This is a genomic window from Mycoplana sp. MJR14 (assembly GCF_029210525.1).
Classification (GTDB): Bacteria; Pseudomonadota; Alphaproteobacteria; order Rhizobiales; family Rhizobiaceae; genus Mycoplana.
Map to the genome: position 1 here is coordinate 1 of NZ_JARGEO010000012.1, position 55,963 is coordinate 55,963.

Below are 55,963 nucleotides of genomic sequence, written 5' to 3' on the forward strand. Positions count from 1 at the left end.
GGGAGTAGGTCGTTCTCCGCCAGGCATACCCAGTGCGACTTTCCAAAGGGGACCGATATCGGACATGAGAGACCATCTACGCCTCATCGCCGTCCTTCTTCCCTTGATGCTCATCGCTAGATACGCACTGTTCGAAGACGCAGACGAGTTCAGCAGATTCTACGGCGCCCTGCGGAAATACCTTCTGCCGGTCCTGTTTGCCAACATTGCGCTGATCGCCGTCATTCTTTTTGTGGCGGCACGAAAGCGCGTGGATCGGAAGCGTCACAGTCAGATCGCAAACTTCTGCTTTTGGGGTAGTTCGGCAATTCTGGCGGCAACCCTTGCATACGCGTTTGCAGCTGTGAAACTATCTGCCGCACCATAAATACCTGCTGCAACGGCCCGCAACTATAAAGGGTGGACCATCAATGCCCCAGCGCCGCCTTCGCAAGGATGCCGCCTCCCTCTGGTTCGAAGCCCCCTTCGTCATGGCGATGCGGATCCACGAGATGCAGATGGCGGCGTTGACGGGGCGCTCGCAGGATGCGGCGGAAATGAACCGCATGGTGACGGAGAAGGTGATGGCGACGGCGGAAAGTGCCGTCGCCGTCAACATGGCGATCTCGCGCGCCGCCTTCGGTGCGGCGATGCAGATGATGACCGGCGGGCGCCCGTCCGCCCGGAAAGCCGGCGAGGCGATCGCCGCAGCCGCCGTCAAGCCCTACGGAAAGCGCGTGCGCAGCAACGCCCGGCGACTGTCGCGCAAGAGTTAAATCCCGGCGGTGTTTGATGCGAGTACAGAGTCCTAAAGAAAATTTTCCTGAGGTGGGAACAGTCGCCAATCCTGCGGCACTCTATGACGGAGACGACGCCTTTGTGTGTTACGAAGCCTCCGGCCGAATGGGAGGCGGGAATGTGGTCCTCAAGTTCAATGGCGACATCGATTTCAGAATAACACCAATGACCGTCGAAGGATTGGGGAAGTGCAGATACCCAGTCAAGCCGTGGGCGTTCAACGAGGTGATCGATGTTGAGGAGACTGACCAATGGAAGGCCCTGAATCCTCGACTTTGGCTGATGTCCTTCAACGACGTGATGATTGAAATCTTGTTCGAAACGGTTTCCCTGATCACACACGGGCCACACGGCGATCCGCAGCACAAGACGCTAGTGAGCGTTCTAAGGTAATTTAGGCGATCAATCAGCATTTGCCGCCATTTTGGGATCATAGCAATGTCCCGCAATAATGCTGCTGGCAGGTCTTCCCATGTCGGGATCTGACAACTATCACGCGCCTTTAGGGTGCAGTCTGGCACCAAGACGGCATGCGCCGGCCATCTGAGCGGCCGCGCATGGGAGAAAGCGAGACCGATGCGCATCGACGGCAGTTCCGACAGCGAGAGCAACATGAGCGAAGCCGCCCAGAGAGACCCGGCACAGACCGATCCCCGGCAGACCGATCCCCTGGTGCTGTTCATGCCGTCGGGCAAGCGCGGCCGCTTCCCGGTCGGAACGCCGGTGCTCGATGCCGCCCGCAAGCTCGGCGTCTATGTCGAGAGCGTCTGCGGCGGCCGCGCCACCTGCGGGCGCTGTCAGATCGAGGTGCAGGAAGGCAACTTCGCCAAGCACAAGATCGTCTCATCGCTGGAGCATATCTCGGAGAAGGGCCCCAAGGAGGAGCGCTACGAGAAGGTCCGCGGCCTGCCCGATGGTCGCCGCCTCTCCTGTTCCGCCCTCATCCTCGGCGATCTCGTCGTCGACGTGCCGCAGGATACGGTCGTCAACGCCCAGGTCGTGCGCAAGGCCGCGACCGACCGCGTCATCGAGCGCAACGCCGCCGTCCAGCTCTGCTATGTCGAGGTCGACGAGCCCGACATGCATAAGCCGCTCGGCGACCTCGACCGGCTGAAGGTGGTGCTGGAGAAGGATTGGGGTTGGAAGGACCTGCTGATCGCCCCGCACCTGATCCCGCAGGTGCAGCAGATCCTGCGCAAGGGCAACTGGGGCGTCACCGCCGCCATCCACCGCGACATGGACAGTTCCCGCCCCTTCATCATCGGGCTGTGGCCGGGGCTGAAGAACGAGGCCTACGGCATTGCCTGCGACATCGGCTCGACGACGATCGCCATGCACCTCGTCTCGCTGCTGTCCGGCCGCATCGTCGCCTCGTCCGGCACCTCCAACCCGCAGATCCGCTTCGGCGAAGACCTGATGAGCCGGGTCTCCTACGTCATGATGAACCCGGACGGCCGGGAAGCGATGACGAAGGCGGTGCGCGAGGCGGTCAACGGCCTGATCGGCAAGGTCTGCGACGAGGGCGGCGTCGACCGCCACGACGTCCTCGACATGGTCTTCGTCGCCAATCCGATCATGCACCACCTGTTCCTCGGCATCGATCCGACCGAGCTCGGCCAGGCGCCGTTCGCGCTGGCCGTCTCCGGCGCGCTGCAGTACTGGGCGAACGACCTCGACATCGACGTCAACCGCGGCGCCCGCGTCTATCTGCTCCCCTGCATCGCCGGCCATGTCGGCGCCGATGCGGCCGGCGCGACGCTGTCCGAGGGCCCCTACCGGCAGGACCGGATGATGCTGCTCGTCGATGTCGGCACCAATGCCGAGATCGTGCTCGGCAACAGGGCGCGCGTCGTCGCCGCCTCCTCGCCGACCGGCCCCGCTTTCGAGGGCGCAGAGATTTCCTCCGGCCAGCGCGCCGCCCCCGGCGCGATCGAGCGCGTGCGCATCGACCCCGAAACGCTCGAGCCGCGCTTCCGCGTCATCGGCGTAGAGAAATGGTCGGACGAGCCGGGCTTTGCCGAAGAGGCTTCGAAGGTCGGCGTCACCGGCATCTGCGGCTCGGCGATCATCGAGGTCGTGGCCGAGATGTACCTCTCCGGCATCATCTCCGAGGACGGCGTCGTCGACGGCGCGATGACGGCGAAGAGCCCGCGCATCATCCAAAACGGCCGCACCTTCTCCTACCTGCTGCACGACGGCGAGCCGCGCATCACGGTGACGCAGAACGACATCCGCGCCATCCAGCTCGCCAAGGCCGCCCTCTATGCCGGCATCAAGCTCCTGATGGAAAAGCAGGGCGTCGACCATGTCGACACCATCCGCTTCGCCGGCGCCTTCGGCTCCTTCATCGACCCGAAATACGCGATGGTGCTCGGCCTGATCCCCGACTGCGACCTTGCCGAGGTCAAGGCGGTCGGCAACGCCGCCGGCACCGGTGCGCTGATGGCGCTCCTGAACCGCGGCCATCGCCGCGAGATCGAACAGGTCGTCGGCCGGATCGAGAAGATCGAGACGGCGCTGGAGGGCAACTTCCAGCAACTCTTCGTCAACGCCATGGCGATGCCGAACAAGGTCGACGCCTTCCCGAACCTCGCGACCGTAGTCACCCTGCCCGAGCGCAAGGCGCCCTCCGACGACGGCGGCGAAGGCGGCGGCCGCCGCCGGCGCCGCAGCCGGGAATAGAACCGGCCAGGGCGCAGACCTTCCCGACGCTCGATGCGGCCCCTCGCCCGGTCGGCCGCATCGGTATTTGCCGCGCGTCCTTGACGTGCATCATGCCGATCCCGCTATTCTCCTGATACGCGCCTGATGTCGCGCCCCGGTTCCGGCCGGGACGCGGCTGCACGATGCTTGCTGCACGGAGGACGGGAATGGATGTTCGCACGGCCGCCCCGGACGCGCCCCAGGCCGAAGGGGACCTTCGATCGATCGCCTGGCACGCCCTGCCGGTCGAGGCGGTGACCGAGAAGCTCGGCACGACCGGCGACGGCCTTGCGCCCGACGAGGCCGGGCGGCGCCTCGAACGCCACGGGCCGAACCAGCTTCCGGCTCCGCCGCCGCGCCATCCGCTGCTGCGGTTTTTCGCCCAGTTCAACAATACCCTGATCTACTTCCTGCTGGCGGCGGCCGTCGTCGCCGCGGCCATCGGCCACGCCGTCGATGCGGGCGTGATCGTCGGCGTCGTCCTCGTCAACGCGATCGTCGGCTTCATCCAGGAAGGCCGCGCCGAGGCGGCGCTGAACGCCATTCGCGACATGATCGCCCCGCGGGCGCGGGTGCTGCGCGGCGGGCGTCAGCATGACGCCGACGCCCGCAGCATCGTTCCCGGCGACGTCGTCCTGCTGGAGGCGGGCGACATGGTTCCGGCCGACATCCGCCTGCTGCGCGCCCGCACCTTGAAGGTGAACGAGGCGATCCTGACCGGCGAATCCGTGCCCGCCGAAAAGGATGAGCGGCCGGCGGCAACCGACGCCGCCCTCGGCGACCGCCATTCCATGGTCTTTTCCGGCACCCTGCTCGCCACCGGCCAGGCCACCGGGATCGTCGTGGCGACGGGCGGAAAGACCGAGATCGGCCGCATCTCCGCGATGATCGGCGAGATCCGGACGCTGGAGACGCCGCTCCTGGCGCAGATCAACCGCTTCGGCCGGATCTTCACCGGTCTTGCGATGGCGGCGTCCGTGCTGCTGATGGCGTTTGCGATTGTGGTCCGCGCCTATCCCTGGTCGGACGCGCTGATGATCGTCGTGGCGCTCGCCGTCGGTGCCGTGCCCGAAGGACTGCCGGCCGTGATCACGATCACGCTCGCAATCGGCGTCCGGCGGATGGCAAGACGGAATGCCGTGGTGAGAAGGCTGCCGGCCGTCGAGACGCTCGGCGCCGTCTCCGTGATCTGCTCCGACAAGACGGGCACCCTGACCAAGAACGAGATGACCGCCCGGCGGATCGCAACCGCCGGGCGCGAAAGCCTCGTTGCCGGCTCCGGCTACGCCCCGGACGGCACGATCGGCGAAGCCGGCGCAGGGATGAGCCCATCGGAGACGGAACTGGTGCGCTCCGCCCTCCTCTGCAACGACGCGCAGCTGGTCGAGGCCGGCGATCGCTGGACCGCACTCGGCGACCCGATGGAAGGCGCGCTGGTAACGCTTGCGATGAAGGCCGGCCTCCATCCGGAGACGGAGCGGTCGAGCTGGACCAGGATCGACGAGATCCCCTTCGACGCCCAGCACCGGTTCATGGCGACCCTCAACCGAAACCCCGCCGGCGGCAGCCGCATCTTCGTCAAGGGCGCGCCGGAGCGCGTCCTTGCCATGTGCGCCCGCCAGGCCCAGGCTAATGCCGATGCCGAGCTCGACGCCGGTTACTGGCGCGAGCGCATCGCCACGGCGGCGGCCGGCGGCGAGCGCGTCCTCGGCTTTGCCGCGGCAAGCGCGCCGGCGGCCCTGGAACGGGTGGCCTTCGAGGACGTGGAGACGGGTCTCGTCTTTCTCGGCATCGTCGGCTTCATCGACCCGCCGCGCGACGAGGCCGTGGCAGCCGTGGCGGACTGCCGCTCCGCCGGCATCGCGGTCAGGATGATCACCGGCGACCATGTCGACACCGCCACGGCGATCGCCCGCCAGCTCGCCATCGCCGATGATCCGAAGGCGATGACGGGTGCTGAGATCGACGCTATCCCGGACGAGGACCTGGGCGCAGTCGTCGAGACCGTCAGCGTCTTTGCCCGCACCAGCCCGGAACACAAGCTCCGCATCGTCCGCGCCCTTCAGGGAAACGGCCATGTCGTCGCCATGACCGGCGACGGCGTCAACGACGCCCCCTCGCTGAAACAGGCCGACGTCGGCATCGCCATGGGCCGCAAGGGCACGGAAGCGGCCAAGGAGGCGGCCGAGATGGTGCTCGTCGACGACAATTTCGCCACCATCGTCGCGGCCGTCCACGAGGGCCGGACGGTGTTCGACAACATCCGCAAGGTCATTTCCTGGACGATGCCGACCAATGGCGGCGAAACCATCTGCGTGGTGCTGGCGATCCTCTTCGGCCTCGCCCTGCCCATGTCGCCGGTCCAGATCCTCTGGATCAACATGATCCTGACGGTCACGCTCGGCCTCGTGCTGGCCTTCGAGCCGGCCGAGCCGAACGTCATGCGCCGCCCGCCCCGCCCTCGCGATGCGCCGCTGGTGACCGGCTTCCTCGCCTGGCGGATCCTGTTCGTCTCGATCCTCTTCACCATCGGCGTGTTCGGTATCTATGAATATGCCGTCCGCACGGGCGAAAGCACGCAAGCGGCGCGCACGATGGTCGTCAACACGATCGTGGTGATGGAGATCTTCTATCTCTTCAACGTCCGCTATCTGCACATGACGTCGTTCAACCTGAAGGGCGTGCTCGGAACGCCCGCCGTATTGGTCGCGATCGGGGTGGTCGTCATGGCACAGCTCGCCTTCACCTATGCGCCGTTCATGCACGCCCTGTTCGACAGCGCGCCGGTAGGGCTCGCCGACGGCGCCCTGATCGTCGCCATCGGCGTCATCACCATGCTGATCCTGGAGGCGGAGAAGGCGCTGATGCGGCGCATGGGCGCCCTTCGGCCGGTCGAAACCTGACCGGCCGCCGGAGCGCCACGGCTCAGCAGGCCACCGGCAGCGTCAGCTCCTTCGGGCCGCGCTCGAAGCGGGCGAACGCCGCGCGGATATAGTCGGCGACCGCCCTGACCGGCGCATCCGCATCCTCGGCTATGACGAGCCCGATCGTGTAGTGGCCGAGGTCCGGCAGGCCGTCCTTCTCGCCCAGTGCCACCATATCCTCCTGCACCAGGAAGCGGGCGAGCGGGGCGACTGCGAGGTCGGCGCGGATCGCCGCGCGCTGGCCCATGTGATGGGCGCAGAAATAGGCGACGCGGAACTCGCGGCCGGACTTCGCCAGTTCCTCCAGCGCCCGGGCGCGCCAGATGCACCCCTCCTCCCAGACCGACACCGGCAGCGGATGCTTCAAATGCGCGCTGCCGCAGTTCTTGCCGGCCCAGACCAGTTGCTCCTTCATCAGCACCTCGCCGGGCATCTGCGTGGTCATGTCGGGCGAGTTGAAGATGGCGAGGTCCAGCCGCCGCTCGGCGACGGCGCGCCGCAGGCTCGCGCTCGATTCGATCGAGACGTTGACGGCGATCGAGGGATAGGTCTCGGCAAACCGGCGCAGCACCTCCGGCAGGATCAATTCGCCGACATCGTCCGGCGCGCCGAGCCGCACGACGCCGTTCATGTCCGGCATCATGAAGCGCGAGACGGCCTCGTTGCTGAGCGCCAGGAGCCGGCGGGCGTAGGAGAGAAGCACCTCGCCGTGATGGGTGAGCGTCACCGAGCGGGCATCGCGGCGGAACAGCGTGCAGCCCAGCATCTCCTCCAGCTTCTTGATCTGCATCGAGACGGCGGACGGCGTGCGGTGCACGGTGTCGGCCGCCGTGGTGAAGTTGCCGGTCTCCGCGATGGCCACGAATGTCCTGAGAATATCGAGCTCCAGCAAGGGGAGCGGCTGCCGCAGCATCAGGTTCATGGCATCCTCCTCATTCAGAAATACTGATCGATAGCATCATTTCATTTCGTTTGATTGAACACCTCTTCGGCGCGATAGTCAATGCAACGGAACCTGATCTGGAAAGGATAGGTGTCATGGCCAACCCAAAATCACATGGATACGCCGCCCCCTTTGCAATCCGCGCCGTCGGTCGGGGCTTTGCGCTCTCCATCCGTCAATTCTTCGGCGCCCGGGCGGCTCGCCGCCTCCACCGTCGGGCCGAGCGCGAACTGAACGCGCTTCCGCCGGAACTGCAGCGCGACGTCGGCTGGACCGGCAGACGATCATATGACGGAAACTGATGCATTGCATCAAATATATTCGATTGATTGATGAATGAGGCCGCGACATGATGACCATCAAGGTCGCGACCTTTCGAAGCTCCCAAGATCGAAAGGAACCTGAACATGCAAGTGTCCATCTCACATCATCACGGCGGATTGCACGCAGGACGCGTGCCCGGCGCTGAAACCCTGTCATCCTTCCGGCGCTTTGCCGGTCGCCTGGCCGACGCCTGGCGTCACCACCGCGACGAACTCGAACTGGAGAACCTTCCGTTCGACGTCCGCAAGGACATCGGCTTTCCGGCCACCGATGTAGCCGACATCGCCTCGGTCACCAGGAAGACGCGATGAGAAAATGCCATTCGGCGATGAACCGGTCGCCGCTATCTCCCAGGACGACGACGCGCTGTCGCCGGACATGAAATCGCCGAGGCGGTTTTGGTCCGGCGACTTTTTTGTTGCTGCGCAGGACCTGGTCTCAACAGCAGCGGCCTACGCTCGCAGGATCGGCACCTGCGGCGCGGCATCGACCGGCAGGATGCCGGTCAGACGCGGATCGTCGAACACTTCCACCATCCGTTCATAGGGCACGAAACCGGAGCGCACGTAGAAGTCGAGCGCCTGCGGGCTGTCGAGGCTGCAGGTATGGACCCAGAACCGCGAAATCGGCCTCGACCACGCGCGTTCGATGGCATGGTTCATCAGCCAGCGCCCTGCCCCGCGCCCGATCATCGCCCTTGTCAGTCCGAAGAAGGCGAGTTCGCACTGCCCGTCGGCGCGAAAATCGAGTTCCAGCAACCCCTCCGCCTGGCCGCCGGCGTTCACCGCCCAAACCTCGACCGCCGGATCATGCAGGATCTCCGCCAGTTCCGCATCGGAAAGCGACAGGCGGGAACTCCAGAGCCAGTCCGCGCCGATCCGCCGGTAGAGGTCGCGATACCAGCTCAGTTCCGGCTCTCGGACCAGCGCCAGCGACAGCCCTTCCGGTTCGATTGCGCGCCCCGTCGGTGCAGGTGCGAGCATCTCCAGGCAGGTGACCGCCGCCACCAGCTTTCCGGGCGCCACTTTCGAGTATCCGTCGGCGAGCATCAGTTTCTCCTTTGCATATCGTCTTTCTTAAGCCCTGTTGCCGGGCGTTCAAGCCGTATTCAGCGCAATCAGCCCCGGTGATCCTCCCCGTCGCCGCGCTCCCGCCGGTGTCGGACAAGCGGGGGCTGTGTCGCAAATGCTGCACAGCCGACCCGCGGTGGCACTCTTTCCTGCAGACCCGTAAACGCCTGTGACTCAAAAGGTTGCCCAGGGCTTCCCAGTCGCACCAAACCATGCAAATGTCGCAAACAGGAAAGCCAGACGATCGCCTTCAAGCGACGTTTGTCAAAAACCAGAGCGGAACTCCCCATGACCAAGACAGCAGCCAAGAAGCGTTCGCTTGTATTCTTCCTTGTGCCGAATTTCTCGATGCTGCCGTTCTCGGCGGCGATCGAGACGTTAAGGATCGCCAACCGGATGCTGGGCTACGAGGCCTACAGCTGGCGCCTGGCCTCCACCGACGGCCAGCAGGTGCTGTCCTCGAGCGGGATCGGCCTGGAAGTCAACTCGTCGCTCGCCGACGAGCGCAAGTTTCTCGGCGGGGAGAACCGCCCCTCGATGGTGCTCGTCTGTTCGGGCATCTATGTCGAGGACTTCAACAACAAGTCGGTGAACGCCTGGCTGCGCGAAGCCTATAATCGCGGCGTCGCCGTCGGCTCGCTCTGTACCGGCGCGCATGTCCTGGCCCAGGCCGGGCTGCTCACCGGCAAGCGCTGCGCCATCCACTGGGAGAACCTGCCGGGCTTTGCCGAGGCGTTCCCCCAGGCGGAGGTCTATGCCGACCTCTACGAGATCGACAGCAATATCTACACCTGCGCCGGCGGCACCGCCTCGCTGGACATGATGCTCAACCTGATCGACCAGGACTTTGGCGAGAACCTCGTCAACAGCGTCTGCGAGCAGGCCCTGACCGACCGCGTCCGCGGTCCGCACGACCGCCAGCGCCTGCCGTTGCGCGCCCGTCTCGGCGTCCAGAACGCCAAGGTGCTCTCGATCATCGAACTGATGGAGAACAATCTCTCCGAGCCGCTGTCGCTGCTGGAGATCGCCGAGAGCGCCGACCTGTCCCGCCGCCAGATCGAACGGCTGTTCCGCCAGGAGATGGGGCGCTCGCCGGCGCGCTACTATCTGGAGATCCGCCTCGACCGTGCCCGCCATCTGCTGGTGCAGTCGTCGATGCCGGTCGTCGAGGTCGCCGTCGCCTGCGGCTTCGTCTCCGCCTCGCACTTCTCCAAGTGCTACCGCGAACTCTACAACCGCTCGCCCCAGCAGGAACGCGCCGACCGCAAGCTGATGGTCCCGGCCGCAGCCGCGGCGCGCTGATCTGTCCGGGCGACGCGATAGGCGCGTCGCCATGCGGACGTCCGGCTGGCATTGACCGTGCTGTCAGGCTGTCGGGATGGGAGGCAGGCGCCCCGGGCGCGGTGCCTTCGCTAGCCGGCGAGCGCGGGCTGCATCGAGAACTCGGAGAACACGCAGTTCCGCCCGGCATGCTTGGCCATGTAGAGGAACTGGTCGGCCGCGTTCAGATAGTTGTCGAACACTTCGTCGCCTTCGATCGCGGCAACCCCGATCGACACGGTGATCGTCAGCGGCTCCCCGTCGGCTTCGATCGGGGTGGCCGCCAGTTCCCCGCGCAGGATCTCGCACCGCGCCACCGCATCCGCAACGCCGAGCCCGTCGAAGATCATGCCGAACTCCTCGCCGCCGAGCCTGGCGAGCAGGCAGTTTCCGGCCAGTCTCTTCTTGAGGCGGCTGGAGACGGCCTTCAGCACGGCATCGCCGACCTCGTGGCCGTAGGTATCGTTCAGGCGCTTGAAGTGGTCGATGTCGACGATCGCGATCGAGGCCTGTGCGCCGCGCCGCATCGCCTGGCTGACGATCCGCTGGCCCGCCTCGAAGAAATAGCGGCGATTGTAGACGTCGGTGAGATAGTCGCGCGAGGCCAGCAGGTTGAGCGCCAGGAACTGCTTGTGCAAGGCGGCCAGATGCAACATCCGGGCGGTGAAGTCGTCGTGGCAATACGGCCTCAGGATGAACTCGTCGCCGCCGGCCTTCAGAAAGCGGGCCCCGGTCGTATCCTGGCCCCGGCTCGAGATGCCGACGACGCGCACGCTCATCGGCGTAGAATGGCGGCGGATCTCGCCGAGCAGCAGCACGCCGTCCCATCCCGGGTGGTCGAGATCCAGAAGAATGATGTCGATGTCGCGGGTCTCGTCGAGCAGGTCCAACGCCCGCTCCGCGCCGTCCGCCATCTGCACCTGGAAACGCTGCCTTGAAAGCAGCGCCTCCTCCAGCGCCATGCTGCCCGGCTCCGGTGAGACGAGCAGGACCTTGGTCCGCTCGCTCGCAAGGATGCGGTCGACGCCCACGATCACCTGCTGCAACGCCGAGGGGCTGTCCTTCATGACATAGTCGAGGGCGCCCTTCGCAAGCGCGCTGTCGCGCATCGGCTGGCCGAACGCCGTGAAGACGAACGGCCGGATGCTGCGCGAGACCAGGAAATCGAGCGCTTCGCAGTCGGGCGAGCCCGGCAGGTTCAGGTCGACGATCGCCAGCGCGAACCGCTCCCCGCTGGCCTCGACCACGGCCTTGAGGCTGTCCATGTCTCCGCAATGGGTGACGCTGACGCCCAGTTCCGTCTCCAGACGGAACCGCAGGGCCGTGGAGAACATCCGCGAATCTTCGACGATCAGGACGGAACGGCCGAAATGGCGCAGAAACGCAGCCTGTCGTTGCGAATTCCGATCCACTTCACGCCCTTTCTCGTTGCACCCCACCGGGTGCATTACAACGATCCGGGTTTACCAAGCGGTTAATCCCCGAGAACTATCTCACCTTACGTAAGCACAATGCCCGCGCCGTCCCGCGAGGACGCCGGAAGCCTTGCCTCAGGCGGCCTTGCGCTCGTTCGCCATCCTGATCTGGGTCAGCGTGTCGAGGTTCTGGTTGACCCGGCAATAGAACTCCTCGTCGATGAACGGCCGCAGGATGAAGTCGTTGCCGCCGGCCTTGAGGAACCGGGCCGAGAGCATCCGGTCGGTCGAGGAGGAAACGCCGATGATGCGAAGCTGGTGCGAGCCCATGAACGACCGGATGCGCCGGGTGAGCTCGAAGCCGTCGATGTCCGGCATGTTGTAGTCGGTGACCATCAGGCCGATGTCCGGATTGGCCTGCAGGATGGCGAGCGCCGCAGCCCCGCTTTCGGCGGTGCTGACACGGAAGTTGTAGCGCTTCAGCCGGGTGGACAGCAGCGCCCGCGCCGTCGGGCTGTCGTCGACGATCAGCACATGGTGATTGTGGTTCGTCAGGAAGCGGCAGACCGATTCGGCCAGCATGTCGACGGCGAACACGTTGTCCTTGATGATGTAGTCGACGATCTCCTTCGACATCAGATGGTCGCGGGTCTGCTGGTGGAACATGCCGGTGAAGACGATGGTCGGCACGCTGAGATCGATAAGATAGTTGAGCGCCTCGCCGTTCTCGGCCCCCGGCAGGTTGATGTTGGAGATCGCGAGCGTGATCGGATCCGAAGAGCGCTCGTAGGTTTCCTCCAGTTGCAGGAAGTCGCGGCAGAGTTCGACCTGGATGCCGAAGAGCTCCTTCAGCCGTGCGCTGATCATGGAGGTGAAGACGTTGGAGTCCTCGACGAGCAGGATTCGGTGATGGGAGAGCGACGCGCCGGCGTACTGCATACCGGAGATACCGATGAATGACATCTTATGCCTTCTGACAAGGGGGTTTCGCGTGCCGCTGCGACAGCCGTTTCGGCGGGGCGGCACCGGACCTGCGCATGGTCCCTTCCGAAGGGTTCATCCACTCTCCGGTCAACGCCAAAAACGATAGGTGGCGCCCTTTGAAAAAGCGTTAAAGGCGCACAGCGGCAATCGGAAGATGATTTAAAAAGGATGAACGGCGCGGGCGAAGTTTTACCCCATCTGCGGCCCGTGGCGGACCAGCCTCCGCAGCCGTCATCGACGGCGGCGGTCAGCGCGCAAAGCTGCAGCGCGCCCCATGCCGGGGCGCCGCTGCCAAACCCGCCCGAAAGCTATTTGACGCTGGCCGATCCGCCGCTGATCTCGACCGTCTCGTCGCCGTTCAGCGCGACGCGGTCGCCGTTCGGCAACGTCACGAAGCATCCCGACGGGCAGACCGATTCGGTCTCTCCGGCGCCGAGCGGCAATTCCGTCCGGTTGCCGTTCTCGACGATCGTCACGACCACCGAGTCACCGTCCTTGTTGGTGATCGATGCTGCGAAGGCCGGTGCGGCGACCGTCGTCGACAAAAGCAGCATCGTTGCAAGCACTCGCATCATCCATGCCCGGCGCCGCGCGCCGCCCCTGTTACAACCCCGTGAGGACCCTAGCCTCACTTCCGGGTCTTTGCATGTGTTTTATGACGCGAACACTGAATATGGCGTGAATGGGGCATTCATCGCTCAGCCGGTCTCGTCGGCGCCCTCCTCGACCGCCCGGGGCACAGGCTTGCGCGCCGGCTCCGGCCGGCTCCCCACCTCTGCCTTGGCGCTCTCGATCATGGCGCCGAGAAGGCGGGCGCTCTCCGGATCCATGGTGACGGGCACCGTCGGTGCCGCCGGCCCGGCGAGCGCGATCTCCTCCTGGCGCAGGCGCTCCAGGATGGCCGTGCGCAGTTCCGTCTTGATGACGCCCGCATCGAGGACGTCGGCCACGAAGGCCCGCAGTTCGAAGTCCAATGTCGCGGCCGAGAACCCGAGGAACGCGACGGTCGGCTCCGGGTTGCGCAGAACCGGCTGCGTGGCCGCCACCTCCAGCAGGACCTGCGTCAGCCGGCGCGGATCGTTGCCGGAAAATACGCTGACCGGGATTTCGATCCGGCCGAGCTTGTTGCGGTGGGTCCAGTTGCCGACCTGCCCGTTGATCAGCACGGAGTTCGGCACGATGATCGTCTGCCGCTGGAACGTCTCGATTTCGGTCGCGCGCACGGAAATCCGCTTCACGAAGCCCTCCGTGGTGCCCGCCACCACCCAGTCGCCGACCTTGAACGGGCGCTCGGCCAGAAGGATCAGGCCGGACACGAAGTTCGACACGATGTTCTGCAGACCGAAACCGATACCGAGCGAGAGAGCACCGGCAACGAGCGCCAGGCTTGAAAGATTGATGCCCGCCGCCGAGATGCCGATCAGGCCGGCAAGCCCGACGCCGGCATAGCCGACCGCCGTCCTGACCGAGTTGCGGACGCCCGGATCCACATGGCTGCGCACCATGACGGTGCCGTCGAGCCAGCGCTGGAACCAGCGCGTGACCATCAGCCCGAGCACGAACAGCATCAGCCCGGCGAGAATGCCGACGATCGAGATGGAGATGCTTCCGACCCGGATCTCGGTGAAGATCTGGTAGGCCCAGCTCTCGATGTCACCGATCTGGAACCCCCACTGCAGCAGGATTCCCGGCATGCCGAGCAGAACGACGATCAGGTAGATGCCGAGGCTCGCCGCCAGCCCTGCCTGGTCGAGCGTCACCTCGTTGAGCTGGTAGCGTTCCGCCAGCCGCTGGCCGAGATAGGTGCGGGCGAACGCCCCTTGCGTGCCGATCGCCCGCCCGGAGAGGATACCGATATACATCGTGACGAGGATCGCGCCGGTGACGACGATCTGGGCGGCCACGAATCGCGCCAGGCCGACATAGCCGATCACCGTCATGGCGATCAGGCCGAAGCCGGTCAGCATCAACAGCATGGAGAGCGCCCGCGGCCACGGGCGTCCGCGGGTGGCCGGATCCTCCCCCTCGCGGAGCATCGGCCGGATGAAGGAGATCCAGATCAGGATCAGGCCGATGACGATCGTGGCGATCATGCTCTTGGCCACCGTCAGCACCACCGCGGAGCCGAGCGCGACGCTGACGGTGCCGAGGAAATAGTCGAGCGAATTGGCGAGCGCCATCGCGAAGATCGACCGCTCCAGCCGCCGCGCGCCGTCGTTGGATACGCTGACGAGCCGCCACTGCGGCCGGTTGGGTGCCAGCACGGCGCGGGTCAGCGCCGAGACGAAATAGAGGCCGACGCACACCCCGAACAGCGTCGACACCATCGGCGCGATGTCCGGCCGGAGGACGTTGAAGCTGTAGAGCAGCGAGTAGCAGGCAAACGCGAACGCGCCGACGGCCAGCGTCGGGACCATGATCGACCAGTAGGCCACCATCAGCCGCGTGATGTAGTGCGGCTTCTCGATCGCCTTGTTGCGCTGGATGATTGGACCCGCGAGCCGGTAGCCCACGGAATAGAGGACGAGCCCGACGACGAGCGAAAGCGAAATCGCAGCCAGCAGGGATTCCCGCTTGAAATTCCAGACGAAACGGGCCCAACCGCCGACCGTGCGCTTCAGGTCCGCCCCCTCCTGGGCCCCGGCGCCGACGGCCTCCTCCAGCACCTCGGGCGTGATCTTGGTGCGCTCCAGCAGCGTCTCGGTGAACAGCGTGCGGCGCATCTCGGTGATCTGGTTCGACAACTGGGTCGTATCGATCGTGAGCGCCTCGGCGCTGCCGGTGACGGCATTGATGGCCGCCCGCTCGTCGGAGAGCCGCGCGCGCTCCTCCTTGATCATCTCGGATTCGGCCGGCTGTCCCTCGGCCGGCGGCGGCCCGAGTTCGTCGAGCCTGCCCTTGATCTGGTTGAAGCGTTCCCGGGTCGAGACCGAGGCCTCGAGCGCGGAGCGTCCGAGCTGCTCGACCTCCAGCTTGAGCTCGCCGAGCTTGACCTCGTTGTCGCGCGCCGCCTCGACCCTGCCCCGCAGGTCCACCAGTTGCTGGCGCGCCCGCTCGAGCTTCTGGTTCGCGTCCGCGATCGGGTTGGAGACCACCGGTGCCTCGGCCGCCGGTGCCGGATCCTGGGCAACGGCCATGGCCGGCAGGAAGAGCGGCGCGATCGCAACAAGGGCGAAAAGGGCGCGTTTGAGTGTCGTCACGGAAGGTCCTTGCTATATCTGTCGCACGCGATAGTCGGCACTACCGCGTGCAAAATCAACGTCTGGCTGATGCACCTGAGCCCTGGCCCTCGGGGTGCGGGAGATTCGGCGCGCAAACTATTGCGCGACCCGGGCGAAGTGAAGGCAGGAAATTTGTCAGAAACCGGACCCGGGGATGGCCAGGTAGTCCAGCTCCTCCGGCGACGATTCCCGCCCGAGACAGGCGTTGCGGTGGGGAAAACGGCCGAAATCGCGGATGACGGCGTGATGCCGCAGCGCATAGTCGAGATAGTCCCTCTCGCCGAGCGCCTTGAAGAGGGCCACCGACCTGTCCTGGTCGGCGAGGTTCTCCGAATGCTCGAAGGGCAGGTAGAAGAAGTGCCGGCGGCCGAAGGCGACCTTGGTATCCGCCCCGGCCTCCAGCGCCAGCCGGGCCTCGCGCAGGGCGATCCAGTCGGTCGCAAAGGCGAGCGGCGAGCCCCGATACATGTTGCGCGGAAACTGGTCGAGCACGATGACGGCGGCGAGCCGCGCCTCGGGCGTCTCCCGCCAGGACTCCGGAACGTTCCGGGCAAGCGAAAGGTGCGTGGCGGCATAGCGCAGGCGGATATGGGCGTCGAGCTGCGGCGGCGGCGAAAACCAGTGCTCCGGGCTCAGGAGCTCGCACCAGAACTCGACGACTTCCGCCGGCTGCGCCACCTCGCTGTCAGACCGCATTCCACCCTCCCTCCATCCGCTGGCGGCCGGCTCTTCTCTCTTCGGGCATGTCAGCCTCGCGGCGCCTTCGCCACAGCCGCTGCCCGCCACAAGACAATAGCGCATAACCCCGCATCGGGCGAAATTTACAAACGTCAGGGAACAACGTCTAATGCATGCGCCACGACGGCTGCAACTGGGGACATCAAGATGATACTCGGCATGGCACCTTTCACGCTCTTCCACGTCATTCTCAGCCTGATCGGAATCGCAACGGGCCTCGTCGCGCTGCGCGGCTGGCTCGCCTCGGAACTCCGTCCGCGCTGGACGGCGGCGTTTCTCGCCTCGACGCTGGCCACGACCGTCACCGGCTTTCTCTTTCCGATCACCGCGTTCACCCCGGCAATCGGCGTCGGCATCATCACCACGGCCTTCCTCCTCGGCGCGATCGTCGCCCTTTATGTCTGTCGGCTGGCGGGCCGGTGGCGCCCGACCTTCCTGATCTGTTCCACCATAGCGCTCTACTTCAACGTCTTCGTGCTGGTGGTGCAGGCCTTCCTCAAGGTCGAGGCCCTGAACGCGCTGGCGCCGAATGGCAACGAGCCGCCCTTCGCGATCGCCCAGGGCATCGTCCTGCTGGCCTTCCTGACCGCCGGCTATCTCTGCGTCCGCCGCTTCCGCGCCGTCTCGCCCTAGAAAGAGCCGAGGTGCGCCGGCGTTCGCGGCATGGCCGAACCAGATGTCCGGATCGCGGCCGGGTTCCTCGGCCCTCTCGCGGAACTTCCGCAGGTTGCCGGTGCCGGCATGGTACTTGCCCCGGCCGACCGGCTTGCCTATTTCCTGTCAGCAACGAACGAGGGCGAAGGCCTTGAAGGAGGGGTCCATGCCGGAACCGCGCATCAAGACCAGACCCACGGGCGCCACGGCCAGCCTTGGCCGCACCGGCTTTCCGCATGTCGTCTCCGTGACCGGCGGCACGATCGACATCGTCACCGGCCCCTCGCAGCCCGGCTTCAACCCGATCGACCTGCTCTATGCCTCGCTGTCGGCCTGTCTCGCCATGAGCGCGCGGGTCGCCGCCAGCCAGATCGGCGTAATCGACCGCGTCACCCGGATCACCGTCTCCGTCAAAGGAGAAAAGGCGACGGACGGCCCCGGTCGCGTCAGGGCGTTCGCGATCGCCTTCACCATCGCGGGCGACATCGACCAGCAGACGCGCGAGACGATCGCCCGCGTGGCCGAGGAGATCTGCACGGTCAGCAACACCCTGCGCGGTGATCCCGAGATCACCACCACGGTCGCCGCGGACTGACGATGCGGATGCGCGCCGGCAGGCGGCAGCGCCTCAGTCGTGCAGTTGGCGCGGGATCGGCGGTCCGATCGCGATGTCCGAGAAGGTCGCCTCGAAGCCCTCGCGCTCCGGCGAACAGGCCATGACGCCGACCTCGGCATCCTCGGCCGAAAACGGGCAGAGCCGCGCCATCTGCCACGGGTCGGCGCCGAAGCGGAACTGTATCCGCACCGCATCGTCATGCCGCGTCAGGCGGACCGAGAGGGGAGCGTCGGGTGAGGTGCCATGCAGCGGAACGACGGACCAGTCCGACACCCCGCGCGTGACGACAACGCTGAAATGCATCAGCCCGTCGGTGAACTCGATGCCGCATTTGATCCAGTTCGCCGCGTCGAGGCGCAGCATCAGACCGGCCTGGTCGTAGAGCGCCTCGTAGCGGCCGAGGACCGTGGCCGCGGCGGTGAAGTCGCCCCGCACCGGCTTCAGGAAGGCGTGCCCGCTGTCGCGCTCGAAACCGTAGAACGTTTTCCGCCAGAAATCGGTCCGCGCGTCCGTTCGCAGGAAGAGGCGCCCCGCGTCGCCGCTCCATTCCTTCGGCTCGTTCAACCATTGAAATCCCGGCTCCATCTCCTGCCCCCTTCCGTGCCCCATCTTCCGTCCGCTGTCCTGCGCCATATCCTGCCCTTTATCCTTCCAGCAAGCCGCGTCCCCCAACTGGCGGCAATGACCGGCACCGGACACAATCTGCGGTTTATCAAAGCGCAAATCCGATTGCCGCACGACGATAAACGTGCAACCATCAATACGTTAGCCCGGCCGTTCGGGACAATGGCCGCTGACGCTCTGCAGACGTTCGACTTGACAGCATCGCATCAGCATACGGTCCATGCGGCGATCCGGCACCGGCGGGTCGCCCTGTTCGGGGGTGTCGGGCATGGTTGCACAGCTGACCGCCTTGGAGCGCACATATGCGGCGATCATTCTGGTCGTCGTCATCTGCGTGGGGGTGGCCATGGCGGTCGTCGGGCGCGGCGACCTCCTTGCCGTACACGGCTGGATCGTGGCGGCCTGCGGCATGGCGGTCATGGTCGTGCTGCTGCGCGGCATCGACGCCTCCGAGCCCTGGGAGGAGCGCTTCCGCGAGTATTACGACGACCCGACCAGGGTCGGCATCATCCTTTCGCTGATCTGGGGCGTCATCGCCATGGCGGTCGGCGTCTGGGTGGCCGCCCTGCTCGCCTGGCCGGACCTCACGTTCGATGCCGCCTGGGCGAGCTTCGGCCGGCTGCGTCCGGTGCATACCAGCGGCGTCATCTTCGGCTTCGGCGGCAACGCCCTGATCGCCACCTCCTTCCACGTGCTGCAGCGGACGACGCGCGCCCGCCTGCCCGACCAGCTGAGCCCCTGGTTCGTACTGCTCGGCTACAATCTGTTCTGCGTGATGGCCGCGACCGGCTACTTCATGGGCATGACCCAGTCGAAGGAATATGCCGAGCCGGAATGGTATGCCGACCTGTGGCTCGTCGTCGTCTGGGTCGTCTACTTCCTGATCTACATCCGGACGCTCGCCCGCCGACGCGAGCCGCACATCTACGTCGCCAACTGGTACTACATGGCCTTCATCCTGGTCGTCGCCATCCTGCACATCGTCAACAATCTCGCCGTCCCCGTCTCGATCGGCCACGCCAAGAGCTACGCGCTGTTCTCCGGTGTCCAGGATGCGATGACGCAGTGGTGGTACGGCCACAACGCGGTCGCCTTCTTCCTGACCGCCGGCTTCCTCGGCATGATGTACTACTATCTGCCCAAGCGCGCCGGCCGGCCGATCTATTCCTACCGCATGTCGATCATCAGCTTCTGGGGCATCACCTTCATGTACATGTGGGCGGGCTCGCACCACCTGCACTACACCGCCCTGCCCCACTGGGTGCAGACGCTCGGCATGGTCTTCTCGCTGGTGCTTCTGGTGCCGTCCTGGGCGTCGGCCGGCAATGCGCTCCTGACGCTGAACGGTGCCTGGCACAAGGTGCGCGACGATGCGGTGCTGCGCTTCATGATGCTGGCCGCGATCTTCTACGGCATCGCCACCTTCGAGGGCTCGTTCATGGCGATCCGCGCCGTCAACTCGCTCTCGCACTACACCGACTGGACGGTGGGACACGTCCACGCCGGCGCGCTCGGCTGGGTCGCCATGATCACCTTCGGCTCGCTCTATGCTCTGGTGCCGTGGATGTGGAAGCGTCCGGCGCTCTATTCGGCGAAGCTCGTCGAGGTCCACTTCTGGCTGGCGCTGTCGGGAACGGTCGTCTACGTCTTCTCGATGTGGAACTCCGGCATCATCCAGGGGCTGATGTGGCGGACCTACGACCAGAACGGCACGCTCGCCTATTCCTTCCTCGACACGCTGGTCGCCATGCATCCCTACTACATCGCCCGCACGTTCGGTGGCCTGCTGTTCCTCGCAGGCGCGGTCGTCGCCTTCTACAACGTCTGGATGACGATCAGCCGCCCGGCCCCGATCGACGAGGGCGCGGCGGCGGATCTGCCGGTCGAGCCACCCGCGCCGCGGGCCTGGGCGCAGGCGGGGGAATAGGCGATGTTCAATTTCCACTACCGGCTCGAACGCAATGCCATGGGCCTCGTGCTTGCGATCATCGTCGTCGCCTCGATCGGCGGCCTCATCGAGATCGCGCCGCTGTTCACCATCGACGAGACGGTGGAGGACGCGCCCGACATGCGCGTCTACACGCCCCTCGAACTCGCCGGCCGCAACATCTACATCCGCGAGGGCTGTTACGCCTGCCATTCGCAGATGATCCGCACGCTACGCGACGAAGTGGAGCGCTACGGCCCCTACTCGCTGGCCGTCGAATCCAAGTACGACCACCCCATGCTCTGGGGCTCCAAGCGCACCGGGCCTGACATCGCCCGCCTCGGCGGCAAATACTCCAACGAATGGCACGTCGCCCATCTCTACAATCCCCGCGATCTCGTGCCGGAATCGAAGATGCCCGCCTATCGCTGGCTGCTGCGCAATTCGCTCGAGATCGACGACCTCGGCGAGCACCTGGCGGCGATGCGCGCGGTCGGCGTCCCCTATACCGACGAAATGATCGAGAACGCCACCGCCGATGCCTACGGCCAGGCCAATCCCGACAGCGGCCAGGCCGCCGGCGTGGCCGAGCGGTATGGCGATGCGACCAATGTCAGCCTGTTCGACGGCAAGCCCGAGACGCTGACCGAAATGGACGCCGTCGTCGCCTACCTGCAGATTCTCGGACGGCTGACGGATGCGGCCAAGCAGGCCGAGCAGGCGAAGGTGGAGTAGCGCCATGAGCTTCGATCATGACACCGTGACCGCCTTCGCCAAGTCCTTCGGCCTCTTCTATCTCGTCGCCATGTCGATCGGCGTGGTGATCTATGCTTTCTGGCCGGCCAACAGGAAGCAGTTCGACCGGGCGGCGAAATCGATCGTATCGGACGACGAGGACCGGCCATGGCTGTAGGAGAACGCGATCCCGTCACCGGCCACATGACGACCGGCCACGAGTGGAACGGCATCAAGGAACTGCACACGCCGGTGCCGAAGCCGGTCTGGTTCTTCCTCATCGCGTTCACGCTGTTCGGCGTGGTCTGGTCGCTGCTGATGCCGAGCTTCCCCTATGGAACCGGCTATTTCCGCGGCTGGCTGGGGGTCGACCAGAAGCAGACGGTGGCCAAGCGCCTGGACGAAGGCGCCGCCGAGCGCGCCGCCTGGGCCGCCCGCATCGAGAGCGAGGACCTGGCCGCCATCCTTACCGACGCCGAACTGATGCCGATCATTCGCGAGACCGGCCACACGCTGTTCGGCGACAACTGCGCCGCCTGCCACGGCGTCGGCGGCGGCGGCAACGGCGGCTATCCGAACATCGCCGCCGCCCCCATGCTGTGGGGCGACGACCCGGCCACCATCGCCGAGACCATCCGCGTCGGCATCAACGGCAGCGACCCGGAGACTCGGGTCTCGCAGATGATGGCCTTCGGCCGCGACCAGGTGCTGGAACGGCCGGCGGTCCTGCAGCTCGTCACCTATGTCCGCTCCCTCTCCGGGCTGGAGGAACAGACGGAAGAAAACGCAGCTGCGATCGCGGCCGGCCGCGAACTGTTCGCGCAGAACTGCGTCGCCTGCCACGGCCAGGATGCGAAGGGCCTGAAGGAAGTGGGAGCGCCGGATCTCACCGACCATTTCTGGATCTATGGCGGCGGCCGGGAAGCCGTCTATCAGTCGATCTACGGCGGCCGGCAGGGCCATATGCCGAGCTGGGGCCTGCGCCTGTCGCCGCTCGATATCAAGATCCTGGCGCTCTATGTCGCCGATCTGAGGGAGCAGCAGCATGCCGCTGGTGGCGACGGGACATGAATATGCCGGCCCTGTCGCCGCGCGTGATCGCGCTGACCGCGGCCGGCGCCGGCATCGCCCTGTTTCTGATCGCCAACGCGCATCTGGTCTATGTTGCGGTCGTCTCGCAGCCGGAATGCGTTGCCCACCTGAAGACGGAATCGCAGGCGCCCGGCGCCTATCGGGCGGCCCGGTCGTCATGTTGAAGAATGCCGCCGCATCAAGGACTTGCAGGAGGAAGCTGACATGAGGATGCCTCAAACCGTCCCTCCGCTGCCGAAGGCCGTCGACCGCAACCGGCACATGCCCGCCACCCGGGCCTTCGGCTGGCTGGCGCAGGGCTGGCGGGACCTGTGGACCGTGCCTCTGCCCAGCCTGATCTACGGCGCGGGCGTGGCGGCCGTGTCGATCATCATCGTCGGCGGGCTCTGCTATTTCGGCTACGACTATGCCCTCCTCCCCGCACTCGCCGGCTTCTTCGTGGTCGGCCCGGTGCTCGCCGCCGGCCTCTATGAAAAGAGCCGGCGGATCGAAGAGGGCCTGCCCGTCTCGCTCGCGGACATGATCCGGCCGAAGCCCGGCACCGGCCAGCATGTCCTCTTCGTCGGCGCCGTCCTGTGCGGGCTGATGCTGCTGTGGATGCGGGCGGCCGTCATCCTCTACGCGCTGTTCGTCGGCTGGCAGCCGTTCCAGGGGCTCGCCCATGGGCTGCCCATGCTGTTCGGCACGCCGATGGGCCTGACACTGCTCGGCGTGGGCACCGCCGTCGGCGCGCTCTTCGCCGCCTTCGCCTTCGCCATCAGCGTCTTCGGCGTCCCCATGGTCGTCGATCGCGACGTCGATGCCTTCACCGCCATGGGCACCAGCATCGCGCTGGCCTGGAACAATCTTCCGGTGATGCTGACATGGGGTATCATCGTGCTGGTGCTGACGGCCGCGAGCCTTGTGACCGGCATGCTCGGCTTCGTCATCACCTTTCCGCTGCTCGGCCATGCCACCTGGCACGCCTACCAGGCCATCAAGGACCGGGATTGAGGTACGATCCGGCAACGGGACCCATCGGCGCCGGCGCAGACGAGGCGAAGACATGAGTGCCTTCTACTACCTGATCCCGGTTTCGCTCCTGCTCGGCACCGCCGGGCTCGTGCTGTTCCTCTGGTCGATGCGCAACGGCCAGTACGAGGATCTCGACGGCGCCTCCGAGCGCATCCTCTATGACGAGGACGTCCCCGCCCCGCCGGTCAGGACCGGCAAGCGCGAGACGCACCGAACGGACGGGGCGGCGAGCGGCTGACCCGCGGTCCGCACCCCGATCAACCCGATCCGATCACCCCTTGTGATCCAGCCGCGCCACCAGCCGGTCGCCGGCCCACTGGATGACGCAGACGAGCACGATGAGCACGGCGACGACGGCCACCATCACGGCGGTCTCGAAGCGCTGGTAGCCGTAGCGGATCGCGAGATCGCCGAGGCCGCCGGCCCCGATCGCCCCCGCCATGGCGGACGCGCCGATCAGCGTGATCAGCGTCACGGTGAAACCGGCCACAAGGCTCGGCAGCGCCTCCGGCACCAGCACCTCGCGGATGATCGTCCAGCGATTGCCGCCCATGGCGCGCACGGCCTCGATCAGGCCACGGTCGACCTCGCGCAGGGAGACCTCCGCGATGCGTGCGTAATACGGCGTGGCGGCGATCGCCAGCGGCACGATCGCCGCCCACATGCCGATCGACGTGCCGACGATGAACCGCGTCACCGGGATCAGCGCCACGAGCAGGATGATGAAGGGGACGGACCGGAAGCCGTTGACGATCCCGCCGAGGGCCAGGTTGATCGCGCGGTTTTCGGCAATGCCGCCTTTCGCGGTCGCCACCAGCGCCAGCCCCAGCGGCAGCCCGGCAACCAGCGAGATCGCCCCGGAGGCGACCGTCATGACGACCGTCTCCCAGAACGAGCGGAAGAACAGCTCAAGCATGATCGGCGACATGGCCGAAGACCTCCACTTTGGCGCCGCGGCGCTCGAGATAGGCGATGGCCTGCGCCGCAGCACCGGCCGACGACGGCACACCGACGAAGAACCGCGCGACCGGCTGGCCCTGGATGTCGTCGATGCCGCCATGGATCAGCCGCAGGCGGCCTGCGACTTCGGCGGACAGGCCGGACAGGAGTGTGCCCGCTTCCGGCCCCGAAAGGTCGACGCCGAGGATCGTCTCGCCGGCGTCCGGTCCGCCCGGTCCGGGCACGAGCCGCGCCGCCACCGCCGGCGGAAGCCCGGGACGGATGCCGGCCAGAAGGTTCTGCGTCGTGGCCGTCTGCGGATCGGCGAAGACGGACCAGACCGGCCCCTCCTCGACGATCTGGCCGGCATCGATGACGGCGACCCGGTCGGCGATCGTGCGGATCACCTCCATCTCATGGGTGATGAGCAGGATGGTCAGCCCGAGCTTCGCGTTGATGTCCTTCAAAAGATCCAGGATGGCCGCGGTCGTCTCCGGGTCGAGCGCCGAGGTCGCTTCGTCCGACAGGAGCAGGGCCGGGCCGGCGGCAAGCGCGCGGGCGATGCCGACGCGCTGCTTCTGGCCGCCGGACAGCGCCGCCGGGTAGCTCTTCGCCTTGCCGGCGAGACCGACGAGATCGAGGAGTTCGGCCGCCCGCGCCAGCCGCTTCTCCTTCGACCAGCCCTCGATCTTGAGCGGCAGGGCGACGTTCTCCTCGACCGTCTTGGCCGAGAGCAGGTTGAAATGCTGGAAGATCATGCCGATCCGGCGGCGCAGCGGCTGCAGCGCCTGTTCGCTCAGCCCCGTGATCTCGCGGCCCTCGATCTCGATGGAACCGCTGTCGGGCCGCTCCAGCCCGTTCAGGCAGCGGATCAGCGTCGACTTGCCGGCGCCGCTGCGGCCGATCAGGCCGAGGATCTCGCCCTTGCGCACCGTCAGCGTCACGCCGTCGATCGCCGGCGTCTCGCCGAAATGCCGGCGCACGTCGGTCAGCCGGACGACGGCGTCGCGCACACTGTCCGTATCCGCCGGCTGGCCGGCGAGGATTTGGGAAGACATGGATATTCCTTTCCGCCGTCCGCAACGGCGAGACGGCCTGCAGCGCAAGGGCCGCAGGCCGTCGGATGTTCAGCCCCGAAGGCGGTCAGGTCAATAAGCGGCGGTGCCGGTGCCCTTGTAGACGCGGTCGAACTCGGCCTTGACGGTGTCGTTCTGGTAGGACGACACCAGCGTCTTCACCCAGGGAGCGTTCAGGTCGGCCTCGCGCACGGCGATGAAGTTGCGGTACGGATTGTCCGCGATCTTCTCCTGCGCGATGCGGTTCTCCACCGTGAGTCCGCTCTTCAACGCCCAGTCGGTGTTGACGACGGCCGCATCGAGATCCTCGACCGAACGGCCGACGATGCCGGCATCCAGTTCCTTGATCTCGACGTTCTTCGGGTTCTCGGCGATGTCGGCGATCGTCGCCAGGATGCCCGCCCCGTCCTTGAGCTTGATGACGCCCTGGTCCTGCAGGACGAGCAGCGCGCGGCCCTCGTTGGAGGGATCGTTGGGGACGCCGATCACCGCACCCTCCGGGATATCGGCGATCGCGGCGTGCTTCTTCGAATAGACGCCGATCGGCCAGACGGCGGTATAGCCGGCCACGACGATCTTGTAGCCGTGCGCCTGGATCTGGTTCTCCAGGTACGGGCCGTGCTGGAAGGCGTTGGCATCGATTTCGCCGCGCTCCAGCGCCTCGTTCGGCTGGGTGTAGTCGTTGAAGGTGACGACCTCGACCGTCAGCCCCTTCTTTTCCGCCTCGGCGACGACGACGCGCCACACGTCCTCGTCCTCGCCGCTCATGATCCCGACCTTGACCGTCGTCTTGTCCTCGGCCGATGCGGGCGCCGCCATCGTCATCGAGAAGGCGGCGGCGGCTGCGAGGACCGCCGACAGGCCGGCGCGGCGGGTGATACGGAGGCGGTCGAACACGGAGAAAAGGGCTTGGGACATGAATTACCTGCTTTCGCTGATGGCGCGGGCCTTGGGAGGACACCCGCGCAGTTCTACGTCCCGATAGATCGCAAATGCCCACCAATAAGGCAACAGCCGGCCATTTCTTAGGCAAATGCCACCCGGAAATTCCTTTCGCCCGACAAGGCTTTCAGAGGAATATTCCACCTTTCCGGTGGATTTCCTGCCGGCGCGACGCGCCCTCGCCGCAATCCCGTGGACTCACAACAATGAACCCCGACGGCCTTGCCGTTTGGCTCCGACGGTGTTCCAGTGTCAGAACCGCCCCTTCCTCGCAGGCGAGTCCGGGCGGCGTGCCCCTGCAAGGAAGGAATGCAAGATGGCCAGTATCACCGCACGGAACGGCAGCTCCACCCCACCGGCAGAGGTGGCGGAAGAGAGCTTCTGGAAGCAGTTGATGACGATCAGGCACATCTTCCAGGCCTCCCCCGTCTTCAAGACGCTGCTCGCCATCTCCGCCGGAAGCTTCTTCGTGGTCGTCTTCACAGCGCTTGGCCAGATCGTCCTCAACCAGTGGAACCAGCCGTTCTACGACGCCATCGAGCGGCGCAACCTGCCGGCCTTCTTCCACCAGCTGCAGATCTTCGCGGGCATCGCCGGCGTCATGCTGTTCCTCAACATATCGCAGCAATGGCTCAACCAGCGCTTCCGGCTGAAGCTGCGCGAGGGGCTCACCCGCGAGCTGATCTGCGAATGGATGCGGCCGCGCCGGGCGTTCCGGCTGGCCAATGCCGGGGCGATCGGCGTCAATCCCGACCAGCGCATGCAGGAGGATGCCGGCCACCTCGCCGATCTGACCACCGACCTCGCCTTCGGACTGCTGCAGTCCTCGATCCTTCTCGTCTCCTTCGTCGGCGTCCTGTGGTCGCTGTCGGAAGGATTCGCGTTCAACATCAGCGGCCGCGTCTTCGACATTCCGGGCTACATGGTCTGGGCGGCGATCATCTATGCCGGCTCGGCCTCCTGGCTCAGCTGGCGCGTCGGCCGGCCGCTGATCGCGCTCAACGGCGAACGCTACAACCGCGAGGCCGCCCTGCGCTTCACCATGATGCGCGTCAACGAGCACATCGATTCCGTCTCGCTGGCGGGCGGCGAAACCGGCGAGCGCCAGAAGCTGGAGAACGACCTCGGCTCGGTGCTTCTGGCGATGCGCAACATCTTCAAGGCGCAGATCAACCTCTCCTGGGTCGTCGACAGCTACGGCTGGGTCACGGTGGTGGCGCCGATCCTCGTCGCCGCCCCCGTCTATTTCTCCGGGCACATCAGCTTCGGCGGGCTGATGATGGCGGTGGGCGCCTTCAACCAGGTGCACTCGTCGCTCCGCTGGTTCGTCGCCAACATCGGCGCGATCACCGACTGGCGCGCGACACTCCACCGCGTCACCGCCTTCCGCAGCGCCCTGCTGGCGACCGACAAGCTCAACGAGGCCGAGGGGCACATCGAGTTCGTCCTCAACGAGGGCAATCGCATGACCATCGACCGTCTCGACGTCGTCTCGCCGAGCGGCCGCACGCGGCTGGAGGAGCCGCACGTGGAGATCAAGGCCGGCGAGAGGGTCGTGATCACCGCCGATCCGGGCATCGGCAAGACGCTCCTGTTCCGGGCGCTGGCGGGGCTGTGGCCGCTCGGCAGCGGCCGGGTCGGCCTGCCCAAGGACGAGGCGATCACCTTCCTGCCGCGAACCCCCTACATGCCGCCCGGAACGCTCAGGGAAGTCCTGTCCTATCCGCACGGAAACACCTTCAGCGACGCGGATCTGGCCGGCGCGCTTGCCAAGGTCGGGCTGCAGCGGATGATGCCGCTCCTCGATGCCGAGGCCCGCTGGGACAGGGAACTGAGCGACGACGACGAGCGCCTGCTGGCGTTTGCCCGCGTCCTTCTGCACAGGCCGCGCTGGATCGTGATGGACGAGGTGCTGGAGGCGATGGAGCCGCAATGCCTGCGCCGCGTGCTCGCCATTCTCCAGGACGACCTGGAGGAGGCGACCGTGATCAGTATCGGCCGCCCCGTTCCGGAACGAAACCTGTTCTCCCGCAGGCTGCAGCTGATCAAGGAGCCGAAGCTTCCCGAGCGCGTGGCGACACGGCCCGACAGGAGCCTGGAGGGCACCACGGCCTGAACGCGCTGCGCCGCCGTCTCAGCGCGGCGGCAGCCGCGTCGACAGGATGTTGCGGATGGAAAAGCTCGAATGGATGCGCAGGACGCCCGGCAGCTTTGCCAGGATCTCCTTGTGGATCCGCTCGAACGCGCCGGCGCTGTCCACCTCCACCCGCAACAGGTAGTCCGAACCGCCAGTCATCAGGTAGCACTCCTGGATCTCCGGGTGCCGGCGCACCGCGTTCTCGAAGCGGTTCAGGTATTCCTCCGTCTGCCGCTCCAGCGAGATGTTGATGATCACCGCGATCGGGCTCTCGCCCTCCGCACTGCTGATCAGCGCCGTATAGCCGCGGATGACGCCCGATTGCTCCAAGAGGCCGATGCGCCGCAGGCAGGCCGACGGCGACAGCCCGACCTCCTGCGCCAGCTTCGCATTGGTGATGCGCGCGTTCAACCTGAGGAGTCGGACGATGTTGCGGTCGATCGCGTCCAGGCCCTTCATGCAGAATCTCCCATTTGCTCGCATAAAATTCGATCAATCGACCAATTTTTGAATATCAGAGCAACAATTCGAAGAAAAGTGCCCGATCGTTTCAATAGCCTTGTCAGGCAGCTGGAGGCGGGCCGTGAACACACATTCCATCGAGATCATCAGCCGGGACGGCGCGCCTGGCTACCTGTCGATCGACCTCGGCGCCCTGCGGCAGAACTACCGCTCCCTGTGCGCGCGCACCGCTCCGGTGCCGGTGGCCGCCGTCGTCAAGGCGAATGCCTACGGCCTCGACGTCGCCCGCGTCGCGCCGGTGCTGCGCGATGCCGGCTGCCGCGACTTCTTCGTCGCCCATGTCGGCGAGGCGCACCGCCTGAGGCCCTATGTCGACGGCGCCCGCATCTTCGTGCTGAACGGCCTGCAGCCAGGCGCCGAGGATGGCTGCGCCGATGCGGGCATCGTCCCGGTCCTCAACTCGCTCGAACAGGCGCAGAACTGGATGAAGACGGCAACGACGCGCCGCCGGCGCCTTCCCGCCGTCCTGCAGGTCGACACCGGCATGTCGCGCCTCGGCCTGCCGCCGGAAGAGCTGTCGGCGCTCACCGCCGACGGTACCCTGCGCGACCGCCTCGACCTTCTGTTTCTCATGAGCCATCTCGCGAGCGGCGACGAATTCGAAAACGCCCAGAACGCCGACCAGCTCAAGGCGATGCGGCAGGCCTCCGCCCTCGTCCCCGATGTTCCGGTCTGCTTTGCCAATTCCGGCGGCATCTTCCTCGGTCCCGATTTCCACGCTGCCATGGCCCGCTCAGGCATCGCTCTCTATGGCGGCGCGCCGACGGATGCGACCGCCAATCCAATGAAGCCGGTCGTCCGCCTCGACGTCCGCGTGATCCAGACCCGGACAGTGCCGGCCGGCGCCCGCGTCGGCTATGGCGGCACCCACGTCACGGCCGCCGAGACCCGGCTTGCGACGATCGCGGCCGGCTATGCCGACGGCCTGCCGCGCAGCCTGAGCCACACGGGCGCGGTCTATTTTGACGGCGTGCGGCTGCCGATCGTCGGGCGCGTGTCGATGGACAGCATGACCGTCGACATCGGCGCCCTGCCGCCCGGCGCCCTTGCCCTCGGCAGCCTCGTCGAGGTGATCGGGCCGCACCAGACGCTGGAGGCGATCGCCGCCGACGCCGGCACCATCGCCTACGAAATCCTCACCTCCCTCGGCGACCGCTACCACCGCGAATATCGCTGAGCCGCTTCGACATCCGCACACGCATACGCATCCAAGGGGCCCACATGAAAGTCACCGTTCTCGGCGCCGGCGTCATCGGCGTCACGACCGCCTACTATCTCGCGCGCGCCGGCCACGCGGTCACCGTGCTCGACCGCCAGCCCGGCCCGGCGCTGGAGACGAGCTTTGCCAATGCCGGCGAGATCTCGCCGGGCTATGCCTCGCCCTGGGCCGCGCCCGGCATCCCGCAGAAGGCGGTCAAGTGGCTGTTCATGAAGCATGCGCCGCTGATCATCCGGCCGATGGCGGATGCCGCCACCTGGCGCTGGATGATGGCGATGCTGGCGAACTGCACCAGCGCGCGCTACGCCACCAACAAGGGACGCATGGTGCGGCTCGCCGAATACAGCCGCGACTGCCTGATCGCGCTGCGCCAGGAGACCGGCATCGCCTATGACCACCGCACCCAGGGCACGCTGCAGCTGTTCCGCACGCAGAAGCAGCTGGACGGCATCGGCAAGGACGTCGAGGTGCTGCGCGCCGACGGCGTGCCCTACGAGGTGCTGGACCCGGCCGGCTGCATCCGCGCCGAACCGGCCCTCGCCCGGGTGAAGGACAAGATCGTCGGCGGCCTGCGCCTGCCGAACGACGAGACCGGCGACTGCTTCAAGTTCACCAGCAGCCTGAAGGATCAGGCCGAGGCGCTCGGCGTCACCTTCCGCTTCGGCGTCGACATCCGCGGCCTGAAGACCGCCGGCGACCGCGTCACCGGGGTGGCGCTCGCCGACGGCTTCGTCGAGGCCGACCGTTTCGTCGCAGCCCTCGGCAGCTACACGCCGGCGATCCTGAAGCCGCTCGGCCTGAGGGCGCCGATCTATCCGGTGAAGGGCTATTCGATCACCGTGCCGATCGTCGACGAGAGCCGCGCCCCGGTCTCCACCATCATGGACGAGACCTTCAAGATCGCGATCACGCGGCTCGGCGACCGCATCCGCGTCGGCGGCATGGCCGAGATCTCGGGCTTCAGCGACGACCTGCCGAAGGCCCGCCGCGCCACGCTGGAACACTCCGTGGAGGACCTCTTCGGCGGCGCCGGCGACCAGGCGCGCGCCACCTTCTGGTCGGGGCTGCGGCCGATGACGCCGGACGGCACCCCGATCATCGGCGCCACGCGCTACCGCAACCTCTTCATCAATTCCGGCCACGGCACGCTCGGCTGGACCATGGCCTGCGGTTCGGGCCGCGTGCTGGCCGACCTGATCTCCGACCGCCAGCCGGAGATCGAGACGGGCGACCTGGGGCTGGATCGCTATTGAGCGCTTAAGCGACGATCGCAACGGCGCGCCGCATGCCACGGTCGCGCCGCACGCCATGCCTGTCCGCCCCCCGCGCTGGCAGCGCGGGAGGCGGCGGGGCGAGCGACCGTCAATCGTCGTCGCTCGACGAATTCGACGAACTGTTCGAACTCGAATTGCTGGAGGAGTTCGACGAACTGTTCGAGCTGGAATTGCTCGAAGAGTTGGACGAGCGATTGGAGCTGGAATTGCTGGAGGAATTCGAGCTCTTGTTGGAGCTCGAATTGGAACTGGAGTTCGAGCTCGAGTTGGAGCTCGAGTTGCGCGACGAGTTCGATGAGCTGTTGGAGTCGCGTCCCGAATTCCAGCTGCTCCTGCGGTCGTCATCGCGATCGCCTCTCGCATAGGTGGCCTTGTTGTTGCGGGTGATCCGCTCGAGGAAACGGGCGACCGGATCATCGGCAACGGCGGGCGCGGGCGTGGCGGCACCCGCCACCAGAAATGCGCTCAATATCGCAATCAGCTTCTTCATGGTTTTCTCCATTGTGTTCGCCAGCCCTTGCGGCTGCCATGGAGAAACGCACCTCGCCGAAGACTATTCCAAGAAATAGCAAATATTTTCAATTATTTACGGCGTATTTTCAACGCAAACGGCTGCGTCGCCGGTGCGCGTGGCAGCGGCGACAGAGAAAGCAGGACGGGGCGTCTCGCTCAGCGCGGCGCGCGCGCGAACCTGCGGTACCAGCCGTCCGCAGCGAGTGTCTTTCTGAAGATGCTCTGGCGCACAGTGCCTTCCTCCTCGGTCTCGGCGCGGATCTCGCCGGGAAGATCGGTGGTCTCCCGCCGGAACGGGATGACCTGGACGATGGGCGTACCCCGTTCCAGCACGTGCAGACCGTCCTCGCCGGTGGCGAAGAAGGGGAAATGGATCTCCGACTGATAGGTGTCCGTGTCGACGATGCCGGCGACGACCTCGAATTGGCCGTTGGGGCGGTTGAGCGGCGGCACGAACAGGCAGCTCCAGCCGGGCGGCGTGCGGATCGTCCAGAAATTGTGGAACTTGCACGGCGGCAATGGCTCGCGCGGATTGCCGGCAACCTGATGGGCCGCATGGTTGCTGACCAGCGTCCGGTCGAGATCCCAGCCGCAATCCACCTGCCTGCCGCCGTCGGAGATCTCCATGCGGACGGTGCCGGCCAGGCCGATCACCCAGCCGGCGGCCATGGCATCGAGAAACGGCATGCAGCGCTTGACCGTCAGCCCGCTGTTGGTCGGCGACACCTGCTTTTCGGTGACGGCAGGCAGCTTTCGGAACCAGTCCGGCAGCGCCGTCTTGGCCCGCACCGGCAGCGGGATCACCCCTTCGTCTTCCTTGCGGCAGAGAAAGGTCAGTCTGGGTTGCGTCTTCCGCAGGAGGGTAAGTGCCATCGCTGTTCTCCTCTTGGCTTCATCGAGAAGAACGGAGGCGTGTCCGGCCTATTCCCCCTGCCCGGAAATATTTCCGCCGCCGCCGGCAAGGGCCGCGCGCTCCTCGTCGGCAGAAAGCGGCGCGCCCGCATGGATCGACGCCAGAAAGGCGTCGACCGTCTCCTGGGACGAGGCCGGCACGTAGCCGTCGGCCGGCTGCGGCGACGTCAGCGCAAGCCGCGGCAGCCATTCGCCGTCCCGCCGGCAGGCGATCGTGAGCGTGCTGTTCTCCCGGTCGTTCAGCTGATATTCGCGGCAGAGCGCGCCGCGCTCGTCGCGAAACGTCGAAATCACATGCAGCACGCTGCCGGTGCCAAGCGGGACGTCCTGTCCGGATGACTGGCTGTCGAGCGCCGCGGCAAGGTTCACGTCCGATGTCGAGCCGGCGTCGTCCGTGCTGCGGCCGATCGCAAAGCCGGCCACGCCGGCGACAACGGCGACGAGGCCGGCGGCGACGCGCATGAACCATCGCTGCGGCTCCGGCCGCCTGCGTTGCGGCTGCAGGGCCACCACGTTGTCGGGCGAGCCGGACCGGACATCCAGGCCGGCCTCCCTTTCGGCACGCTCGATCATGCGACCCACCGATTCCACGAGATGCGGTGGAACCGCGTCGTTGATCAGCGGCTTCAGCGCATCGGCGACGGTGCGGCGGCTGTCGAGGAAGATCGCCAGGCGGGCCGCCAGGGCCTCATCCGAAGCAAGCGCCGTCTCCAGTCTCTCGCTCGTCGCCGGGTCCAGCTCGCCATCGGCGAACGCCATCAGCGTCTCGTCGTCGAATTCCTCTCGCGTCATACAAGGCCGCCTTTCGTACCGGACGAACGTTCGTCGCCGGCTTCTATTCCCGTCAGCCGGGCGAGATTCTTCCGGGCCCGGGCAAGCCGGCTCATGACGGTGCCGATCGGGATCGACAGCACGTCGGCCGTCTCGCGGTAGCTGAGGTCCTCAACGCACACCAGGACGAGGACTTCCCGCTGTTCCTCCGGCAGCTTCATCAGCGCCGCCGTCACCTCGAGAAGATCCAGCCGCGCATGCGATACGGCCTGCCCGTCCGGCCCGGGAATATCGCCGGCCTCGTCCAGGTCCTGGTGCGGCCCCGCCGTCTTTGCGCGCCTGAGGTGATCGATCCAGAGGTTGCGCAGGATCCGGAACATCCAGGCATCGAAGCGGCTGTCGGGGGCAAAGCTGTCGGCCGAACGGATCGCCCGTTCGCAGGCCGCCTGGACCAGATCGTCGGCAAGCTCGGGCGAACGGCAAAGCGAGATCGCGAACCGCCTCAGATTGGGCAGGAAAGCGACCAGCCTCTGCGGCACTGTACGCGTGTCGTCAATCATGCGAAACCTTTGGCATGGTGGGGAATAACATGTCGAGTCAAACGTCTGGACAAGGATAGCCGCCCGACACGCGGGCGCCACACGGGTCCCTTCCGCCTAGGAGATTGAACGTGCTGCAGCTCCTCACATGCCATGCCAGGCTTTCGCTCATCCTCTGTCTCGGCCTTGCCGTCGTCGTTGCGACGCCGCCCCTTCAAGGGGCCGGTCTCGTCGCAGGCGCATCGGTTGCGATGGCCGATGACGACGACGGTGGCGACGACGACGGCGGAGATGATGACGGCGGCGGCCGGGGATCCGGCGGATACGGGCGCCGCGGCGGCGGCGATGGCGACGACGACGTGATCCGGCGCGCGAGCCCGTCGTTCCGGTGGCCCTGGCAACGCGCCAGGCGCGAAGCTGTGCGTCGCGCCCCGGTTCGCCGCGCGGCGGACGTTCCCTCCCGCGCATCCAACGAGATCGTCGCGATCGGGCTGGATGCGGCGTCGATTGCCGGCCTGGAGCAGGAGGGCTACGTCGTCGACAGTCGCACCGGGATCGCCCTGACCGGCAGCGAGATGGTCCGGCTGATCGTGCCGCGGGGTGTCTCGCTCGAAGCCGCCCGCCAGGCCGTCGCCGCCAGAAGTGCGTCGGCGTCGGTGGATTTCAACCACTTCTATCAGCCCCAGTCGCTGGCGAGCCCCCCATGCGCCGACTGCAGGCTGATGCGCGACATGGTGGGCTGGCCCGCGACCGGGGACGAAAGCACCGGCACCTGTCCGGCGCTGCCGCGCATCGGGCTCGTCGATACGGCGATCAACGCGGGCCATCCCGCCTTTGCCGACGGCCGGCTGCAGGTGCTGCGCCTCGACGACGAGGAGAGACCGAAATCCGGCGAGCAGCACGGAACGGCCGTCGCTGCACTTCTCGTCGGCGGTGCCGGCAGCCGCGTGCCCGGCCTCCTGCCGGCCTCGGAACTGGTCGCCGTCGATGCCTTCCAGCGGTTCCGCAAGGCGGCCGACATCGCCAATGTCTTCGATCTCGTCCGCGCTCTCGATCTTCTGCTCCAACGCGACATCAGGGTGATCAACCTCAGCCTGTCGGGACCGCCCAACCTGCTCCTGGAAAAGGCGGTTCAGGCAGCGATCGCGAAGGACGCAATCCTGGTGGCGGCCGCCGGCAACAAGGGGCCGAACGCCGAGCCCGTCTATCCGGCCGCCTATCCGGGCGTCATCGCCGTCACCGCCGTCGACAGCGCGCGGAAACCCTATCGCCGCGCCGTTCGCGGCGAGCACATCGACATCGCGGCACCGGGGGTCGGCGTCTGGACGGCGGCTTCGGTTTCAGGGGTGCGCCAGAAGAGCGGCACGTCCTTCGCGGCGCCGTTCGTGACCGCCGCGGCCGCTGTCCTGCTCGCCGCCAGGCCGGACCTGACACTGCCTGAGCTCGAGGCGGAACTTGCAAAGTCGGCGGAGGACATCGGCACGCCCGGAAAGGACGCGATTTATGGCTGGGGGCTGCTGAACGTCAGGACGCTCTGCAGCCGGTAGCGCCGCGGGTCATCTGTCTGGGGCGGGGCCAGTCACAACCGACCCCGACAGGATGGTCGCCGCTCGGCCCCTGCCATCACCTGACCACCGGCGCGAAGCGGACAGCTGCCGCTATTGTGCGGCCTGCTCGTGGTCGGCCGGGGCGGCCTCGTCTTTGACGTCCGCAGGTGCAGCCGGCGCGCCGCCGATGCCGATCAGGCGGTGGCCGCGCTCACGCAGCCACTGGAAGGTGACGTAGAGCGCCGGGATCAGGAAGATGCCGATCAGCGAGGCCGCCAGCATGCCGCCGGCGACGCCGGTGCCCACCGCCCTGCGGCTGAGCATGCCGGCGCCCGTCGCCGTCACCAGCGGGATCAGCCCGACGATGAAGGCGACGCTCGTCATCATCACCGCGCGGAAACGGGTGCGCGCGCCGTCGATCGCCGCATCGACGATCGTCTCGCCCCTCTCGCGGCGGAACTTCGCGAATTCGACGATCAGGATGGCGTTCTTCGAGGCGAGCGCGATCAGCACGACGAGGCCGATCTGCGCGTAGATGTCGAAGGAGAGCCCCGCGACGAGGATCGAGACGAGCGCGCCGACGACGCCGACCACGACCGACAGCAGCACCGGCACCGGGATCGTCCAGCTCTCGTAGAGCGCGACGAGGAAGAGGTAGGCGAACAGCACGGCGAGCGCCAGGATCACCGGCGTCTTGCCGGCCGCCTCCAGCTCCTGCAGCGCCGTTCCGGTCCACTCGAAGCTGTAGCCGGGCGGCAGCGTCGCCGCCGACACGGCCTCCATCGCCGCGATCGCCTGGCCCGAGGAGATACCAGGGGCCGGCTGGCCGTTCAGCGTGATCGAGCGGTAGTTGTTGTAGCGCACGATCGACTGCGGCCCGACGATGTAGTCGACGCTCGCGACCGAGGCCACCGGCACCATCTCGCCGGTGGCATTGCGCACGTGCAGCCGGTTGATGTCGTTCACCGTCCGCCGGTCGGCCTGGGAGGCCTGCATCGTCACCCGCCAGCTGCGGCCGTAAAGGTTGAAGTCGTTGATGTAGTAGGAGCCGAGCGTGCCCTGGAGCGTGGCGAACAGGTCGGAAACCGAGACGCCCAGCGCCTGCAGCCGGTCGCGGTCGAGATTGAGGTAAAGCTGCGGGGTCGATGCCGAATAGGTGGTGAAGGTCGGCCCCAGGAGCGGGTTCTGGTTGGCCGCGACGATCAGCCCGCCGGCGGTCGCCGCGAGTTCGGCGGGCGGCCGTCCCTGCAGGTCGAGCAGCTGGTACTCGAAGCCGGAACCGGTGCCGAGACCCATGATCGGCGGCAGGTTGAAGGCGAAGATCTGCGCCTCGCGGATCGATGCCCCCTTCATCATCGTGGTCTTCACCGCCGCGTCGACGGAGGCTGCGGCCGCCATCCGGTCGGCAAAGGGCTTCATGGTGACGACGGCAAAGCCGCTGTTCGACTTGGATAGCCCGTCGAGGAAGCTGTAGCCGGTGACGGTGATGACGTTGGCGACCCCCTCGATCTGCGACAGCATCCCCTCGACCCGCCGGACCACCGCATCGGTCCGGTTGAACGAGGCGCCTTCCGGCAGGCGGATCTCGGTGAAATAGGCGCCCTGGTCCTCGGCCGGAAGAAAGCCGGTCGGCACGATCCGGAACAGCCAGCCCGCCGAGGCGGCCGCGACCGCCAGAAGCACCAGCCCGATGATCACCCGCCGGGCGATGTGGCCCGCCACATAGGCGTAGCCGTCCCGCCCCTTGTCGATGCCGCGCGAGACATAGCCGAGGATGCCGCGCTTCGGCCCGTGGTGCGGCTTGAGCAGGATCGCGCACAGCGCCGGGCTGAGCGTCAGCGCGTTGATCGCCGAGAGCACCATCGACACGGACACGGCCACGGCGAACTGCTGGAACAGCTGGCCGCTGAGACCGGGGATGAAGGCCACGGGCACGAAGACCGAAAGCAGCACCAGCGTGATCGCCACGATCGCCCCGGTGATCTCGCCCATGGCCAGCCGCGCGGCCTCCGCCGCCTGCATGCCGGGGTTTTCCTCCATCACCCGCTCGACGTTCTCCACCACCACGATCGCATCGTCCACGACGATGCCGATCGCCAGCACCAGCGCCAGAAGCGAAACGGTGTTGAGCGAGAAGCCGAGCACCAGGATGACCGCGAAGGTGCCGATCAGCGCGACGGGCACGGCGATCAGCGGGATCAGTGCCGCCCGCCAGCTGCCGAGAAACAGGAAGACGACGATGATGACCAGCACGAAGGCCTCGATCAGCGTGTGCTCGACGTTTTCGACGCTCGCCTCGACGAACTGGCCGGTGTCGTAGGAGACGGAATAGGTGAGGCCTTCCGGGAAGTTGTGCGACAGCCGCTCCATGGCCGCATTGACGCCGCGCGCCGCCGCCAGCGCATTGGCGCCGGGGGCCTGGTAGGTGCCGATCATCGCCACCGGCCGGCCGTTGAAGCGGGCGGTGGAATCGGAGCTCGCAGCCCCGAGCTCCACATTGGCCACGTCGCGCACCCGCACGAACGAGCCGTCCGGCTCGGCGCGCAGCACGATGTCCATGAACTGCGAGGGATCGCTGAGCCGGCCCTGTGTCTGCAGGTTCAGCTGGAACAGCGGGTCGTCGGTCATCGGCTGGGCGCCGATGCGGCCGATCGCCGCCTGCACGTTCTGCGCCCTCAGCGCGGCAATGACGTCGCTCGGCGTCAGTTTCAGGCTCGTCATGCGGTCGACATTGAGGACGATCCGCATCGAATAGTCCTCGGCACCGAACAGCGAGGCATCGCCCACGCCCGGCACGCGCTTGATCGTGTCGAGCACGTTGATCGTCGCGTAGTTCGACAAAAACAGGTTGTCGAAGGTCTGGCCTTCCTCGCCATAGATGGTGATCACCTGCATCAGCGCCGAGGATTTCTTGCGCACGCTGACGCCGGACTGCTGCACCTCGGAGGGAAGGCCGGCTTCGGCCAGCGACACCCGGTTCTGCACGTTGACGGTGGCGATGTCGGGATCGGTGCCGACGGCAAAGGTGACGGTCAGGTTGTAGGAGCCGTCGGCGCCGCTGGTCGACTTCATGTAGATCATGTCGTCGACGCCGACGACCTTGCTCTCGATCGGCTGGGCCACCGTCGCCTCGACGACGTCGGCGCCCGCGCCGGAGTAGCTGGCCGAGACGCTGACCTGCGGCGGAACGATGTCGGGGAACTGCGCGACCGGCAGCTGCGTCAGCGCAATCAGGCCGGCGAGCGTCAGGACGATGGAAATGACCGCGGCGAAGCGCGGGCGATCGATGAAGATTTCCGAGATCATGGCTCAGCCACCCACAGCCGGCGCCGCATCCACCACCATCCCCGGCCGGACCTTGCCGATCCCCTCGGTAATGACCCTCTCGCCCTCCTTCAGCCCCGAGGCGACGACCGACTGGCCGCGCGAGGACCGCGACACGTCGATCCGGCGCAGCTCGACCTTGGAATCCGCGCCGACGACCATCACGAAGGCGCCCTGCTGGTCGCGCTGCACCGCCTCCTGCGGCACCGCCAGCACATCCTGCTGGTTGGACTGTTCGAGTTCGACGCGGACCAGGGTTCCGTCGAGCAGGAACCCGTCCGGATTGGGAAACTCCGCCCGCACCGTCACCGTATCGGTGCCCTGCGAGACGTTGCTGGAGACGAAGTTGAGCGCACCCTTGTCGGGATACTCGGTGCCGTTCGGCAGGATGATGCGGACATTGGCGCCGGCGCTGATCTGGCCGCTGCGCACCTGCTCGCGATAGGTCATGAACATCGAGGTCGCGACCGAGAACTCGGCATAGATCGGATCGAGCCGCGTCAGCGTCGTCAGCGCCCCGGTATCGGGTCCGACGAGCGCCCCCACATCGACGGTGGAAAGCCCGACGATGCCGTCGAAGGGCGCGGTGATCTTCGTATAGGACAGGTTCAGATCCGCCTGCGCCTTCGTGCCGTTCAGCCGGATGAGGTCGGCCTCGGCCTTCTTCACCTGCGCATTGGCGATATCGACCTGCGACTGCGCCACGGTGTTGCTGGCGAGCAGCCGGTTGGACCGATTCAGCTCGATGACGGCGAGATCGCGTTGCGCCTCGGCCGATTCGATGGAACCGGCGATCTCCTGCACGGCCGCCTGGTAGGAGCCGTCCTCGACCTCGTAGAGGACCGTTCCGGCCTTCACCTTCTGCCCTTCCGTGAAGTTCCTCTTTTCGAGGAACCCGGAGACCCGGGCCCGGATGTCGACCCTCTGGATCGCCACCAACCGCCCGGTCAGATCGACGCTCTCGCGCAGGTCCATGATCTTGGCCGGCACCACGACGACGGCCGGCGCCGGTGCGGATGCGGGCGCCTGTTGCGCCCGGGCGCCGGACGGTAGCGCACAGGAAAGACTGAGAAAAACGACGCCCGTGAGAACTCCCGGAATCCGCATGCGACACCCTCCTGCCCGACACGAAGACGTTCTTCCCGATACCTGGTGACAGACTAGTCACTGGCTTGCGACTTGGGAAGCCATGCATGTCATTGGCCACACGCATTGGCTTCATCGGCGCGAACGCCTCGCCATATGCGTCTTTCCTGCAACTGTCGGCTTTGCTGCAACCGTGGTATCAACGCCACGCCCGTCCCGGCCGCTACACGGAACCTTCGATGAAACAGCCCTTGCGCATCCTCTGCTTCTGCCTCGGCTGGCTCATGGTTGCCGTCGGCGTCGTCGGCATTTTCCTGCCGCTGCTGCCGACCACGCCCTTCCTGCTGCTGGCCGCCGGCCTCTTCGCCCGCTCCTCGCCGCGCTTCGAGACGTGGCTTCTCGCCCATCCCGTCTTCGGCGACCCGATCCGCCGCTGGCGCGAGAACGGTGCGATCAGCCCGCACGCCAAGGCGATGGCGGTCGCCATGATCGCGGCGAGCTTTGCCGTGTTCCTCTATGCCCGCGCGCCCGGCGGCTCCACCGCCGCGATCGTCGCCGCCTTCATGGCCCTGCCCGTCCTGTTCATCCTCACCCGCCCGAACGCCTGAGCGAAAGAGCGGGGATCGGCCAAAGGACGGCTCTCGCGCACCGCCGCGTTTCGGATATGCTGCCCTCGAAGACGGACCGGAGGTGGGGCGGGACATGCAGTACGACTATTGCGTCATCGGCGGCGGCATCGTCGGACTGGCAACGGCGATGCGGCTCCTGCAGCGCCATCCCGGCGCGAGCCTTCTTCTCCTGGAAAAGGAAGACGGCCTCGGCCGGCACCAGACCGGCCACAACAGCGGCGTCATCCACGCCGGCATCTACTATCCGCCCGGAAGCCTGAAGGCCGAGCTCTGCCGCAAGGGGGCGCAGGCGACCAAGGATTTCTGCGCCGAACACGGCATCCCCTTCGACGTCTGCGGCAAGCTCCTGGTCGCGACCAACCCGCTGGAAGTCAAGCGGATGGAGGCGCTGTTCGAGCGCTCGAAATCGAACGCGATCGATGTGAGGCAGGTCGGTGAGGGGGAACTGCGCGAGCGCGAGCCGAACATCACCGGTCTCGGCGCCCTGCTCGTGCCCTCGACCGGCATCGTCGGCTATGGCGAGGTCTGCCGTGCGATGGGCCGCGTCATCGCCAGTCTCGGCGGCGAACTGCGCCTCGGCATCCGCGTCACCGCCATTTCCGAGGCCGTCGACGCCGTCACGATCGCAGCGGAAGGCTCGAGCTGGCAGGCGCGGAAGCTCGTCGTCTGCGCCGGCCTCCAGTCGGACCGGCTGGCTCGCATGGCCGGCCTGCCGATCGATCACCGCATCGTCCCCTTCCGCGGCGAATACTACCGTCTGCCGCCGGAAAAGAACGGCATCGTCCGCCACCTCATCTATCCGATCCCCGATCCGGACCTGCCCTTCCTCGGCATCCACCTGACCCGCATGATCGACGGCAGCGTCACCGTCGGCCCGAACGCCGTCATCGGCTTTGCCCGGGAGGGCTATCCGCCGCTCTCCGTCACGGCGCGCGACGTCGTCGACTACGCGCTCTTTCCGGGCTTCTGGAAGACGGTGCTGAAGAACCGGAAATCGGCGCTCGCGGAAATGCGCAATTCGCTGTGGAAGCGCGGCTATCTGGAGGAATGCCGCAAGTACTGCCCGGGCCTTTCGCTCTCCGACCTGCTGCCGCACACGGCCGGCATCCGCGCGCAGGCGGTGCGGCGCGACGGCACGCTGGTGCACGACTTCCTGTTTGCCGGCACGGACCGGATGCTGCACGTCTGCAACGCCCCCTCGCCGGCCGCGACCTCCGCCATCCCGATCGCCGACATGATCGTCGACAAGCTGGCAGCCTGAGGCGTGTCGCTCAGTCCGGCAGGGTGAAGGCGACGATCTGGTCGCTGACCTTCGGCGTCAGGATCGAGTTGCCGCCCGCCGCCCAGACGACGTACTGCTTGCCCTTGTATTCGTAGACCGCCGGCAGCGCGACGGCCGGCGCATCCACCAGGGCCTTCCAGAGCACCTTTCCGGTCCTGATATCCAGCGCACGCACGCGTGAATCCATCGAGGCGCCGATGAAGATCAGGCCGCTGGCGGTAACGACGGGACCGCCGATGGTGATCGAGCCCCAGGATTCGGGCATGTAGAAGCCGAAACGCTGCACCTGGCCGAAGGGCACGTCCCAGAGCTGTTCGCCCGTCTTCAGGTCATAGGCGGCAATCGAGCCGTAGGGCGGCTTCCAGCAGGGCATGCCGAGCGGGTTGAGGAAGGTCAGAAGCTGGATGCCGTAGGGGGCGCCGCTCATCGGAAAGAAGCCGCCGGTCTCCAGGCCCGCCTTCGCCGCGGCATCGTAGTCGGAGCGCGGGATCAGCCTGTAGATCTGGACGGCGCTCGAATAGTTGACGACGAAGATCCCGCTTCGCGGATCGACCGCCCCGCCGCCCCACTCGACGCCGCCGATGGTGCCGGGATAGACGATCGACCCTTCCAGGCTCGGCGGGGTGAACCGCCCGTCGTCGCGCAGCCTGGCCGCAGTGCGGCTGCAATAGCCGAGGCTGACGGTGTCTGCGAGCGCCGAGACGCCCGGCCAGGTGTCGGCGACCACCGCCTCGGGCAGCGCGACGTAGGGCTGGGTCGGCGCGGCCTTCTCGCCGGGGATCGTCGAGGCCGGCACGGCACGCTCCTCGATCGGATAGACGGGCTCCCCCGTCTCCCGGTTGAGGACATAGAGGAAGCCCTGCTTGGAGGTTTGCACGAGCACCGGGATCGTCCGCCCGTCCATATCGATGTCGACGAGCGTCGGCGCGGAGTTGGTGTCGAGGTCCCAGAGGTCGTGATGGACGAGCTGGCGGGTCCAGACCACCTCGCCCGTCTCCGCCCTCAGCGCCGTCACCGAGGTTGCGAGCGGAACCGGCTCCAGCCGGTTGCCGCCGAAGAAATTGGGGCTCGGCGAGCTGACCGGTAGGTAGAGCAGCCCCCGCTCGGTGTCCACCGACATGCTGGCCCAGACGTTGCCGGTGCCGCTCTGCGCCGCCGCCACCGGATCCAGCGTATGGAAGGTCCAGCGCAGGGCGCCGGTGCGGGCGTCGAGCGCGAAGACGGTGCCGGGCGGCGCCTGCGCCTCGGCCCAGTCCTTGCCCGCCCAGCCGACGAACAGGAGATCGCCATAGACCGTCGGCGGCTGCAGGATCGACAGCGGCCACTTGGCGTTCTCGACGTTCCACTGGTCGATGTCGACGATGCCGCCGTTGCCGAAATCGGTGCAGGCCTTGCCGGTGTCGGCGTCGACCGCGTGCAGCTTGGCGTCCATCGTGCCGATGTAGACGCGCTTCTGGCACGGCTGGTCCGCGACCGGCAACGCCGCCTGCCAGTAGGCGACGCCGCGGTTCTTCAGGTCGGGCTGCGTCAGCGCCTCCAGCACCGCCTTGCTCTCATAGGTCCATTTCACCCGGCCCGTGTCCGGCTCGAGCGCGAAGATGCGGTAGAACGGCGTGCCGAGGTAGAGCGTATCGTTGACGAAGAGCGGCGTCGCCGACCACACCGTCGGCGGCGTGGCGGCATCGGCCGCCGCGCTGTCGGGACGGATGTGGAAGCCGCCGGACGGCGGCCCGCCGGAGGAGACGTCGCCGGTGTGAACCTGCCAGGCCATCCTGAGGCTGCCGACGTTCTCCGGCGTGATTTGCGTCAGCGGCGAATATTTCTGCGCGCCGAGATCGCCGTTGAAGGTGGACCAGGTGCCCTCCTGCGCCCGCGCCACGCCTCCGGCGCCAGCGACAAGAGCGGCCGAAAGGACGATCATGCGTAGAAGCGGTCTCATGCGCGCCACCGGATTGGAACGTCGGGAACTCATGCGGAAGAGGATTGTCCGCGGATTGCGAACATCGCCAGCCAGCCGAGCAGGCAGACCGCCATCGCGATCAGCAGCGGCAGCGTATCGAGGAGATAGGCGGCAAAGCCGGTGCCCAGCACGCCGACGAGGCATCCGGCGACGAGAAACCATCGCAGCCCCCGTCCGCCCTTGCCGGCCGCCAGGACCAGCGCCGCAAGCAGGATGACGGCCGACGACGCGACGACCAGAAGCGCCCCGGCCGTACCCGTCACGCTGCTGTCGGGCTCGAGCAGGTTCGTCGGCATGATGTAGTTGTAGAGCGCGATCGCGAGCCCCGCCGCAGATCCGATCGCGACCAGTCCTGCCCCCGCACGCGCCATAAGCTTCCCCCAAAGCCCGATCTATGCGGAAAATTACCACAGTCCCCGCTGGCGAGCCACCCCTCCACCGTGTATCCCTTTGGTGAGGCAATCGCGCCGCGAAGGTCGACCGCCGGAGCACGACGCACCGCAGCCGGACGTTGACCGCGCCGGATGCCCTCAGCAGAATGACCAGCAACCCTTTCGCCAAGGACCGGCTTTTCATCATGACCGATCCCGACACCATGGACCCGGTCGGCACCGGCCACAGCAGGAAGAGGCCGGAGATTTCCGGCCTTGTCCGCAAGGAACGCACCCTGCCGTTGGCGGCATTGACCATGCTCGCCTTCGTGGCCTACGGCGACCGCCTGTCCTCCGGGCTCGCCTCCCCGCTCGTGCTTGTCGTGATCTTCGCCTGGCTGTTCGGCGTCATCCTGACGGCCGCGCTTGCGGTCGTCCGCCATGCCGACGAACTGGCCGAGCGCATGGGCGAGCCCTATGGCACGCTCATCCTGACTCTGACGATCACCGCGATCGAGGTCGTCGCCATTTCCGCCGTCATGTTCCACGGCGACAACAATCCGACCCTCGTCCGCGACACGCTGTTTGCCGTCATCATGATCATCCTGAACGGCATGGTCGGCCTGTCGCTGCTCTTGGGGGCCTGGCGCCGCCCGGAGCAGCGGCACAATCTGCAGGGCGCCAACGCCTATCTCGGCCTGATCGTGCCGCTGGCGACCCTGAGCCTGATCCTGCCGGAGTTCGAGCCAACGCCGTCCGGCCCGGCCATCTCCAGCGCGCACCAGACGGTGCTCGTCTTCATGTCGATCGGCCTCTATGGCGTGTTCCTAATGCTGCAGACCGGCCGGCACAGGCCCTATTTCACGAACCACCGCGCCCCGACGCACGCCCCCGCCGCCCGCGAACACCAGCCCTCCGGGCAGCCGCTGATCCTGCATGCCGCGCTGCTGTTCGCCTACATGGTGCCGGTCGTCTATCTGGTGGATCACCTGGCAAGGCCGATCGACTACGTCGTCGAGACCCTGCACGCGCCGATGGCGCTGGGCGGCGTCGTCATGGCCGTGCTCGTCGCCACGCCCGAGGCGATCAGCGCCGTGCGCGCGGCGATCGCCGACCACCTGCAACGCTCGGTCAACATCTTCCTCGGCTCCGTCCTTTCGACGATCGGGCTGACGGTTCCCGTCATGCTGGCGATCAGCCATCTCAGCGGTCATTCCATCGTGCTCGGCCTCGGCCGGACGGAGACGATCATGCTGGTGCTCACCCTCGCCGTCAGCATGATCACGTTTGCAAGCGGCCGCACCAACGTGATGCAGGGCTTCGTGCACCTGATGCTCTTCGTCACCTATCTGCTTCTGATCATCGAGGGATGACCGGGCGATGAGCGAGTTGCCGCACACGTTCTTCCAGCGGAGACCCGATCCGTGTCCATCGAAGTCCTGATCGAACGATACGGCGCGCTGGCCGTCTTTCTCGGCGCCGGCATTGAGGGCGAGACGGCCGTCATCCTCGGCGGCGTGCTGGCTCACCGCGCGCTGCTGTCGTTCTGGTCGGTCGCCCTCGCCGCCACGCTCGGATCCTTCCTTGCCGACCAGATCTTCTTCTTCGCCGGCCGCCACATGCGCTCGAACCGCTTCATCGGCCGCATGCTGGCCAAGCCCGCCGTGGCGTCAGTCCAGCACCTGCTGGAACGACATCCGACCGGCTTCGTCTTCGCCTTCCGCTTCATCTACGGCCTGCGCACGATCAGCCCGATCGCGATCGGCACGACGCAGATCCCGACGGCGAAGTTCATGCTTCTGAATGCCGTTGCCGCCGCTGTGTGGGGACCGCTGTTCACGGCGATCGGCTATTTCTTCGGCGAGGGCGTCGAGGCGCTGCTCGGCCGCCTGCCGCTGCCGCACCATCTCGCGGCGGCAGCCGTTCTGCCCTGCCTCGCGCTGCTTGCGCTCGCATTCGTCTTCCGCAAGCGCCTCGCAAGGCTCTTCGAGGGCGTCGTGGGCAGGCAGGCGTGACGGCGAGACGCCGTCGCACCGGCACCGTCAGGACGTCATAGACCGGAAATGCGCGAGCATCCGCTCCGCGCTGGGTTCCAGCCCGGTGAAGAGCTGAAACGCCCCGACGGCCTGGAAGACGGCCATGCCGCCGCCGTCGAGAGTCCGGCAGCCACGCTGCCGCGCCGCCTGCAGCAGCGCCGTCTGCAGCGGAAAATAGACGATCTCGGCAACCCAGTGCCGCGCTTCGAGCAGGGCGGCGTCCAGCGGCAGGCCGGGATATTTCGCCATGCCGGTGGGCGTCGCATGCACCAGCCCGCTCGCAGCCTTCATCGACGCCGCGAGATCGGAGCCGGCCTCGATCCGGGCGGCGGGGAAGAGGGCCGCCATGGCGGTGACCAGTTCCTCCGCCCGCTCCTGCTCGCGATCGAACACGGCCAGGCGACGCGCGCCCATCGAAAGGATGGCATAGGCGGTCGCGACGCCGGCGCCGCCGGCTCCGAGCTGGACGACGGTGCTGAGATCGGCGTCCGGCAGGCCGCGGCGGAAGCTCTCCGCAAAGCCCCACCAGTCGGTGTTGTGGCCGAAGCGTCGCCCGTTCTTCAGCACGACCGTGTTGACGGCGCGCAGGGCGCGCGCCTCGCCCGACAATTCGTCGAGAAAGGGGATCACCGCCTGCTTGCAGGGGTGGGTGATGTTGAGGCCCGAGAGCCCGCGGGCCTCCGCATCGGCAAGCAGCTTCGGCAGGTCGGCGCTCGAGGCGCCGATCTCGTTCAGGTCGATCAGCTCGTATTCGTAGGAAAGGCCCTGCGCGGCCCCTTCCCGCATGTGCATCGCAGGCGTCAGCGACGCCTGGATCCCGGCGCCTATCAGGCCCGCCCTGATCGGTTTCAGCAGTGTTTCGGCCATTGGGATGCCTTCGTCGAAAAAAAAGGAGCCGGCCCGCGGTCCGCCTTCGGGCCGGCAGCGGCCTCAGTTGCCGCGAACGGTTTGCAGTTCCTTGAACAGTGCGGCGACGGTGTCGGGACCGATCTCGGCGCTGAACTTGTCGATCAGCGGCTTCACCGCGTCGCGCAGCTTCTGCGTCTCCTCCGGCGACAGCTCGTCGACCTGCATGCCGGTGGCCTTGATATCGGCGATGGCCTTGGCGTCGAACTCGCGCGAGACCTTGCGCTGGTAGTCGCGCGCCTCCGCCGCAGCCGCCTGGAACACCGCCTTCTCCTCGTCGTTCAGCCCGTCCCAGAACTTCTTGCTGATGAGCACGATCTGCGGATTGTACTGATGCCGCGTCACCGTCATGAATTTCTGCACTTCATAGAACTTGGCATTGAGGATGTTGGCGGCCGGGTTTTCCTGGCCGTCCACCGTCCCGGTCTCCAGCGCGGTGTAGAGCTCGGTATAGGGCAGCGGCACGGCATTGGCGCCGAGCGCGTTGAACAGCTCGATCGGGATCGGCGACTGGATCGTGCGGATCTTCAGGCCCTTGATGTCCTCCAGCTTGGTCACGGCATGGCGGTTGTTGGTGAGGTTGCGGAAGCCCAGCTCCCAGTAACCGAGGCCGACGAGGCCGGTATCGGGCAGAAGCTCCATCAGGCTCGTGCCGAAGGCGCCGTCCATCACCTTGTCGGCTTCCTCGCCGCTGTCGAACAGGAACGGCAGGTCGACCGCGCCGAACTGCTTGACGTTGCTGGCCAGGATGCCTGCGTTCAGCACCGTCATCTCGATCACGCCGCCCTGCAGCGCCGACACGGTCTGGACGTCGCCGCCGAGCACGCCGCCCGGGAACAGCTTGACCTCGATCTTGCCGCCGCTCTTCTCGCTGATCAGTTCGGCGAACTTCTCCATGCCGGTGACCTGCGGATGCCCCTTGTTGTTGGCCGAGGCGAACTTCAGCTGGTGTTCGCGGATCTCGGCTGCCGCCGGCGAACCGGCAAGGATCGCGATCGGCAAGGCAACCCCGAGCGCGACTTTCATCAACCTGTTGAACATGCTTTCCTCCCATGTATGGCCCAGCGCCCCGCTGGTGCCGGTTGAATGTCCGTTTGCGACGGACGCGACCATTCCCTAGCGGCCGAACCACGCAGCCGGCACAGTCACCAGCTGCGGGAACAGGACGAGCAGGAAAAGGACGATGAGTTCGGCGATCAGGAAGGGCATGACACCCTTCATCAGCTGTTCCATCCTCAGCTTCGACACGCCGCAGATGACGTTGAGCACGGTGCCGACCGGCGGGGTGATCAGCCCGATCGCGTTGTTGATGATGAAGAGAACGCCGAAATAGACCGGGTCGATGCCCGCCTGCTTGACGATCGGCATCAGCACCGGCGTCATGATCAGGATGGTCGGCGTCATGTCCATGGCGGTGCCGACGGCGACCACCAGCACCATGATGGCGAACAGCAGCAGCGTCTGGTTGTCCATCAGCGGCTCGAGCAGGCCGGCAAGCTCGCCGGGAACGTCCGCAACCGTGATCAGCCAGGCAGATACCGCCGCACAGGCGACGAGGAACATCACGACCGCGGTGATCTTGGCGGCCGACACGAAGACCTCGAAGAGCTTCGACGGCGGCAGTTCGCGATAGATCACCATCGACACGAACAGCGAATAGACGGCGGCCACGACACCGGCTTCGGTCGGCGTGAAGACGCCGAATTTCAGCCCGACGATGATGATCAGCGGCAGGAGCAGCGCCCAGATGCTCTCGACGAAGGCCTTCCAGCGGACCGCAGCACTCTGCCGCGGCGGCAGCTGGAACTGCTCCTTGCGCGACACGAGCAGCCAGGTGATGCAGAGCGATGCCGCGATCAGGAGGCCCGGAAAGATGCCGGCGAGGAAGAGCTTGGTGATCGAGACGCCGCCGACGACACCGTAGAGGATGAAGCCGATCGACGGCGGAATGATCGGCGCGATGATCGAGGCGGAGGCCAGCAGGCCACCGGCGCGCGCCGGGTCGTGGCCGGACTTCATCATCATCGGCAGAAGCAGCGCGCCGAGCGCGGCCGCGTCCGCCACGGCCGAACCCGACAGGCTCGCCATGACGCAGGCGGCGAAGATCGCGACGAAGCCGAGGCCGCCGCGGATATGGCCGACCATGACCATCGCCAGGTTGACGATCCGGCGCGACAGGCCGCCGACATTCATCACCTCGCCCGCCAGCATGAAGAAGGGAACGGCCATCAGCGGGAAGCTGTCCGCGCCGTTCAGCACGTTCTGCGCGACGATCTGCGCGTCGAACAGGCCGAGATACATCATCAGCGCGACGCCGCTGATGATCAGGGCGAAGGCGATCGGAACGCCGAGCGCCATGGGTCCGAGAAGGGCACCGAGAAAGATCGTTACAGTCATCGCGCCCTCCTCAGTGCTTCATCACGGGGTTGGAGAGTTCGGGCGCCGCGTGGGCGGCATGCACCTCGTCCTCGCTCTCGTGGACCAGGCCGCCGGCCTGCACGTCCAGCCGCCCGGTGACGATCGCGAACATGTCCCAGAGCACGATCAGCGCGGCCGGGATGCCGAATGCGAGGCCCGCGCCGTAGAAGAGCCCCATGGAGATGCCGGTGGCGGGCGCGGAGACGTGCCAGTTGATCAGCGTCTGCGTCCAGCTGCCGCTGATCATCAGCCAGGTCGCCCACAGCACCAGCGCCTGCCCGATCAGCGCCGCGAGCCTGGCTGTCGCCTGCGGCAGCCGTGCGAGCAGCGCATCCATGCCGAGATGGGCATGCTCGCGCATCGCCACGACCGCGCCGAGGAACGTCAGCCACACGAAGCACATGCGCGAAAGCTCTTCGGAGAAGGTGATGCCGGTGTTGAAGGCGTAGCGCAGCACCACGTTGCCGAAGACGAGGACGACCATCGTCAACAGCAGAAGCGCGATCGCCGCCTTCAGCAGGAAAAAACAGAATTCGATTGTCTTGGCCATGATTCCTCCCAGGCGTATCGCGTTTCGTGACCGTCACCGAACCGAAGTCCGCGACGCTCCCGAGAATGCACCCGCGCCGGCCGCTCCTCCAACCGTTCATGCGCTTTGTCAAAAATGTACGAACTAGTTCGGAAGTCAAGCGAGAAGTCTTGAAACGACGCCTCAGGCTCAATAGAAATTGGGGAAGGATCGGGAAGAGAGTCTCGTCCGGGCGGAAGGGAACGGCGAAAAAAGCCTTCCCGAACAAGACACTGGGGGAACGAAGGCGAAATGGCTCCGCGATCCGAGAACGGCAGGAAAAACGATCCGCAGCGAACGCAGGAAGACATCCTGATCGTCGCCACCGAAGAATTCGCCACCCACGGCCTGGCGGGAGCACGGGTCGACGCCATCGCCGAGCGCACCCGCACCTCCAAGCGCATGATCTACTATTATTTCGGCAGCAAGGAGGGCCTGTATCTCTCGGTGCTCGAGCGCTCCTACCGCAAGATCCGCACGCTCGAGGCCGACCTGCGCCTGTCGAACCTCGAGCCGGAGGAGGCGCTCAGGACGCTGATCTCCACCACCTTCGAGCACGACGAGGCCAATCCGGACTTCGTCCGCCTCGTCAGCATCGAGAACATCCACCACGCCGCGCACATGCTGCGCTCCGAGGCGATCCGCGACCTGAACGTCTCCGTCATCGAGACCATCGCCGGCATCCTGGAGCGGGGCTATGCCAAGGGGGTTTTCCGCCGGAAAGCCGACGCGATCGACGTGCACATGCTGATCAGCGCCTTCTGCTTCTTCCGCGTGTCCAACCGCTACACCTTCGGCACGATCTTCCGGCGCGATCTCTCCGAACCGCAGACGATGGCGCGGCACAAGGGCATGATCGCCGACGCGGTCATCAGCTATCTCAGGGATCCGCAGGGCTGACCGACTGCCGCAGTCGGGGCGGCTGCAGAACGCGGATCGGGCAGTCCAGGGCCGGCGAACCCGCCGCGCCTACTCGCTTTGGCGGAAATTGCGGATCCGGTCGAACAGGACGGCGAGGATGGTGGCGCCGCCGATGAAGGTGCCCTGCCAGAAGGCATTGATGCCGAGCAGGCCGAGGCTGTTGCGGATCACCTCGATCAGCGCGGCCCCGACCAGCGCGCCGAACGCCGTCCCCACCCCGCCCGCAAGGTTCGCCCCGCCGATGACCGCCGCCGCGATCACCTGCAGTTCCATCCCTGCGCCGATATTGGTGGTGACCGCGCCGAGCCAGCCGGTCTGGATGATGCCGGCGACGCCTGCCGACAGCGCCGAGATCATGTAGACGATCACCTTGATCCGCTTGACCGGCACGCCCGTCAGGGTCGCGGCGTGCTCGTTTCCGCCGATGGCGAACAGGTAGCGCCCGAACCGCGTCCAGCGCAGCACGAAGCCGGTCAGAAGCGCCAGCACGATCATGTAGAGCACCGGATTGGCGATGCCGAACAGCCAGGCGCCGCCGCCGAGCGCCAGCAGCTTGTCGTGGTCGGGGCCGAACTGGAAGACGACGGTGTTGTTCGAGGCCACCATCGCAAGGCTGCGCGCCACCGACAGCATGCCGAGCGTCACCACAAAGGGTGGAAAGCCGATATAGGCGATCAGCACCCCGTTGAACGCGCCGATGACGAGCGCCGTTGCGATCGATGCCGCAATCCCGACCTCGATGCTGTAGCCCGCATTCATCACGACGGCGAGGATCATGCTGCACAGACACAGCACCGAGCCGACCGACAGATCGATCCCGCCGGTGATGATCACCAGCGTCATGCCGAGCGCGATGATGGCGACGAAGGTGACGTTGCGGGTGATGTTGTAGAGGTTCCGCGACGTCGCGAAGGCATCGGTGGCGAAGGAAAGGAAGATGCAGGCGAGAATGACCGCGACCAGCACCCAGAACGTCTGGTGCCCGAGGATGGACGCCCACAGGGTCTTCTGCTTCTGCTCGATGGTCTGATCAAGCGTGACGGCCATCCTCGACCTCGTTTCCTCTGCCTGCGGCACAATGGTTCATCATACCATCTCGATGGCGCCGGTGATGAGCCCGGTCACCTCTTCCGGCGAACTGCTCGAAATCGGCTTGTCCGCCACCTTCCGCCCGCGCCGCATCACCACGACGCGGTCTGCGACCGAGAAGACGTCCGGCATGCGGTGGCTGATCAGGATGACGGCGATGCCCCGGTCGCGCAGGTGCCGGATGTGGTTGAGCACTTCGGCGACCTGGCGCACGGAGATCGCCGCGGTCGGCTCGTCCATCAGCACGATCTGTGCCTTCGACAGCATCGTCCTGGCGATCGCCACCGCCTGGCGCTGCCCGCCCGACATCTGCCGCACGAGGTCGCGCGGCCGCGTCTCCGATTTCAGCTCGCGGAACAGCGCGCCCGCATGCTGGTACATCGAGCGGTAGTCGAGAATGCTGATGGGACCGACGCCGCGCCGCAGTTCGCGGCCCAGGAAGACGTTCGCCGCCGCCGTCAGGTTGTCGCAGAGCGCAAGGTCCTGGTGGACGATCTCGATGCCGTGCCGGCGCGCATCCAGCGGCTTGTGCAGGATGATCTCCTGCCCGTTCAGCGCGATCGCCCCGCTGCTCGGCCGGAAATTTCCGGCGATCATCTTCACCAGCGTCGACTTGCCGGCGCCGTTGTCGCCCATGAGCCCGAGCACCTCGCCCGCCTGAAGCGAGAACGACACGTCGTTGACGGCCTGGATGGCCCCGAAATGCTTGGAAATGTTGGTGAGCTCGAGTACGGCCACCAGCGGACTTCCTCCCGGAAACGACGGCTCGCAGGCCGCCCGGCGGCATGGCGCTCCGGACGGGCCGACGATTTCGCTTCCTGTGTTCCTCCCCGGAAGCGATCGGCATATTTACGCAAACGCTGGCAAAACCGTCAATGACGTACGTCGCGCAGCATCCGCTGCCGCGGAATTTATTATAGTATGACAAATACGAGTTGACGCCCGAAGCCAGCGGATATTAGCTGTAGGTGGAGGAGAGCATGCTGATCCTTGTGACCGGTCCCACGGGCAAGGTCGGGCAGCAATTCATCGCGGACCTGCTCGACGCGCCGCGTTTTTCAGAAGCGCGCATCCGCGCGCTCTGCCATAACCGTTTGCTTGAAGAAACCGGACGCCTCGCCGTCGTGCGCGGCTCGATCGCCGATCGCGGGACGGTTGCGGCGGCGATGGACGGCGTCACCCATGTCGTGCACCTCGCCACCTGCAAGGAAACGCCAGAGGACGTGATGGATGTCACCGTCCGCGGCCTGTTCTGGCTGCTCGAGGCCTTCCGCACCAGCCCCACCGCACGGCAGTTCATCCTGATCGGCGGCGACGCCGCCGTCGGCCACTACTTCTACCGCCACGACGATCCGATCACCGAGCAGACGCCGCACCAGGCCTATCCCGGCTGCTACGCGCTTTCCAAGGTTCTGGAAGAGGTGATGCTGCAGCAGTTCGTCATCCAGTACGGCATCAACGCCTGCTGCCTGCGCGCGCCCTGGATCATGGCGAAGGACGATTTCCGATACTCCCTCTCCTTCGGCGACGACAATTTCGGCGGCCCGGACTGGAAGACCCTGGTGCCGCCGGCCGATGCGGAACGCTACGCCCGCGACGGCACGGTGCCGCTCCTGCGCGATGCCGACGGCCGCCCGCTGAAGCGCAACTTCGTCCACGTGGAGGATCTGGCCGCGGCCATGCTGGCTGCGATCGACAATCCGCAGACCTCCGGCGAACTCTTCAACATCTGCATGGACCGGCCGGTCGACTATGGCGAGGTGGTCGCCTACCTCGCCCGCACGCGCGGCCTTGCCCATGTCGACATTCCGAGCGCCTACCACTCCAACTGGATGGACAACAGCAAGGCGAAGTCCCTGCTGGACTGGCGCCCGCGCTACGATCTCGAAATGCTCATTGACTCGGCCTGGCAGTACGAGCGCTCGATGAACGACCCTCGCATCGTCTGGTACCCGGGTTGATCGCCTGGCGGGCGCGACACGCCCGCTCTGTTCAACGGGAGGAAAACAGATGAGGAAAGCATTGTTGCTTGCAGTCGCGGCGCTGGCCCTCGCAGCCAGTCAAGCCGGGGCACAGGAGAAGAAGCAGCTCGTGATTGTCGTGAAGGGGCTCGACAATCCGTTCTTCGAGGCGATCAACCAGGGTTGCCAGAAGTGGAACAAGGAGAACGCCAGCTCCGAATACGAGTGCTTCTACACCGGGCCCGCGTCGACCTCCGACGAGGCCGGCGAGGCGCAGATCGTCCAGGACATGCTCGGCAAGGCGAGCACCGTCGCGATCGCGATCTCCCCGTCGAATGCCAAGCTGATCGCCCAGACGATCAAGACCGCCAATCCGAGCGTCCCCGTCATGACGCTTGACGCCGACCTTGCCGCCGAGGATTCGGCGCTTCGCAAGACCTATCTCGGCACCGACAACTACCTGATGGGCTACCGGATCGGCGAATACATCAAGAAGGGCAAGCCGAACGGCGGCAAGATCTGCACGATCGAGGGCAACCCCGGCGCCGACAACATCCTGCGGAGAGCGCAGGGCATGCGCGACGCGCTGACCGGCCAGAAGGGGCTTGCCGAACTGAAGGGAGAAGGCGGCTGGACGGAAGTCGCCGGCTGCCCGGTCTTCACCAATGACGACGGCGCCAAGGGCGTGCAGGCGATGACCGACATCCTCGCCGCCAACCCCGACCTCGACGCCTTCGGCATCATGGGCGGCTGGCCGCTGTTCGGCGCCCCGCAGCCCTATCGCGACCTGTTCAAGCCGATGGCCGAGAAGATCGCCAGCAACGAGTTCGTCATCGGCGCGGCCGACACGATCGGCGAGGAAGTGGCGATCGCCAAGGAAGGCCTCGTCACCGCGCTCGTCGGCCAGCGGCCGTTCGAGATGGGCTACAAGGCGCCGGCCGTGATGATCGACCTGATCTCGGGCAAAGCGGTCGAGGATCCGGTCTTCACCGGCCTCGACGAATGCACCAAGGACACCGCCGACACCTGCATCCAGAAATAGCAGGGCCTCGGGGCGTCGCCATCGCGGCGCCCCGATCTTCGGGCTTGCCCTCGGCGCGTTTTTGTTCTCCTCTGGCCGCGCTGGCGTCGTAAGCGCCGGACGAAGAGGCGTCCGGCTGCAGACGTCTGCCATTTGAATGCGGGAGGGTCAGATGACAAAGCGGATCATGTTCACCGGCGGCAGCGGCAAGGCCGGTCGCCACGTCGTCCAGTATCTGCTAGACCAGGGCTACCAGGTCCTCAATCTCGACACCAGGCCGCTCGACAATCCGAAGGTCCGCACGCTGATCACCGACATCACCGACAGCGGCCAGGTGTTCAACGCGCTTTCGAGCTACATGGGCCTGCACGAGTTCGACCCGTCGCTGCGACCGCAGCCCGTCGACGCCGTCGTTCATTTCGCCGCGGTCCCGCGCATCATGATCACCCCGGACAACGAACTCTTCCGCATCAACGCGCTCGGCACCTACAACGTCATCGAGGCGGCCGTGAAGCTTGGTATCCGCAAGATCGTGATCGCCTCGAGCGAGACCACCTACGGCCTCGTCTTCGCCAACGAGCCGCGCGCGCCCGCTTATTTTCCGCTCGACGAGGACTACGACGTCGACCCGATGGACAGCTACGCGCTCTCTAAGGTCGTCAACGAGAAGACCGCCCGTGCCTTTGCACTGCGAAGCGGCTTCGACATCTACGCGCTGCGGATCGGCAACGTCATCGAGCCGCACGAATACGAGCTGTTTCCGAAATGGTTCGCCGATCCGGGGTTTCGCAAGCGCATCGCCTGGAGCTATGTCGACGCGCGCGACCTCGGGCAGATCACCGCCCGGGCGATCGAGACGGACGGCCTCGGCTTCCAGGTCTTCAATGCCGCCAATGACGACACCTCCTCCGACCTGCCG

The 55,963-nt window shown here is 66.4% G+C and carries 55 protein-coding genes (1 of these 55 cut by a window edge); 30 read left to right on the forward strand and 25 right to left on the reverse strand.

The annotated features are described in order from the left end of the window. Window positions 1-64 precede the first annotated feature (64 nt). From P0086_RS21570 to P0086_RS21590, 5 genes are all read left to right on the forward strand, one after another. Complete coding sequence (locus P0086_RS21570; protein ID WP_275789795.1) at window positions 65-367, forward strand: hypothetical protein; 303 nt, start codon at window positions 65-67, stop codon at window positions 365-367. Window positions 368-410: 43 nt separating this feature from the next. Then, a complete protein-coding gene (locus P0086_RS21575; RefSeq protein WP_275789797.1) occupies window positions 411-755 on the forward strand; it encodes a hypothetical protein in 345 nt (114 codons plus the stop codon). A 16-nt stretch (window positions 756-771) separates the two neighbouring features. Then, the gene (locus tag P0086_RS21580; protein ID WP_275789799.1) at window positions 772-1,170 is read left to right on the forward strand and encodes a hypothetical protein; all 399 of its coding nucleotides are present in this window, start codon (window positions 772-774) and stop codon (window positions 1,168-1,170) included. 219 nt (window positions 1,171-1,389) lie between these two features. Then, entirely contained in the window at window positions 1,390-3,459 is a 2,070-nt protein-coding gene (locus P0086_RS21585; RefSeq protein WP_112612637.1) for an ASKHA domain-containing protein, read from the forward strand. A 188-nt stretch (window positions 3,460-3,647) separates the two neighbouring features. Next, window positions 3,648-6,383, forward strand: coding sequence for a cation-transporting P-type ATPase (locus tag P0086_RS21590; protein ID WP_275789801.1), 2,736 nt, complete (start codon window positions 3,648-3,650; stop codon window positions 6,381-6,383). A gap of 22 nt (window positions 6,384-6,405) precedes the next feature. Here P0086_RS21590 and P0086_RS21595 read toward each other — a convergent pair whose 3' ends face one another. After that, window positions 6,406-7,326, reverse strand: coding sequence for a LysR substrate-binding domain-containing protein (locus P0086_RS21595; protein ID WP_112599561.1), 921 nt, complete (start codon window positions 7,324-7,326; stop codon window positions 6,406-6,408). Between the two features lie 428 nt (window positions 7,327-7,754). On the opposite strand from P0086_RS21595, the gene P0086_RS21600 reads away from it, so the two are divergent. Further along, on the forward strand, window positions 7,755-7,982 hold the full coding sequence (locus P0086_RS21600) for a hypothetical protein (protein WP_275789804.1): 228 nt from the start codon (window positions 7,755-7,757) through the stop codon (window positions 7,980-7,982). Window positions 7,983-8,123: 141 nt separating this feature from the next. On the opposite strand, the gene P0086_RS21605 is transcribed toward P0086_RS21600, so the two are convergent. Next, window positions 8,124-8,720, reverse strand: a complete 597-nt coding sequence (locus tag P0086_RS21605; RefSeq protein WP_345799322.1) for a GNAT family N-acetyltransferase — start codon at window positions 8,718-8,720, stop codon at window positions 8,124-8,126. Window positions 8,721-9,029: 309 nt separating this feature from the next. On the opposite strand from P0086_RS21605, the gene P0086_RS21610 reads away from it, so the two are divergent. After that, window positions 9,030-10,043, forward strand: coding sequence for a GlxA family transcriptional regulator (locus tag P0086_RS21610; RefSeq protein ID WP_112599559.1), 1,014 nt, complete (start codon window positions 9,030-9,032; stop codon window positions 10,041-10,043). A 110-nt stretch (window positions 10,044-10,153) separates the two neighbouring features. On the opposite strand, the gene P0086_RS21615 is transcribed toward P0086_RS21610, so the two are convergent. From P0086_RS21615 to P0086_RS21635, 5 genes are all read right to left on the reverse strand, one after another. After that, window positions 10,154-11,509, reverse strand: coding sequence for a diguanylate cyclase (locus P0086_RS21615; RefSeq protein ID WP_345799323.1), 1,356 nt, complete (start codon window positions 11,507-11,509; stop codon window positions 10,154-10,156). A 102-nt stretch (window positions 11,510-11,611) separates the two neighbouring features. After that, a complete protein-coding gene (locus P0086_RS21620) occupies window positions 11,612-12,439 on the reverse strand; it encodes a response regulator (RefSeq protein WP_112599557.1) in 828 nt (275 codons plus the stop codon). A 329-nt stretch (window positions 12,440-12,768) separates the two neighbouring features. Continuing rightward, a complete protein-coding gene (locus P0086_RS21625; protein WP_162702554.1) occupies window positions 12,769-13,032 on the reverse strand; it encodes a hypothetical protein in 264 nt (87 codons plus the stop codon). 126 nt (window positions 13,033-13,158) lie between these two features. Next, window positions 13,159-15,660, reverse strand: coding sequence for a mechanosensitive ion channel family protein (locus P0086_RS21630; RefSeq protein ID WP_275789810.1), 2,502 nt, complete (start codon window positions 15,658-15,660; stop codon window positions 13,159-13,161). 156 nt (window positions 15,661-15,816) lie between these two features. Then, the gene (locus tag P0086_RS21635; RefSeq protein WP_275789813.1) at window positions 15,817-16,377 is read right to left on the reverse strand and encodes a DUF924 family protein; all 561 of its coding nucleotides are present in this window, start codon (window positions 16,375-16,377) and stop codon (window positions 15,817-15,819) included. A gap of 189 nt (window positions 16,378-16,566) precedes the next feature. Between P0086_RS21635 and P0086_RS21640 the strand changes: the two genes are divergently transcribed. Continuing rightward, window positions 16,567-17,052 (forward strand): hypothetical protein, encoded by a 486-nt coding sequence (locus tag P0086_RS21640; RefSeq protein WP_112599553.1) that lies wholly within the window; start codon window positions 16,567-16,569, stop codon window positions 17,050-17,052. 187 nt (window positions 17,053-17,239) lie between these two features. Continuing rightward, window positions 17,240-17,668, forward strand: coding sequence for an OsmC family protein (locus tag P0086_RS21645; RefSeq protein WP_275789816.1), 429 nt, complete (start codon window positions 17,240-17,242; stop codon window positions 17,666-17,668). Window positions 17,669-17,701: 33 nt separating this feature from the next. Here the strand turns inward: P0086_RS21645 and P0086_RS21650 are convergent, their stop codons facing one another. Continuing rightward, on the reverse strand, window positions 17,702-18,274 hold the full coding sequence (locus P0086_RS21650) for a DUF1349 domain-containing protein (protein ID WP_275790027.1): 573 nt from the start codon (window positions 18,272-18,274) through the stop codon (window positions 17,702-17,704). A 307-nt stretch (window positions 18,275-18,581) separates the two neighbouring features. Between P0086_RS21650 and ccoN the strand changes: the two genes are divergently transcribed. Genes ccoN through ccoS form a run of 7 tightly spaced genes read left to right on the forward strand, consistent with a single transcriptional unit; the run spans window position 18,582 to window position 23,319 of the window. After that, on the forward strand, window positions 18,582-20,240 hold the full coding sequence (gene ccoN / locus P0086_RS21655) for a cytochrome-c oxidase, cbb3-type subunit I (protein WP_148151731.1): 1,659 nt from the start codon (window positions 18,582-18,584) through the stop codon (window positions 20,238-20,240). A 3-nt stretch (window positions 20,241-20,243) separates the two neighbouring features. Continuing rightward, window positions 20,244-20,975: a cytochrome-c oxidase, cbb3-type subunit II gene (ccoO, locus tag P0086_RS21660; protein ID WP_112612597.1), complete on the forward strand. Its 732-nt coding sequence runs from the start codon at window positions 20,244-20,246 to the stop codon at window positions 20,973-20,975. 4 nt (window positions 20,976-20,979) lie between these two features. Beyond that, window positions 20,980-21,153, forward strand: coding sequence for a cbb3-type cytochrome c oxidase subunit 3 (locus P0086_RS21665; RefSeq protein WP_112599549.1), 174 nt, complete (start codon window positions 20,980-20,982; stop codon window positions 21,151-21,153). After that, on the forward strand, window positions 21,144-22,046 hold the full coding sequence (gene ccoP / locus P0086_RS21670; protein WP_275789820.1) for a cytochrome-c oxidase, cbb3-type subunit III: 903 nt from the start codon (window positions 21,144-21,146) through the stop codon (window positions 22,044-22,046). Before P0086_RS21665 ends, ccoP begins: the two co-directional genes overlap by 10 nt. Continuing rightward, window positions 22,043-22,231, forward strand: coding sequence for a hypothetical protein (locus P0086_RS21675; RefSeq protein WP_148151729.1), 189 nt, complete (start codon window positions 22,043-22,045; stop codon window positions 22,229-22,231). Before ccoP ends, P0086_RS21675 begins: the two co-directional genes overlap by 4 nt. A gap of 40 nt (window positions 22,232-22,271) precedes the next feature. After that, window positions 22,272-23,060 (forward strand): DUF2189 domain-containing protein, encoded by a 789-nt coding sequence (locus P0086_RS21680; RefSeq protein ID WP_275789824.1) that lies wholly within the window; start codon window positions 22,272-22,274, stop codon window positions 23,058-23,060. Between the two features lie 52 nt (window positions 23,061-23,112). Further along, window positions 23,113-23,319 carry a cbb3-type cytochrome oxidase assembly protein CcoS gene (gene ccoS, locus P0086_RS21685; protein ID WP_112611978.1) on the forward strand — a complete coding sequence of 69 codons (207 nt, stop codon included), beginning with the start codon at window positions 23,113-23,115 and terminating at the stop codon, window positions 23,317-23,319. A gap of 33 nt (window positions 23,320-23,352) precedes the next feature. Here ccoS and P0086_RS21690 read toward each other — a convergent pair whose 3' ends face one another. The 3 genes from P0086_RS21690 to P0086_RS21700 all read right to left on the reverse strand — a co-directional run bounded on the left by P0086_RS21690 (window position 23,353) and on the right by P0086_RS21700 (window position 26,014). Further along, on the reverse strand, window positions 23,353-24,009 hold the full coding sequence (locus P0086_RS21690) for a methionine ABC transporter permease (protein WP_148151727.1): 657 nt from the start codon (window positions 24,007-24,009) through the stop codon (window positions 23,353-23,355). Further along, entirely contained in the window at window positions 23,990-25,078 is a 1,089-nt protein-coding gene (locus P0086_RS21695; RefSeq protein ID WP_148655369.1) for a methionine ABC transporter ATP-binding protein, read from the reverse strand. The genes P0086_RS21690 and P0086_RS21695 overlap by 20 nt, the downstream gene beginning before the upstream one ends. Before the next feature lie 90 nt (window positions 25,079-25,168). Then, window positions 25,169-26,014, reverse strand: a complete 846-nt coding sequence (locus P0086_RS21700) for a MetQ/NlpA family lipoprotein (RefSeq protein ID WP_112611975.1) — start codon at window positions 26,012-26,014, stop codon at window positions 25,169-25,171. A 340-nt stretch (window positions 26,015-26,354) separates the two neighbouring features. Between P0086_RS21700 and P0086_RS21705 the strand changes: the two genes are divergently transcribed. Continuing rightward, entirely contained in the window at window positions 26,355-28,154 is a 1,800-nt protein-coding gene (locus P0086_RS21705) for an ABC transporter ATP-binding protein/permease (RefSeq protein WP_112599541.1), read from the forward strand. Window positions 28,155-28,172: 18 nt separating this feature from the next. On the opposite strand, the gene P0086_RS21710 is transcribed toward P0086_RS21705, so the two are convergent. Beyond that, a complete protein-coding gene (locus P0086_RS21710; protein ID WP_112599540.1) occupies window positions 28,173-28,634 on the reverse strand; it encodes an Lrp/AsnC family transcriptional regulator in 462 nt (153 codons plus the stop codon). 124 nt (window positions 28,635-28,758) lie between these two features. On the opposite strand from P0086_RS21710, the gene alr reads away from it, so the two are divergent. The 4 genes from alr to P0086_RS21730 are packed head-to-tail and all read left to right on the forward strand — an operon-like array spanning window position 28,759 to window position 31,759. Beyond that, complete coding sequence (gene alr / locus P0086_RS21715) at window positions 28,759-29,874, forward strand: alanine racemase (protein ID WP_275789831.1); 1,116 nt, start codon at window positions 28,759-28,761, stop codon at window positions 29,872-29,874. A gap of 44 nt (window positions 29,875-29,918) precedes the next feature. Continuing rightward, window positions 29,919-31,169: a D-amino acid dehydrogenase gene (locus P0086_RS21720; RefSeq protein WP_275789834.1), complete on the forward strand. Its 1,251-nt coding sequence runs from the start codon at window positions 29,919-29,921 to the stop codon at window positions 31,167-31,169. A gap of 32 nt (window positions 31,170-31,201) precedes the next feature. Next, complete coding sequence (locus P0086_RS21725; RefSeq protein ID WP_275789837.1) at window positions 31,202-31,555, forward strand: hypothetical protein; 354 nt, start codon at window positions 31,202-31,204, stop codon at window positions 31,553-31,555. A 9-nt stretch (window positions 31,556-31,564) separates the two neighbouring features. Further along, window positions 31,565-31,759: a hypothetical protein gene (locus P0086_RS21730; RefSeq protein ID WP_162702556.1), complete on the forward strand. Its 195-nt coding sequence runs from the start codon at window positions 31,565-31,567 to the stop codon at window positions 31,757-31,759. Window positions 31,760-31,859: 100 nt separating this feature from the next. Here P0086_RS21730 and P0086_RS21735 read toward each other — a convergent pair whose 3' ends face one another. The 3 genes from P0086_RS21735 to P0086_RS21745 are packed head-to-tail and all read right to left on the reverse strand — an operon-like array spanning window position 31,860 to window position 33,946. Continuing rightward, entirely contained in the window at window positions 31,860-32,576 is a 717-nt protein-coding gene (locus tag P0086_RS21735; RefSeq protein ID WP_275789839.1) for a DUF6065 family protein, read from the reverse strand. A 48-nt stretch (window positions 32,577-32,624) separates the two neighbouring features. Beyond that, window positions 32,625-33,407, reverse strand: coding sequence for a hypothetical protein (locus P0086_RS21740; RefSeq protein ID WP_275789842.1), 783 nt, complete (start codon window positions 33,405-33,407; stop codon window positions 32,625-32,627). Then, window positions 33,404-33,946: an RNA polymerase sigma factor gene (locus P0086_RS21745; RefSeq protein ID WP_148151720.1), complete on the reverse strand. Its 543-nt coding sequence runs from the start codon at window positions 33,944-33,946 to the stop codon at window positions 33,404-33,406. The genes P0086_RS21740 and P0086_RS21745 overlap by 4 nt, the downstream gene beginning before the upstream one ends. Before the next feature lie 110 nt (window positions 33,947-34,056). Here P0086_RS21745 and P0086_RS21750 point away from each other — a divergent pair, with 110 nt between their 5' ends. Next, window positions 34,057-35,472, forward strand: coding sequence for a S8 family serine peptidase (locus P0086_RS21750; RefSeq protein WP_275789844.1), 1,416 nt, complete (start codon window positions 34,057-34,059; stop codon window positions 35,470-35,472). Window positions 35,473-35,583: 111 nt separating this feature from the next. Here P0086_RS21750 and P0086_RS21755 read toward each other — a convergent pair whose 3' ends face one another. Further along, complete coding sequence (locus P0086_RS21755; protein ID WP_275789846.1) at window positions 35,584-38,778, reverse strand: multidrug efflux RND transporter permease subunit; 3,195 nt, start codon at window positions 38,776-38,778, stop codon at window positions 35,584-35,586. 3 nt (window positions 38,779-38,781) lie between these two features. After that, a complete protein-coding gene (locus P0086_RS21760) occupies window positions 38,782-39,903 on the reverse strand; it encodes an efflux RND transporter periplasmic adaptor subunit (protein WP_275789849.1) in 1,122 nt (373 codons plus the stop codon). Window positions 39,904-40,133: 230 nt separating this feature from the next. Between P0086_RS21760 and P0086_RS21765 the strand changes: the two genes are divergently transcribed. Both P0086_RS21765 and lhgO read left to right on the forward strand, forming a co-directional pair. After that, a complete protein-coding gene (locus tag P0086_RS21765; protein WP_275790030.1) occupies window positions 40,134-40,490 on the forward strand; it encodes a DUF454 family protein in 357 nt (118 codons plus the stop codon). A 94-nt stretch (window positions 40,491-40,584) separates the two neighbouring features. Further along, window positions 40,585-41,772 (forward strand): L-2-hydroxyglutarate oxidase, encoded by a 1,188-nt coding sequence (gene lhgO, locus P0086_RS21770; RefSeq protein ID WP_275789851.1) that lies wholly within the window; start codon window positions 40,585-40,587, stop codon window positions 41,770-41,772. A gap of 10 nt (window positions 41,773-41,782) precedes the next feature. On the opposite strand, the gene P0086_RS21775 is transcribed toward lhgO, so the two are convergent. Together P0086_RS21775 and P0086_RS21780 are read right to left on the reverse strand one after the other, a co-directional pair. After that, window positions 41,783-43,732: a pyrroloquinoline quinone-dependent dehydrogenase gene (locus P0086_RS21775; RefSeq protein WP_275789853.1), complete on the reverse strand. Its 1,950-nt coding sequence runs from the start codon at window positions 43,730-43,732 to the stop codon at window positions 41,783-41,785. Between the two features lie 29 nt (window positions 43,733-43,761). Then, entirely contained in the window at window positions 43,762-44,124 is a 363-nt protein-coding gene (locus tag P0086_RS21780) for a hypothetical protein (RefSeq protein WP_275789855.1), read from the reverse strand. Between the two features lie 224 nt (window positions 44,125-44,348). Between P0086_RS21780 and P0086_RS21785 the strand changes: the two genes are divergently transcribed. Both P0086_RS21785 and P0086_RS21790 read left to right on the forward strand, forming a co-directional pair. Further along, complete coding sequence (locus P0086_RS21785) at window positions 44,349-45,497, forward strand: calcium:proton antiporter (RefSeq protein WP_112612001.1); 1,149 nt, start codon at window positions 44,349-44,351, stop codon at window positions 45,495-45,497. Between the two features lie 51 nt (window positions 45,498-45,548). Continuing rightward, window positions 45,549-46,139 (forward strand): DedA family protein, encoded by a 591-nt coding sequence (locus P0086_RS21790; protein WP_112611963.1) that lies wholly within the window; start codon window positions 45,549-45,551, stop codon window positions 46,137-46,139. A 27-nt stretch (window positions 46,140-46,166) separates the two neighbouring features. Here P0086_RS21790 and P0086_RS21795 read toward each other — a convergent pair whose 3' ends face one another. The 4 genes from P0086_RS21795 to P0086_RS21810 form a co-directional block, all read right to left on the reverse strand. Continuing rightward, the gene (locus P0086_RS21795; RefSeq protein ID WP_275789858.1) at window positions 46,167-47,027 is read right to left on the reverse strand and encodes a shikimate dehydrogenase; all 861 of its coding nucleotides are present in this window, start codon (window positions 47,025-47,027) and stop codon (window positions 46,167-46,169) included. A gap of 63 nt (window positions 47,028-47,090) precedes the next feature. Then, window positions 47,091-48,107, reverse strand: coding sequence for a TRAP transporter substrate-binding protein (locus tag P0086_RS21800; RefSeq protein ID WP_112599526.1), 1,017 nt, complete (start codon window positions 48,105-48,107; stop codon window positions 47,091-47,093). A 75-nt stretch (window positions 48,108-48,182) separates the two neighbouring features. After that, on the reverse strand, window positions 48,183-49,463 hold the full coding sequence (locus P0086_RS21805) for a TRAP transporter large permease subunit (RefSeq protein WP_112599525.1): 1,281 nt from the start codon (window positions 49,461-49,463) through the stop codon (window positions 48,183-48,185). Window positions 49,464-49,473: 10 nt separating this feature from the next. Beyond that, window positions 49,474-50,034: a TRAP transporter small permease gene (locus P0086_RS21810; RefSeq protein WP_112599524.1), complete on the reverse strand. Its 561-nt coding sequence runs from the start codon at window positions 50,032-50,034 to the stop codon at window positions 49,474-49,476. Window positions 50,035-50,304: 270 nt separating this feature from the next. Between P0086_RS21810 and P0086_RS21815 the strand changes: the two genes are divergently transcribed. Next, window positions 50,305-50,952, forward strand: a complete 648-nt coding sequence (locus P0086_RS21815; protein WP_112611961.1) for a TetR/AcrR family transcriptional regulator — start codon at window positions 50,305-50,307, stop codon at window positions 50,950-50,952. Window positions 50,953-51,021: 69 nt separating this feature from the next. On the opposite strand, the gene P0086_RS21820 is transcribed toward P0086_RS21815, so the two are convergent. Continuing rightward, window positions 51,022-52,020, reverse strand: a complete 999-nt coding sequence (locus P0086_RS21820) for an ABC transporter permease (RefSeq protein WP_112599522.1) — start codon at window positions 52,018-52,020, stop codon at window positions 51,022-51,024. A gap of 39 nt (window positions 52,021-52,059) precedes the next feature. After that, window positions 52,060-52,803: an ATP-binding cassette domain-containing protein gene (locus P0086_RS21825; RefSeq protein ID WP_275790033.1), complete on the reverse strand. Its 744-nt coding sequence runs from the start codon at window positions 52,801-52,803 to the stop codon at window positions 52,060-52,062. 239 nt (window positions 52,804-53,042) lie between these two features. Here P0086_RS21825 and P0086_RS21830 point away from each other — a divergent pair, with 239 nt between their 5' ends. The 3 genes from P0086_RS21830 to P0086_RS21840 all read left to right on the forward strand — a co-directional run. Further along, on the forward strand, window positions 53,043-54,023 hold the full coding sequence (locus P0086_RS21830; protein ID WP_275789866.1) for an NAD(P)-dependent oxidoreductase: 981 nt from the start codon (window positions 53,043-53,045) through the stop codon (window positions 54,021-54,023). A gap of 49 nt (window positions 54,024-54,072) precedes the next feature. Continuing rightward, window positions 54,073-55,065 carry a sugar-binding protein gene (locus P0086_RS21835; protein ID WP_112599519.1) on the forward strand — a complete coding sequence of 331 codons (993 nt, stop codon included), beginning with the start codon at window positions 54,073-54,075 and terminating at the stop codon, window positions 55,063-55,065. 151 nt (window positions 55,066-55,216) lie between these two features. Beyond that, window positions 55,217-55,963: the 5' portion of an NAD(P)-dependent oxidoreductase gene (locus tag P0086_RS21840; protein WP_112611957.1), read on the forward strand. The gene runs 150 nt beyond the window's last position; only the first 747 of its 897 coding nucleotides appear in the window; its start codon is at window positions 55,217-55,219; the stop codon falls past the right edge of the window.

Coding starts and splice junctions, on each gene's coding strand:
- P0086_RS21640 (WP_112599553.1), top strand. CDS start 16,567: ATGATACTCGGCATGGCACCTTTCACGCTCTTCCACGTCATTCTCAGC.
- ccoS (WP_112611978.1), top strand. CDS start 23,113: ATGAGTGCCTTCTACTACCTGATCCCGGTTTCGCTCCTGCTCGGCACC.
- P0086_RS21780 (WP_275789855.1), bottom strand. CDS start 44,124: ATGGCGCGTGCGGGGGCAGGACTGGTCGCGATCGGATCTGCGGCGGGG.
- P0086_RS21595 (WP_112599561.1), bottom strand. CDS start 7,326: ATGAACCTGATGCTGCGGCAGCCGCTCCCCTTGCTGGAGCTCGATATT.
- P0086_RS21665 (WP_112599549.1), top strand. CDS start 20,980: ATGAGCTTCGATCATGACACCGTGACCGCCTTCGCCAAGTCCTTCGGC.
- ccoO (WP_112612597.1), top strand. CDS start 20,244: ATGTTCAATTTCCACTACCGGCTCGAACGCAATGCCATGGGCCTCGTG.
- P0086_RS21700 (WP_112611975.1), bottom strand. CDS start 26,014: ATGTCCCAAGCCCTTTTCTCCGTGTTCGACCGCCTCCGTATCACCCGC.
- P0086_RS21605 (WP_345799322.1), bottom strand. CDS start 8,720: ATGCTCGCCGACGGATACTCGAAAGTGGCGCCCGGAAAGCTGGTGGCG.
- P0086_RS21615 (WP_345799323.1), bottom strand. CDS start 11,509: ATGCACCCGGTGGGGTGCAACGAGAAAGGGCGTGAAGTGGATCGGAAT.
- P0086_RS21620 (WP_112599557.1), bottom strand. CDS start 12,439: ATGTCATTCATCGGTATCTCCGGTATGCAGTACGCCGGCGCGTCGCTC.
- P0086_RS21575 (WP_275789797.1), top strand. CDS start 411: ATGCCCCAGCGCCGCCTTCGCAAGGATGCCGCCTCCCTCTGGTTCGAA.
- P0086_RS21680 (WP_275789824.1), top strand. CDS start 22,272: ATGAGGATGCCTCAAACCGTCCCTCCGCTGCCGAAGGCCGTCGACCGC.
- P0086_RS21820 (WP_112599522.1), bottom strand. CDS start 52,020: ATGGCCGTCACGCTTGATCAGACCATCGAGCAGAAGCAGAAGACCCTG.
- lhgO (WP_275789851.1), top strand. CDS start 40,585: ATGCAGTACGACTATTGCGTCATCGGCGGCGGCATCGTCGGACTGGCA.
- P0086_RS21725 (WP_275789837.1), top strand. CDS start 31,202: ATGCCACGGTCGCGCCGCACGCCATGCCTGTCCGCCCCCCGCGCTGGC.
- P0086_RS21800 (WP_112599526.1), bottom strand. CDS start 48,107: ATGTTCAACAGGTTGATGAAAGTCGCGCTCGGGGTTGCCTTGCCGATC.
- P0086_RS21580 (WP_275789799.1), top strand. CDS start 772: ATGCGAGTACAGAGTCCTAAAGAAAATTTTCCTGAGGTGGGAACAGTC.
- P0086_RS21600 (WP_275789804.1), top strand. CDS start 7,755: ATGCAAGTGTCCATCTCACATCATCACGGCGGATTGCACGCAGGACGC.
- P0086_RS21695 (WP_148655369.1), bottom strand. CDS start 25,078: ATGTCTTCCCAAATCCTCGCCGGCCAGCCGGCGGATACGGACAGTGTG.
- P0086_RS21635 (WP_275789813.1), bottom strand. CDS start 16,377: ATGCGGTCTGACAGCGAGGTGGCGCAGCCGGCGGAAGTCGTCGAGTTC.
- P0086_RS21815 (WP_112611961.1), top strand. CDS start 50,305: ATGGCTCCGCGATCCGAGAACGGCAGGAAAAACGATCCGCAGCGAACG.
- P0086_RS21675 (WP_148151729.1), top strand. CDS start 22,043: ATGAATATGCCGGCCCTGTCGCCGCGCGTGATCGCGCTGACCGCGGCC.
- P0086_RS21810 (WP_112599524.1), bottom strand. CDS start 50,034: ATGGCCAAGACAATCGAATTCTGTTTTTTCCTGCTGAAGGCGGCGATC.
- P0086_RS21785 (WP_112612001.1), top strand. CDS start 44,349: ATGGACCCGGTCGGCACCGGCCACAGCAGGAAGAGGCCGGAGATTTCC.
- ccoP (WP_275789820.1), top strand. CDS start 21,144: ATGGCTGTAGGAGAACGCGATCCCGTCACCGGCCACATGACGACCGGC.
- P0086_RS21760 (WP_275789849.1), bottom strand. CDS start 39,903: ATGCGGATTCCGGGAGTTCTCACGGGCGTCGTTTTTCTCAGTCTTTCC.
- P0086_RS21740 (WP_275789842.1), bottom strand. CDS start 33,407: ATGACGCGAGAGGAATTCGACGACGAGACGCTGATGGCGTTCGCCGAT.
- P0086_RS21650 (WP_275790027.1), bottom strand. CDS start 18,274: ATGGAGCCGGGATTTCAATGGTTGAACGAGCCGAAGGAATGGAGCGGC.
- P0086_RS21570 (WP_275789795.1), top strand. CDS start 65: ATGAGAGACCATCTACGCCTCATCGCCGTCCTTCTTCCCTTGATGCTC.
- P0086_RS21590 (WP_275789801.1), top strand. CDS start 3,648: ATGGATGTTCGCACGGCCGCCCCGGACGCGCCCCAGGCCGAAGGGGAC.
- P0086_RS21690 (WP_148151727.1), bottom strand. CDS start 24,009: ATGTCGCCGATCATGCTTGAGCTGTTCTTCCGCTCGTTCTGGGAGACG.
- P0086_RS21705 (WP_112599541.1), top strand. CDS start 26,355: ATGGCCAGTATCACCGCACGGAACGGCAGCTCCACCCCACCGGCAGAG.
- P0086_RS21720 (WP_275789834.1), top strand. CDS start 29,919: ATGAAAGTCACCGTTCTCGGCGCCGGCGTCATCGGCGTCACGACCGCC.
- P0086_RS21795 (WP_275789858.1), bottom strand. CDS start 47,027: ATGGCCGAAACACTGCTGAAACCGATCAGGGCGGGCCTGATAGGCGCC.
- P0086_RS21710 (WP_112599540.1), bottom strand. CDS start 28,634: ATGAAGGGCCTGGACGCGATCGACCGCAACATCGTCCGACTCCTCAGG.
- P0086_RS21585 (WP_112612637.1), top strand. CDS start 1,390: ATGAGCGAAGCCGCCCAGAGAGACCCGGCACAGACCGATCCCCGGCAG.
- P0086_RS21610 (WP_112599559.1), top strand. CDS start 9,030: ATGACCAAGACAGCAGCCAAGAAGCGTTCGCTTGTATTCTTCCTTGTG.
- P0086_RS21645 (WP_275789816.1), top strand. CDS start 17,240: ATGCCGGAACCGCGCATCAAGACCAGACCCACGGGCGCCACGGCCAGC.
- P0086_RS21830 (WP_275789866.1), top strand. CDS start 53,043: ATGCTGATCCTTGTGACCGGTCCCACGGGCAAGGTCGGGCAGCAATTC.
- P0086_RS21755 (WP_275789846.1), bottom strand. CDS start 38,778: ATGATCTCGGAAATCTTCATCGATCGCCCGCGCTTCGCCGCGGTCATT.
- P0086_RS21835 (WP_112599519.1), top strand. CDS start 54,073: ATGAGGAAAGCATTGTTGCTTGCAGTCGCGGCGCTGGCCCTCGCAGCC.
- P0086_RS21805 (WP_112599525.1), bottom strand. CDS start 49,463: ATGACTGTAACGATCTTTCTCGGTGCCCTTCTCGGACCCATGGCGCTC.
- P0086_RS21745 (WP_148151720.1), bottom strand. CDS start 33,946: ATGATTGACGACACGCGTACAGTGCCGCAGAGGCTGGTCGCTTTCCTG.
- P0086_RS21775 (WP_275789853.1), bottom strand. CDS start 43,732: ATGAGACCGCTTCTACGCATGATCGTCCTTTCGGCCGCTCTTGTCGCT.
- P0086_RS21735 (WP_275789839.1), bottom strand. CDS start 32,576: ATGGCACTTACCCTCCTGCGGAAGACGCAACCCAGACTGACCTTTCTC.
- P0086_RS21625 (WP_162702554.1), bottom strand. CDS start 13,032: ATGCGAGTGCTTGCAACGATGCTGCTTTTGTCGACGACGGTCGCCGCA.
- ccoN (WP_148151731.1), top strand. CDS start 18,582: ATGGTTGCACAGCTGACCGCCTTGGAGCGCACATATGCGGCGATCATT.